The following is a 57671-nucleotide window of genomic DNA, read 5'->3' as shown; positions in this document are numbered from 1 at the left end:
CTGCGGCTGGGCACCGAGCTTGGTCCGCTCGACCAGATCGATGCCGCCGTCTGCTGGTATCCGCCGCACGGCCTGCTCGCGCGGTTGCCGCAACTGCAACTGGTGCAATCGCTGGCGGCGGGCGTCGACCACATCACGGCCGACCCGCTCCTACCGCGCGCACTGCCGCTGTGCCGCATCGTCGATCCGGAGATGGCGACCGGCATGAAGGCCTATGTGTGCTGGGCCGTGATCCAGCACCAGCGGCACATGCCGGCGTACCTTGCGAGCGGGGCAAGGGGCACGTGGCAGGAACAGCCCATGAGCCCTCCGGGCCGCCATCGCGTCGGCATCGCGGGGCTCGGCACGCTGGGGCTGGCCTGTGCCGGGGCGCTGTCCGCCATCGGCTATTCGGTGCGCGGCTGGAGCCGCAGCGCCAAGGCCGATCTGCCGGCCGGTGTCACCGGCTTTCACGGCGATGCGCAGCTCGACGAATTTCTCTCGGGCTGCGACACGCTGGTGTGCCTGCTGCCGCTCACGCCGCAGACGCAAGGCTTTCTGAACGCCGATCTGTTCGCGCGCCTGCCGCGCGGCGCGCACCTGGTCAACGTCGGACGGGGCGCGCATCTGGTCGAAGCCGACCTGCTGCGCGCGCTCGACAGCGGCGCGTTGTCCGCCGCCACGCTCGATGCCTTCACGCAGGAGCCGCTGCCACCGGAGCACCCGTTCTGGGGCGATCCGCGCATCCTCGTCACGCCGCACATCGCGACCCGCACCGACGTGTCGGTGATCGCGCAGCAGACGCTCGACAACCTCGCGCTGCTGCAGCGCGGGCAGCGGCCGGGCACGGCCGTCGACCTCGAGCGGGGCTACTGAGCCGCAAGGCGCTCCTTCCCGCATTCCCTCCATCACAAAAACGGACAGGCCCATGAACGCATCCATTCCCGCTTCCGCCCTGCAGTCGGCGCATGCCGAACGTGCCGCCAACGACATCGCGGCCCACCTGCACCCCTTCACCAACCTCGCGGCGCATCCGCAGGTCGACCCGCTCGTGATCGAGCGCGGCGACGGCATCTACGTGGAAGACGACCAGGGCCGCCGCTACCTGGAGGCCATGTCGGGCCTGTGGTGCGTCTCGCTGGGCTTCAGCAACGCGCGCCTGGCCAAGGCCGGCAGCGATGCGCTGCACACGCTGCCCTGCTATCACACCTTCAATCACCGATCGAACGCTGCCGCCATTGCGCTGGCTGAAAAGCTGATCGCGATGGCGCCGGTGCCCATGTCCAAGGTGTTCTTCGCCAACTCGGGCTCGGAGGCCAACGACACGGCGGTCAAGCTGGTCTGGTACTACCACAACGCCATCGGCAAGCCGGCCAAGAAGAAGATCATTGCGCGCCGCAATGCGTACCACGGCGTCACCGTGGCGGCCGCCAGCCTGAGCGGGCTGGTTCCCAACCACCGCGACTTCGACCTGCCCATCGACCGCATCCTGCATGTCGATTGCCCGCACCACTACCGCTACGCCGAGCCGGGCGAAACGGAAGAAGCCTTTGCCACGCGCCTCGCCGATGCGCTGGAGCAGCGCATCCTGGCCGAAGGCCCCGACACCGTGGGCGCCTTCATCGCCGAGCCGGTGATGGGCGCGGGTGGCGTGCTGGTGCCGCCCGCCACCTACTTCGAGAAGGTGCAGGCGGTGCTGCGCAAGTACGAGGTGCTGCTGATCGCCGACGAGGTGATCTGCGGCTTCTGCCGCACCGGCGAGATGTTCGGCTCCACCACCTTCGGGCTGCGGCCCGACATCCTCACTGCCGCCAAGGCGCTGTCGTCGGGCTATGTGCCCATCTCCGCCGTCATGGTGTCCGAGCAGGTGCATGCGGCCGTGGCCGCCAACAGCGGAAAGATCGGCACCTTCGGCCATGGCTTCACCTACTCGGGCCATCCGGTGACGGCCGCGGTGGCGCTCGAAACATTGCGCATCTACGAAGACGAAGAAGTGCTCGCGCACGTGAAGTCGCTGGCGCCGAAGTTCCAGGCCGGCCTGCGCCGCTACGCCAGCCATCCGCATGTGGGCGAAGTGCGCGGCGTGGGCCTGATCGGCGCGCTCGAACTCGCGGCCGACCCGGCCAGGCGCACGCCCTTCGATCCGGCAATGAAGGCCGGCGCACGGCTGGCCGAGTTCGCGCTGGCCGAGGGCCTGATCGTGCGCGCCATGGGCGATGCGGTGGCCTTCTGCCCGCCGCTCGTCATCACGGCCGCGCAAGTCGACGAGATGTTCGAGCGCTTCGACCGCGCGATGGTCCGCTTCGAGGCCTCATTGGCGTGAACACTGCAAGCGCTGCCATCGCGTTGCGCCCACCGGGCTCCAGGAGCACCGGCGTTGCGCTGTTCTTCTGCGCGCTGATGGCCTTCGCGAGCTACGACGCCTTCTGCAAATACATGCTGCAGTTCTACCCGGCGCCGTTCGTCAATGTGATGCGCTATTTGTCGGTGATCTGCATCGCCTTCGCGATGCTGCTGCGCCACGGCGACCTGCGCATCTGGCGCGCGCCGCAGAAGAAGTTGCTGCTGCTGCGCGGCACCATGCTCGCCACGGTGGCCACCTGCTTCATGACGGCGCTGATCTGGATGCCGCTGGCCGAGGCCACCGCCATCTACTTCACCGCGCCGCTGCTGATGGTGGCGCTGTCGCCCTGGCTGGTCGGCGAATCGGTGCGGCGCAGCCAGTGGGTGGCGGTGAGCGTGGGCTTTGCCGGCATGCTGCTGATCGTGCGGCCCGGCGGCAACCTGCCGTGGCTGGGCACGGTGCTGATGGCGGTGTCGGCCGTTTGCTATGCGATCTTCCAGTTGCTCACGCGGCGCCTTGCGGGGCTGGTCGCCAGCCCGGTGCAGTACGCCTACACCGCCGTGGTGTGCCTCGTGGTGACGGCGTTGCCCGCGCCGTTCTTTCTGCCGACCGAACGGCCTGCCACAGGCGCCGTGTTGCTGCTGCTTGCGGGCGGTGCCTGCAGCGGCCTTGCGCAATGGCTGCTGCTGGCCGCCTTCGAGCGCGTCGAGGCGGCCACGCTGGCGCCGCTCAATTATTTCCAGCTGCTGCTTGCAGTGGCCTTCAGCACCTTCTGGTTCCACCGGCCGCCCGACGGGTTGGCCATGGCGGGCATTGCGCTGATCGTGGCGGCGGGCATCTACCTGGCGCGGCGGCCGGTGAAAAAATAGCCGCCACACCCGTCACACAACGAGACAAACAACATGGCTTTTTCCTCCCCTTCAGACAGCGCCGTTTTCGAGTCCGTCGAGGCGCCCGACCTGGTCGGGCTGGTCGAGGCGCAACTGACACGCGCCATCGTCGAAGGGCACCTCGCGCCCGGCAGCCGCATCGTCGAAGCCGAGATCGCGCGCCGCATGGGCGTGAGCCGCGCCCCGGTGCGCGAGGCCGCGCGCCGGCTCGAACGCCAGGGCGTGCTGGTGGCACGGCCGCGCCACGGCTTCGCGGTGCGCACCATCAGCGTCCAGGAAATCGACGATCTGTTCGAAGTGCGCCTGAGCCTGGAGCTGACCGCCGTCGAGTTGGCCTGCCGCAAGGCCGACGACGCGGGCCTGGCCCGCCTGCGCGCGCTGGTCGATGCGATGGTGCGCGACGCGCCCACGCAGCCGCAGCATGTGCGCATCGCGACCGACCTGGCTTTTCACACGCTGGTCAGCGAGCTGTCGGGCAACGCCCACCTGCACCGCATCTTCTCGAACACGCAGACCGAGATGCAGATGATCATCGCGCTCATCGACGCGGTCTACCACGACCCAGAGACCATGGCCAACACGCACTACCCGATCGTCGATGCACTGGAGAGCCGCAACGTCGAGGCTTCGCGCGCGGCCATGCGCGAACACCTGGACGACGCCTGGCTGCAGGTGCGCGCGCTGTTCGTGAAGCAGCACGGCACCGTTTCCCCATCACCACCCACACCCAGCAAAGGACCCGCGCGATGAAGATCGTCTACAGCGACGTGCACAAGGACCACGACCCGCAACTCTTCATGGTGCGCGGGCGCTTGAAGCGCAGCAACGAGCAGCCCGAGCGCGCCTTCCGCCTGCTGTCGGCGGTCGAGCACGACGGCCACGAAGTCATTGCGGCCAAAGACTTCGGCCCCGGCCCGCGCGCCGCGATCCACACGCCGGAGTACCTGCGCTTTCTGGAGACCGCCTATGCGCGCTGGCAGTTGCTGGACGACCCCTCCGACGAGGTCATGCCCAACATCCATCCCTTTCCCGGCGAGCCCTGCACTTACCCGGAGAGCGTGGTGGGGCAGGCGGGCTACCACATGGGCGACAACGCCTGCTCCATCGGTGCGCACACCTGGGAGGCGGCCGTGGCTTCGGCCCACGTGGCCACGCATGCGGCGCAACTGGTGCTGCAGGGCGAGCGCGCGGCCTATGCGCTGTGCCGCCCGCCGGGCCACCATGCCTACGCGGACCGCGCCAACGGCTTCTGCTACCTCAACAACACGGCGATTGCGGCGCAGCAGTTGCGCGCGGCGCACGAGCGCGTGGCCATCCTGGACATCGACGTGCACCACGGCAACGGCACGCAGGGCATCTTCTACCGCCGCGCCGACGTGCTGACCATTTCGCTGCACGGTGATCCGCGCAACTTCACGCCCTTCTTCACCGGCTACGCGCACGAGCGGGGCGAGGGCGCGGGACTGGGCTACAACATCAACAAGCCGCTGGCGCTGGGCACCGACATCGACGGCTACCTGCCGGCCTTGCGCGACGCCTGCCAGAGCATTCGCGCCTTCGCGCCCGGCGCGCTGGTGGTGGCGCTGGGCCTGGATGCGCACGAGCGCGATCCGTACAAGGGCATGAAGATCACGACGCCCGGCTTTGCGCAGTTGCTCGCGGAGATTGCCGGCCTCGGCCTGCCGACCGTGCTGGTGCAGGAGGGCGGCTATCTCTCCGACGACCTGGGCCCGAACCTCGCCAGCGCGCTGCGCGGCTTCGCGAGCGGCGCATGACGGCGCAGGTCGGGTTCGACGACGAGGTCCTGAGCGAAGGCTCGCCCGCGCTCGATGCCGATTGGGTGCGCGCGCTCGCGCTGCACCACTACGGCATCGAAGGCGAGATGCGGCCGCTGACCGGCGAGCGCGACCGCAACTACCGTTTTGAATCCGCTCGAACAGGCGAGCGCTTCATGCTGAAGATTTCGCATCCGTCAGAAACGCCGCTGGTGGCGGATTTCCAGACGCAGGCGCTGCTGCACATCGCGGTTGCCGATCCCGATCTGCCGGTGCAGCGCATCGTGCCCACGCGCGATGGGCTGCCTTCCTTCCTGAGCCATCCAGCCGACGGACTGCCGCGCGTGACGCGGCTGTTCAGCTATCTGCCGGGCACGCCCATGCCCGATGCGCCGCGCACTTCCACACAACAACTGAACCTTGCGCGCACGCTGGCCCGGCTCGACCTCGCGCTGCGCGACTTCGACCACCCGGCCGGCGCGCTGGCATTGCCCTGGGACATCCAGCGCGCCGACAGCGTGCGCGGCCTGCTCCAGCACATCACCGATCCGGTGCGCCGCGCGCTGGCGGAACGCTCGCTCGACCGCTTCGAGCGCGATGCCAAGCCGGTGCTGTCCAGCCTGCGCACGCAGCCCATCCACAACGACTTCAACATCTACAACGTGCTGGTCGACCCTAGCGACACCAACCGCATTGCCGGTGTCCTCGATTTCGGCGACATGGTGCGCGCGCCGCTGATCGACGACCTGGCCGTGGCTGCGGCCTACCAGCTCGATCCGGCGGGCGATGCGCTGGCGGGCATCGTGCCCTTCGTCGCGGCGTACCACGCGGTGCTGCCGCTCACGCGCGAAGAGGTCGACGCGCTGTTCACGCTTATCACCGCGCGGCTCGTGATGGTGGTGGCCATCAGCGGCTGGCGCGCGGCGCGCGATCCCGGCAACGCGGCCTATCTGCTGCGCAACAACCCGCTGTCATGGGCCCGCCTGCAGGCCTGCGACCGCATCGGCAACGATGCCGCCAGTGCAGCGTTCCGGCGCGCCTGCGGCATGAACCAGAGTCACGAACATGCCTGATGAAGAATCGCTCCTGGAGCGGCGCGCGCGCCTGCTCGGCCCGGCCTACCGCCTGTTCTACGAAGCCCCGCTGCACCCGGTGCGCGGCCAGGGCGTGTGGCTCGACGATGCCGATGGCAAGCGCTACCTCGATGCGTACAACAACGTCGCCTCGGTCGGGCATTGCCATCCGCATGTGGTGGAGGCGATCGCGCGGCAGGCCGGTGTGCTCAACACCCACACCCGCTACCTGCACGAAGGCGTGCTCGACTACGCCGAACGCCTGCTCGCGACCATGCCGCCCGCGCTCGGCCATGCGATGTTCACCTGCACCGGCAGCGAGGCCAACGATCTCGCGATGCGCATCGCCAAGGCCCACACCAAGGCCGAAGGACTGATCGTCACGCGCTTCGCGTACCACGGCGTGACCGAATCGATCGCGCAGGCTTCGCCTTCGCTCGGGCGCTTCGTGCAGCTCGGCAAGGCCGTGCGCACCGTGCCGCCGCCCGACAGCTACCGCGTGCCGCCCGAGGAGCAGGGCAGGGCCTTTGCAGCGGGCGTGCGGGCCGCCATCGCCGACCTGCAGGCGCATGGCATGCGGCCGGCGGCGCTGATGGTGGACACGGTGTTTTCGAGCGACGGCATCTTCACCGACCCGGCGGGCTTTCTCACGGAGGCCGTGGCGGCGATCCGCGAAGCCGGCGGCATCTTCATCGCTGATGAAGTGCAGCCCGGCCTCGGGCGCACCGGCGACGCCTTCTGGGGCTTCATGCGCCACGCGCGCCTGGTGCCCGACATCGTGACCATGGGCAAGCCGCTGGGCAACGGCCATCCGCTGGCCGGGCTGGCCATACGGCCCGAGGTGCTGGCTGCGTTCGGCCGCGAGTGCCGCTACTTCAATACCTTTGGCGGCAACCCGGTGTCGATGGCCGCCGGCATGGCCGTGCTCGACGTGATCGAGCGCGAAGGCCTGATGGCCAATGCGCAGCGCGTCGGCCGCCATCTGCGCGCGGGCCTCGCGAAGCTCGCCGAGCGGCATGCGCTGATCGGTGACGTGCGCGGCGCGGGACTGTTCGTGGGCGTGGAGCTGGTGACGGACCGCCACGCGCGCACGCCCGCCACCGCCGAGACCGTTCGCGTCGTCAACGGGCTGCGCGAGCGGCAGGTGCTGCTGAGCGCCACCGGCGAACACGCCAACACGCTGAAGATCCGCCCGCCGATGGTGTTCAGTGAAGCCAATGCGGATCTGCTGATCGATACGCTGCAGGACGTTCTGCAGGCGTTGTGAGGCGCAATGCGGGGCTGCTTCTAACGCGGCGGAAAGCCGTCGTCGCTCCAGTCCTCGCTGCCCACGCCGTGATGCACGAAGAACAGGCCCTCGGGGTCGTACTGCGACTTCACCGCGCGCAGCCGTGCATAGTTCGAACCCCAGAAAGCCTGTTGCCAGTCGGTCTGGAAGTAGTTGCTTTCCGAGACATAGGCGCCGGCGTTCGGCACCAGCTTGCGCAGTTCACCCATCGCTCGCTGGATCGCCTGGGATCGCTGGCGCGCCCGGGTCGCATCGGGCTCGTGGCCCGCGATGCCCGGGTACGCGGGCTGCTCTTCCGCGCCGAGGATGACCAGCGCAAAGGCATCGAGCACAGCAGGGTTCGTGGCGGTGTCCCGCGCCGCCGTGATCGCTTCGGGCGGCGCGCCGGCCAACCCCTTGTTGACATGCAGCGACAAGGACGAGTGCCGCGTCGCCGCGAAGAGCGCGTCCGCCAGGGCCTCGCGTCGGTTCTCCTGCAACAGCGCCGCGGGCAGCCAGCCGGACTCGTAGCCGTGCAGCACCTGACCGGCCTGCTGTTGATCGCCGGGCCAGAACACGTTGGTCTTCGGCGCATCCGGCCGATCGTCGCTGCGGATGAAGCCGAGCGTTCGCTTGAGCAGCGTTGGCGACCAGAACTCCCGCGCTGAAGTCGAGACGATGGCGAACATGCCGGCGTCCACGCTGAAATCTTCAGAAGCGGCCGCCAGCACATCGAGAAACGGCTGCCACACGGACCGGGCCTCACGCCGTGTGAGTCCCTGGAACACCATCGAAACGCCGACCGTGTTGTCGGCACGCAAACGGATCTGCTCGCCCCAATGCGGGTTCATCAACGCGTCACCGTAGAACCCCAGCACCATCCCGATCAGTCGGCGGAATGCGGTCGGCGAATGGGCCTTGATCTTCAGGTTCACCGCGCCGAAATTCTCGGGCAGCTCGTGCACGCGCAGCGTGACCCGGGTGACGACACCGAAGCTGCCACCGCCGCCGCCCTTGATGCTCCAGAACAGGTCGGGGTGGGTGCAGGCATTGGCGATGCGCACCTGGCCATCGGCGGTGACCACTTCGGCTTGGAGCAGGCTGCCCGATGCAAGACCGTAGCGTTTCGAGAAGCTGCCGAAACCGCCGCTCTGGATCAAACCCGCCACGCCGACCGTCATGCAGCCACCGCCCTGCACATAGCCGCCTGCCTTGGTCGCCACAGCGTCGTACACCTGGGACCACATGGCACCCGCTTCGACCGTGACGGCACGCTGCGGCGCGGAAGAGGGCGCGCAGCCCTGCGCCACAAAAGCGTCGTGCAGCGTGATCGCATTCATGCGCCGCGTCCAGATCAGCAGCGAATCCGGCGCGTTCGATGTGCCCTGGTAGCTGTGGCCGCCGCCCTTGACGACGAGGCGCAGCCGGTGTTCACGCGCGAAGTTGACGGCGGCCACCACGTCGCCCGTTTCGCGCGCCGCGACCGCATAGACGCTCGGCGACGACGTCCAGGCATCGACCCAGCCCAGCGTCTGCGTCAGTGCGACCTCGTCGCCGATGAAGTAGGGGTTCTTGATCGCCTTGAAAAGCTGCGCGCATTCGGCGCTGGCAGGCGTGGCGCGACAGGCAACGAGCGGCGACCGCACCGCGATCAGGCGCCCGCCGACCTGTTCGTTCAACTGCTGCCATCGGGTGTTCGAAGGCCAATCCGCGTCGCCGGGTCGCACGCGTGCACGAGGCAATGCCTGTGCGGCCCACACGGCGCGTGGCAGCAGCGGTGCGAATGGCAGTGCGGCAGTGGCCTGCCAGAGACGTCTTCGGGTCTTCGAGTCGAGCGTCATTCGGGTGGTTACTCGCAATGCGGCGTCGGGAGAACTACTCGCGCCTGAAACTCAGAATCCCCCGTCCGATGGGGTTTCCCGGTACCAGTGGATTCGGCATCCAGGCCGTGCTGACTTCGAGCGTGTTGCCGTCGAGCTTGAAGAATCGTTCCTGCTCGGTGCCGTTCCAGGTTTCATTCCAGCATGCGTCGATGGTTGCAATGAACCTGTTCCCATCGATCCGATAGCGTCCTGTATAGGCCATCAGCGTGCGAAAGAGTGCCACCTGTTTCTCATCGGTATGGCCTGGTTCCCGCACCTGTGCGGTGACCAGCACCATCATTCGCCCGCCAGCCTCGAAGATGAGGTGTCCGGCGGGGTTGGCGCCCCACGGCTGGGTGCGCTCCTTCGAGTCCTGAAGCTCGGTATGGAAAGAAGCAAGCTGCCAGCAACCGTGGAGCCCGGTATCGCGCTCAGACATGTGCTCTCCTGCAGTGGTTCTTTGCCCGAATGTACCCGCCTGCCGCAGGTGGGGTGCATGGACATTCAACCGTTCAAACCTTCATTGTTCTCACCGCCCGTTCCAGGCTCGCACGCATGATCACGCGATGAAACGGTGAAATCGTCGCAAGGTACATGCGGCCCAGTTGGTTATGGCAATGCACCACCGTCCCCGCGACCAGCTCGCGCCCATTGGCCGCGTCGGCGCGAACCTGGATGGAGACGCGGAAGTCGAGGTGCCGGTCATCTTCGCCCAACACCAACTCCGTCGCGCTCTTCGACTGCACCGGGAAGAAGCCGATCACCGGGCCACGCGCCGCTGCGGCAAGACCGACGGCACGCGACGACTTGACGCCGACCGGCGCCATCACCACGTCGCGGGCCCGCGTGAGCGCGCGAATCCACCAGGCCTGTCGCTCCAGCGCGGCGCGTGCCAGCACTTCCACGTCATCGCTGGCGTGCGCCGGCAATCGGATGGCATAGGCGTCTGCGAGGTCTGCGCTTGCGTAAAGCGGCGCAAGCACGCTGTTGACAGGCATGGGCACGGCGTGCGCGTTGGTCATGCGTTCAGGCCCTGGACGTTGGAGGGCGCAGCAATGGTGCGAGCGCGGTGGATCACGATGTGTCTCCTTGATGGAGCGCTGTAGGGCGCGCTGCATCATATCCAGCCGTGGAGTGGATGCCATCATCCTCGGGCGCAGAACCCCGGGCGAGTGAAAAGGCGCTCGCCAGAAGCTTGTGTGGCATTCTGCGCACGCACGTTCCATCAACTCTTCCCGGCTGCCGTACTGAAAGAACTTCGATGCTTGAACTCCTGACGGACCCCCAGGTCTGGATTGCCTTCGCCACCTTGACGGCGCTCGAGCTGGTCCTGGGCATCGACAACATCATCTTCATCTCGATCCTGGTGGACAAGCTGCCTCCTGCCAACCGCGAATCCGCGCGACGGATCGGGTTGTTCATGGCCATGTTCATGCGCATCGGGCTGCTGCTGGTTCTGGCCTGGATCGTGGGCCTGGTCGCGCCGCTGTTTTCGGTGCTGGGGCAGGAGATTTCGGGCCGTGACCTGATCCTGATTCTGGGTGGACTGTTCCTGATCTGGAAGAGCACGACCGAGGTTCATCAATCGCTGGAAGGCGCGCACGAAGAGAAATCCAGCACGGCCAAGGCGACCTTCGCCTCCGTCCTGCTCCAGATCATGGTGATCGATCTGGTGTTCTCGCTGGACTCGATCATCACCGCCGTCGGCATGGTGGATGACGTGCGCGTGATGATCGCGGCGGTGGTCGTGTCCGTGCTCCTGATGATGCTGTTCGCCGGCCCGATCGGCCGCTTCGTCTCGAACCATCCCAGCATCAAGATGCTGGCGCTGGCCTTCCTGGTCGTGGTGGGCGTGGTGCTCGTCGCGGAGGGCTTCGAGCATCATGTGCCCAAGGGCTATGTGTACTTCGCGATGGCTTTTTCCCTTGCCGTGGAGATGCTCAACATCAGGATGCGCAAGAAGTCGGCCAAGGCGGTGGAATTGCATCCGCCCCGCATGCCGGGGGATTGAAGGGCGAGTCGCGCCTCTTGACCGTTCTGCGTGATCGGCCCGGCCAGTGCACGTCAGCGCGCTGAGCTGAGCCTCATCAAGCGCGGGAACGAGTCCGCGCGACCCCGAGCTTGCGCCGGCCCGCCTTGGCGATGGTCTCCACCAGGTGCTGCACGAAGTCCTGCGCCAGCGGCGGCAGGGTGCGGCCTTCGAGCGCCAGCACCTGCAACTGGCGCTGCTGCAGCGGCGCTTCGGCAAAGGGCCGCGCCACCACCGTGCCGGCGTCGATCAGGTGCATCACCGTGAGAAGGCCCGACAGCATCACGTCGGACGTGCGCAGCAGCGGCAGCAGCACCGACGAGAAGTTGCTCACGAAGATCGCGCGGTACTGCAGCCCTTGCAGGCTGCAGGCCTGGTCGAACAACTGGCGCGCGGTCACGCCCTTGTCGCCCACGGCCAGCGGATAGCGCACCGCGTCGGCCACCGACACCACGCGCTGCCGCGCCAGCGGATGGTTGGGCCGCAGCACCGCGTACACCGGCGCGGTGGCCGCGTGTGCAACGGCCAGGCCGGGCTCCGGCGCCACGACGTACTTGAGCGCGATGTCGGTTTCGCCGCGCGCCAGCAGCGCGCTCACGCCGTCGGGCGAGCCCACGTGCAGTTCGAGCTGGCAGCCCGGGTTTGCCTCTTCGAAGCTGCGCATCACCAGCGGCATGAAGTGCCCGGCAAAGCCTTCGGTGCAGGCCACCCGGATGCGGCGCGCGCCCTGGCCGCCGAGGTCGCGCACCTGCTCGAACACCTGTTCGATGTCGAGCTGCGCGTTGCGCAGATGCGCCGCCAGCCGCTCGCCGGCGGCCGTGAGCGCCATGCCGCGCGCATGCCGCTCGAACAGCGGCGTGCCCAGGCTGTCTTCGAGCTTGGCGATCTGCCGGCTCACCGCCGACGATGCGACGAACAGCCGCGCAGCGGCCTGGTTGACCGAGCCGCTGCGTGCCACTTCGAGGAAGTGGCGCATCGGGATGCTGAGAAGTGGAAGGGCCATGCGCGCCGCCAGGTGTTGCCTTGAAGGCAATGGTAGCTTGCCAAAACGATGCTGGAAGCATCGGCCTTCAGGCCTTGTACTTGCTGCACCCGATGGACAGACAAGGACACCCTTCATGCAACGCACCGACAGCCTCGCCGCTGCCACCGCCTATTTCGACGGCGGCGGCTTCTTCGCCGACCTCCAGCGCCGCATCGCCTTTCGCACCGAAAGCGACACCGGTGCCGTCACGCCCGCGCTCGAGGCCTACCTGCGCGAAGAACTGATGCCGCCGCTCGCGGCGCTCGGCTTCGCCTGCGAGGTCGTCGCCAACCCGGTGCCCGGCGGCGGCCCCTTTCTCATCGCGCGCCGCATCGAAGACCCGGCGCTGCCCACGGTGATGACCTACGGCCACGGCGACGTCGTGAGCGGGCAGGACGCGCAGTGGGACGAGGGCCTTGCGCCGTGGTCGCTCACCGTGCGCGGCGAGCGCTGGTATGGGCGCGGCACGGCCGACAACAAGGGTCAGCACAGCATCAACCTCGGCGGGCTGGCCGCCGCCATCGAGGCGCGCGGCGGGCGCCTGGGCTACAACATGACCTGGCTCGTCGAGATGGGCGAAGAGGCCGCCTCGCCCGGTCTGCACGCGGTGTGCGCGCAGGAGCGCGACAAGCTGCGCGCCGACCTGTTCATCGCCAGTGACGGCCCGCGCGTGAGCGCCGATCGGCCCACGCTGTTCCTGGGTTCGCGCGGCGCCGTCAACTTCAGCCTGCGGCTGCGCGCCCGGCCTCGCGGCTACCACTCGGGCAACTGGGGCGGCGTGCTGGCCAACCCGGGCACGGTGCTCAGCCATGCGGTGGCCTCGCTGGTGGATGCGCGCGGTCGCATCCTGGTCGACGCCTTGCGCCCGCCGCCGGTCACGCAGACGGTGCGCGATGCGCTGGCCGGCATCGCCATCGGCGGCGGCACCGACGACCCCGCGCTCGACGAAGGCTGGGGCGAGCCCGGCTTGAGCCCGGCCGAACGCCTGGTGGCGTGGAACACCATCGAGGTGCTGGCGCTCGGTGCGGGTTCGGCCGCGCGGCCGGTCAACGCCATTCCTTCGGAGGCCGTGGCGCATTGCCAGTTGCGCTTCGTGGTGGGAACGCCCTGGCAAGACCTGCGGCAGATCGTGCGCACGCACCTCGATGCGCATGGCTTCGGGCAGGTGGAAGTCGAGATCACGCTGACCGGCGCGGCCACGCGGCTCGACGTTGAAAACCCATGGGTCGGCTGGGCCCGCGAGTCCATCGAAAAAAGCAGCGGACAGAAGCTGGACCTGCTGCCCAACCTGGCGGGTTCGCTGCCCAATGACGTGTTCGCCGACCTGCTGGGTTTGCCGACGCTGTGGGTGCCGCATTCGTACCCCGCGTGCGCGCAGCACGCGCCCAACGAGCATCTGCTCGCGCCGCTGGCGCGCGCGGGCTTGCGGATCATGGCCGGCCTGTACTGGGACCTGGGCGAGCCCGGCGCCGCGCCGTGGACCACGGGGCGTGTTTCTTCCACTGCTTCCGCTTCCGCAACCTCCTGACACGCACGCATCCATGAAACCCACTGTCTCCCGCCGCACCTTCGGCCTGCTGCTCGGCGCCAGCGCCGTCGTGGCAATGCATGACCCCGCGTTCGCACAGGACGCCTGGCCCGAGCGCGCCATCAAGCTCGTCGTTCCATTCCCGCCCGGCGGGGGCACCGACATCGTGGCGCGCGCGATGGGGCAGACCCTGTCGGAGCGGCTCGGACAGCCCATCGTGGTCGACAACAAGCCCGGTGCCGCGACCATCATCGGCACCGACGCGGCGGCCAAGGCCGCACCCGACGGCTACACGCTGCTGCTCTCCGGCTCGACCAGCTACAGCGTGAATCCGGCGCTGCGCGCCAGGCTGCCCTATGACCCGGTGCGCGACCTGGCGCCCATTGCCATCGTGGCGCGCACGCCGCTGGTGCTGGTGGTGGGCAAGGGGACGCCGTGGCACTCGGTGGCCGAACTCGTCGCGGCGGCCAAGGCCAAGCCCAGGAGCATCCGCTACGCCACCTTCGGCGCGGGCTCGGGCCCGCACCTGGCGGGCGAACTGCTGGCGCTGGCCGCCGGCATCCAGTTGCAGGACATTCCGTACAAGGGCAGCAGCCAGAGTTCGATGGCCGTGATCGGCGGCGAGATCGAGGTTGGCATCGACACCGTGGCCTCGGTCGCGCCGCATGTGCGTTCGGGCAAGCTGCGCGCGCTGGGCATCGTGGGCGCGACGCGCTCCAGCATGCTGCCCGAGGTGCGCACGCTGGCCGAGCTGGGCCTGCCCGACGCCACCTTCGACGCCTGGTACGGCTTTGCCGCGCCGGCGCGCACCCCCGCGCCGGTGATCGACAAGCTCACCCGCGCGGTCACCGCGACCATGGGCAACCCCGCGCTGCAGGCGCAACTGCGCGCGCAGGGCATGGAGCCGGTGGCCATCGGCGCGGCGGTTTTCCGCGCGCAGATGGAAGGCGAGATCTCGCGCTACCGTGCGCTGGCGCACCGCGCGGGGATTGCGGCCGAGTAGGGCGGGCCTTGCTTTGGCGCAACCGTCAGCGAGGGGACGCTGAACAGGCCGCCGGCTCCACCACCGCTGCCGCCGTCACCTTCCGCCGCGTGTACCGCCACGCGATCAGCACGCCGATGCCCAGGAATGCTGCTGCGAGGAAGAAGGGTGCGCCCGGCAAGTGCACCGGCGCGTCCGCGCCGATGAAATAGCCGAAGCTGCCAGCGAACATCGCCGGCCCGACGATGCCTGCCACCGACACCAGGCTCGTCAGCGCGCCCTGAATGCGGCCCTGCTCGGCGGCATCGACCTGCTCGGTGACCAAGGCCTGTGCCGACGGCCCGGCGAACGCCAGCAAGGTGCCGAACGGCAGCGCGGCCAGCAGCATCCAGCCGGCATCGGCAAGGCCGTAGATGACGAAGCCGAGCACGCCGAAACCCATGCCGAACAGCAGGGTGCGGCGCTCGCCGAAGCGCTTCACGCCCGGCCCGATCAACAGCGCGTTGACCCCCACGCTGAGCACGCCCACCAATCCGAGCACCCAGCCCACGGCGTCTTCCTTCCAGTGGTACTGGTAGTCGGCGAACAGCACGAACACGCTGGGGTAAACGTACTGGGCGAGGTTGACGAGGAAGATCACCGCCGCCAGTCCGAACACCTGCGGATAGCGTTTGAGCAGCACCAGCGATCCGACCGGATTGGCATGCGACCAGTCGAACTTGCGGGCGCGCCGCTCGGGCGGCAGCGATTCCGGCAACACGAACCATCCGTAGCAGAAGCTGAGCATGGTCAGGCCGGCCGCGAACCAGAACGGCAGGCGCGCATCGATGTGGCTCAGTTGCCCGCCGAGCACCGGCCCGATCACCAGGCCCAGCCCGAAGGCCGCGCCCACGATGCCGTAGCTCCTGGCGCGCTGCTCGGGCGGCGTCACGTCGGCAATGTAGGCATTGGCAATGGTGAAGCTGGCCGCGAACACACCCGACACCACGCGCCCGACGAACAGCCACGGCAAGCTGTCGGCCAGGGCCATGAACACGAAGTCCACGCCCAGCCCCAGGCACGACAGCAGGATCACCGGCCGCCGCCCGAAGCGATCGGACAACGCGCCCTGGATCGGCGAGCAGATGAACTGGATCGCCGCGAACGCGGTGCCGAACACCGCGATCCAGTAGGCCGCCGTCGCGGTGCTGCCGCCGGCCAGGCGCTCCACCAGATGCGGCAGGCCGGGAAGGATCAGGCCGAACGCCAGGAAGTCGATCAGCACGGTCACGAAGATGAAGGCGAGCGCGGCGCGGCGTGCGCGCGGCGCCTGAAGGGGCGAGGTCGTCATGGGTTCACGGAAGTTGTTCCGCTTCCGTTGCCCGGCTACTGCGGCTCAGATACTTGCCCACGCGGGGGTGCACCTCGCCGAGGCCGCCCAGCCGGCCGAAAAATCCATCGAAGAAGCCGACCATCAGCGCGATGCTTTTTCTCAAGCGGTCGCGCTCGAACATCAGCATCGGCAGGATCTGCTTGAACGTGTAGACGTTGATGAACAGGATCGCGGGAAAGGCGCGCACATGCGCCCGCGAGAGGTCCAGGGCATTGCGCGCAATGTAGTAGCGCCGCGAGGCCGGGTAGTTGATGAAGTGGATCTTCCAGCCGAACAGCGACCTCGCCTCGATCTGGCCGATCTGGTGCCGCAGGACGACGTGCGGGTTGAGATACAGCGGCACATCGCGGCGCAGGGCGCGCATGCAGTAGTCGGTGTCCACATGGTCGATCACGTAGCGCTCGTCGAACCGACCGACCTTGGCCCATGCAGCACGCGAAATCAACGAGCCCGACGAGATCAGGAAGGCGCAGCGAAGCAGCGGCTCGGTGAAGGGCTGCTGCAGGTCGAACTGATAGACGCGCTTGCCCTGGAGGCCGAATTGCGGAATGAGCGCATCCAGGTTCGTGTCGTGCACGAGCGGGCCGATCAGGAAGGCCGCATCTTTCTCGTCCTCTCGACTGCGGGCGGCCATCGCGGCCTCGCACATGGCGGCGAAGTAGCCGGGCGGCAGCTTCGAATCCTGGTCGAGCAGGAAGAAGAGTTCAGCGCCTCGCGCTTCGAGTTCGACGATGCCGCAATTGAAAGCCCCTGCGATGCCGCCGCGGTTGCCGTTGTGCAGCACATGGATGCCTGCATCGGCGAGCGGCCGATACCAATCGCCCGCTTGTGGCGTGTTGTCGACCACGCACAGGCGCGCGCATGACCCGGCAAGCATGTGGAGATTCGCTAACTGCTCGTCGGTCGGGAAATAGGTGACGACGACGGCGCCGAACGGGAAGGCGTCGCACTCGTTGCCAGGCGGATTGCTCATCGTCGCGTTCCTTGCAGAGGTTGCTTCAATCCATTGCCATGGATGCCATGGACTGCGGCGCCCATTCGCGCACGCTTGCCGCGCGCGATGCCCGGCTTCTCGACAAGGTGGTAGCTGGCAACCGATGCCGCCACGAGCAGCAGCGCGCACAAGGTGCCCACCAGCCAGTACTGCATCGCCCCGGCCATCGCGAAGTCGCGCACCGGCGGTATCGCGAAGACCACGGTCAGCACGAGCCCCTGCAGCAGGTAGATGCTGTAGCTCACCGTGCTCATGCGCCGGGCCACGCGCGTGGCCAGCAGGCCATACAGCGTGCTGCCGCTGCAGACGAGGTGGAAGAAGAGCCAGAGCAGCAAGACCTGAAAGGGGCCGACCATGTGCGGGAACCCGAGGAACAGGGCGAACAGGCAAGCCAGCGCGAGTAGCGAGACAGCCCATTCCGGCAAGCGCTCTCGCAACCGGCTCGCGCCGTCATGCCGTATCAGCCAAGCCGACAGCATCCCCAGGAGGAACGACGCCAGCACCCAGGCCAGCGCACCGATCACCAGCGCCAGCGTTGGCTGTGTGGGCGAGCCGGCCGACGGCAGCGACGCGATGGTCAGCGCAGGCAGGCACAGCAGCAACAAGCCGGCGGCGACGAAGCGCGGCGTCCGCGCGCCGCGCGCGAGCGGTGCCATCAGCCGCAGCGACCCATAGAACAGCCATTCCGCAAAGACCGTCCAGGTCACGCCCGCGAGGATCAAGGTCGTTCCGACGTAACCGTTGATGTCGGGCTGCTGCGGCACGATGCCAAGGGCCAGCCACTGCAGCGCCGCGGCCAGCACGGACCACGCGGGCTCCCTGAGCACGAACCCGGTTCTCCACGCAACGATGAAGAACATCAGGCCGACCGCCAGCAGGTACATCGGGCCGATGCGCCAGAGCCGGCCGATGTAAAGGCTGCGCCAGTCCGGGCGGCCCTTGGCATCGAGCAACTTGCCCCAGAACAGGAAGCCCGTGATCATGAAGAAGACGCCCACGCCGACCTGCCCGAGCAGGGTGGGGAAGCCCGGGGGCGGAAACGTCCATTCGCCGCGCTCGATGTAGCCGTGGGTCACCATCAGGTGATGCACGAAGACGCTCAGCGCGAGAAAGCCGCGCAGCCCGTCGAGCGTTGCGGTGCGCTGGTTGCGCTGCGGTGGCTCGTCGGCCACGCTGAAGAGCGGCAGCGCCAGCATGCCGAGCACGACCAGCACCAGCACGAAGTACGGCCAGACGGAGAAGACGCTCATCGCCGGCGCAGCCTGCGTTGCTGCTGTTGCGTTGTTGTTCCCTGCGGCTTTGCAGGCGCGCGGCTTTTTGTTGCATCCGCAGGCCCGGCACCTTCCCGGTTCGGCGCGCAGGCGCCGGCCACATCACCCACAGCTGGCGGCTGGAACAGCGATGCATACGCCCATGCGGCGCCGCGCCGGTGCAGGGCGAACATCCTCATGCCTTGGTGGCATCGAGGTCCCTGGCCACGAGCGAGAGCGGCCGCATGTCGCGCCAATGGGTCTCGATGAATTCGTCGCAGGCGGCGCGGTCGGTTGCGGCCAGGGCCACGGTCCAGCCGGCGGGCACGCCGACGAAAGCGGGCCACAGCGAGTGTTGTCCTTCTTCATTCACCAGCACCAGGAAGCTGGCGCTCTTGTCGTCAAACGGGTTGCTGCTGCTGCTCATCGGCGATTCCCTTTGCTTGGCGTTTTCAAGCCGTTTCCGCGGATGCGGGGGTTGTGTGTTGAAGTGCGGCGAGGGCTTGCGCAATGCCGTCCAGTGCGTGATGGCGCGCGAAGTCCTCGCGCAGCGCGGCGGCGCGCTGCCGGTAGGTGGAAGGGCCCAGCACCTTGCGCACGGCGTCGCCGATCTGCCGGGCACCGGGCTGGCCGCTGCCGAGATTGATGCCTGCCCCCGACCAGGCCACGCGCGCGGCGATCTCGGGCTTTTCCTCGGTGCCGCCCGCCACCACCAGCGGCACGCCGAGGCTGAGCGCATGGTTGACCGAGCCGTAGCCGCCGTTGGTGACCATCGCATGCACCTTCGGCAGCAACCGGTCGTAGGGCAAAAACGGCAGCACGCGGGCGTTGGCCGGCACGTTCGCACTCAACGCGGCAGGCACCGGGCCGCCGGTGGTGGCGATGACCTGAATGCCCTTGTCGCCCGCCAGGGCCTGCAGGGTCGGGCCGATCAGTTGCGCCGGGTTCTGGTTGGCCAGCGTGCCCTGCGTGACCAGCACGACCGCGCGGCCGTCGTCCAGTTCGTGCCACCAGTCGGGCGGCGTGAAGTCGCGGCTGGCAGGCGCGAGCAACGGGCCGACGAAATGCACCGAGGCGGGCAGGTCGCTGCGCGGGTACTCGAAGGAGGCGGTGGTCGCCTGCAGGTAGAGGTCGGGCAGGGTGACCATCGCGTCAATGAAAAAGTTTGGCAGCGCAGGCAAGGCCATGCACGCCAGCAAGGCGTCGAAGTAGCGCTGCACCTCGCCGAACATCGCCTGCTTGAGGTTGGTGTTCATCGACCGGTTGCGCGCACGCCCTTCGGGTGTGGACGACGGCGCCAGCGCGGTACCGAAGAAGGCCGTGTCGCAACTGGACAGCGGCAGCGCCGAGATGCCGATGGCAACCACCGCCGGACGGGCCGAGCGCGCGCCCAGCAGCAAAGGAAAGGTGCCGCAGAACATCGTGTCGACCACGATGGCGTCGGCCCTGAAGTCCTGCAGGATGCCGCGAAGGCCCTTCAGTTGCGGCGCCATCGCATCCGCGAAGAAATGCTTGAGGCCAAAGCACAACTGCGCATGCGCCGAAGACAGGCGCTGGCGTTCGGGAAAGCGCTGGTCGAGCTGCCGGTAGTCGTAGTCGATGGACGGCTCGAAAGCGGTGAAGCCGGCGCCGGTCGCTTCGGCCTGCGCCCTGAACTGGCTTGCGATGTGCACCCGCACCTCGTGCCCCAGGCCCACCAGATGCTGCGCGATGCCCAGCATCGGCAGCACATGTCCCGGCAACGCGGTTGCCGCAATGAGATAGCGTGCCATCGGTGCTCCTAGGACTTGCTTGTTTCCAGCGTGCGGCGCGCCTTGGTGTCGATGCCCAGATCGACGAAGTAGCGCTGCAGCAGGTCGCGGTCCACCGGCCGGATGGGCGCGCCGATGGCTTCGAGCTGCGCGTGCGTTGCCGCGCCGCTCACCTGCGGCGGCGTGGCCGAGGTGTCGTAGCGGTCGAGGATTGCCAGCACCGCCGCCAGGTCGCGGTCTTGCCCGACCGCGAGCCGCGCATGCGCGCGCTGCAGCCAGGGCTCCAGCCCCACCGGTTCGAGCCGCATGCCCAGCCGCTCGAAGACGGGTGGAATGTCGCGCACCCGCAGCGGCGCCTGGCTCATCAGGTGGAACACCTGGCCCCACGACGCCTGCTGCCCCGCCAGGCCGAGGATGGCGCGCGCCACGTCGTCCACCGGCGTCAGGTTCAGTGGCAGGTCCATGTCGGGAATCGCTTCCAGGTCCGCATAGAGATGCGCCACGCGCCAGATCAGGTCTTCGGCGTTGCAGATCGCATGCGTGTGGTCGCCGGTCACCGCGCCCAGCCGGTAGATCGCGACCGGCATGCCGCGCGCCTGCGCTTCGCGGGCCAGCGCATCGCCGACCCACTTGCTCTGGCTGTAGCCGTCCACCAGGCCGCGCCACGAGGCCAGCGCGGATTGCTCGGTGACGGTGCCGTCCTTGTTGTTCTGGTCGATCACCGCGAGCGTGGACACGTAGTGCATGCTCTTCGGCCGGCCCTGCGACGTCCATTCGAGCAGCGTGACCACGCTGCCGACATTCGCCGCCTTCAGGCTCGCATAGGGATGCAGAAAGTCGACCTGCGCGGCGCAGTGGTAGATGGCGTCGCAGCCATCGCGCACCAGTTGCACCGCGCTGTCGTCGAGGCCGAGTTGCGGCTTGCCGAGGTCGCCGGTCACGACCTTGATGCGCGCGTCGTCCCAGATCGCGCCGAGCTGGCGCTGCGCCAGCGTGCGCTTCAGGCGCAGCGTGCCCGCGTCCTCGTCGGCGGCGCGCACATGGCAGACCACGCAGGCCGATGTGTCGCGCAGCAGCGCGGCCAGCAGGTGGCTGCCGACGAAGCCGCTGGCACCGGTGAGGAACACGCGCTTCGGCGCGAGCGTCGGCGACGTGTCTTGGCTGCGGATGTGCTCTGGCAAATGCAGTTCGCGCGACAGGTCCAGCGCCTCGGCCACACCGCCGGCGTTGTCGAGCCATGCCGCCAGCTCGGCAATCGACGGCCGGTTGTAGACCTCGGCATGCGGAAAGTCTGGCCGCATGCGTTCGCGGATGCGCATGCCGAGCTGGATCGCCATCAGCGAATGGCCACCGAGTTCGAAGAAGTTGTCGTGAATGCCGACGCGCTCCAGGTGCAGGGTTTCAGCCCAGAGTCCGGCGAGCTGTTTCTCGGTCGGCGTGCGGGGTTCGGCGTACGGCGCGGCGGCCTGCTGCTCGGGCACCGGCAGCGCCTTGCGGTCGAGCTTGCCGCTCTGGTTCAGCGGCAGGGTCGGCAGGTGGACGAAGGCCGAAGGCACCATGTAGTCGGGCAGCGCCTGCGCCATGTGGGCGCGCAGTTCGGTCGGCTGCAAGTCGTCGGCGGCGACCACGTAGGCCACCAGCCGCTTGTCGCCCGGCACGTCCTCGCGCACGACCACGGCGGCTTGCGTCACCTGCGGATGCCGCAGCAGCACGGATTCGATCTCGCCGGTCTCGATGCGGAAGCCGCGAATCTTCACCTGCTGGTCGGCACGGCCGAGAAAGTCGAGGCTGCCATCGCTGCGCCAGCGTGCGAGGTCGCCGCTGCGGTACATGCGGCTGCCAGGTGCACCGTGCGGGTCGGCGATGAAGCGCTCGGCGCTGAGCAGCGGGCGGTTCAGGTAGCCGCGCGCCAGGCCGCTGCCCGCGATGTACAGCTCGCCTGCAACGCCGGGTGGCATCGGCTGCAGGCTGTCGTCGAGCACATACATCCGCGTGTTCCAGATCGGCTGGCCGATGGAGGGCTGCGCTTCGCCCGTCATCGGCGCGCTCATGCTCGCGCAGATGGTGATCTCGGTCGGGCCGTAGGCGTTGACCATGCGGCGGCCTTGCGACCACCGCGCGGCCAGCGCGGCAGGGCAGGCATCGCCGCCCACCACCAGCGTCTGCAGGTGACGGAACTCGCCATGCGGCAAGGTCGCGAGCGCGGCGGGCGGAATCAGCGCATGGCTCACGGCCTGCCTGTCGAGCAGGTCGGCCAGGTCCGGGCCCAGCAGTTGTTGGGCCGCCGGTACCACCAGCGCGGCGCCGGCATGGAAGGCCATCAACGCGTCCATGACAGACGCGTCGAAACCACAGGAAGAGAACTGCAGCACGCGCGAATCGTGGCCGATGGCGAGCCGCTGCGCCATGGCCGTCCCCAGGCTGCTCAAGCCTGCATGAGGCACCACCACGCCTTTGGGCACGCCGGTGGAGCCGGAGGTGTAGATGATGTAGGCGGCCTCCTGTGGATCGGCTGCCTGTGCTGGCGCCACAGGATCGTCGGACTGGATCGCCAGCGCGGCGACGGTCTCATCGCTGTCGAGCGCCAAGGCATGGGGAACGCCGGCCAGTCGTGGCAGCAGCGCGGCATGGGTCAGCACAGCAGCCGGTGCCGCTTCCTCGAACACGAAGGCGCTGCGCGCCGACATGTGATGCGGATCGATCGGCAGGTAGGCCGCCCCCGCCTTGACGATGGCCAGATGCGCCACGACAAGGTCGAGCGAGCGCGGCAACACCGTCGCGACGATGGCGCCCGCCGCGATGCCTTGCCGGCGCAGCAGGTGTGCGAGCCGGTTCGCGCGCAGATCGAGTTCGGCATAGCTGAGCGTGGCGTCGTCCAGCACCACCGCTGGCGCATGCGGCCGCTCGGCGGCATGGGCCTGCACCATCGCGGCCAGCGTGAGCGGCGGCAGATCGCGCGTGGGCCCGCTCCAGTCGGTCAGCAGACGCCGGTGCTCGTCGACACTGAGGATGGCAAGGCTGCTCACCGCCTCGTCGGGCGCCTCGCAAGCCTCTTCCAGCAAGCGCACCAGACGCGCCGCGATGGCCTCGACCGTGGCGCGATCGAACAGGTCGGTGCTGTACTGGATGCCGCCGGCAATGCCGCCCGGCAAGCCGTCGGCGCCGCGCAGCTCGTCGAGGATGAAGGACAGGTCGAACTTCGCGGTGTCGATGGCCACCGGCTGCGGCGTGATCGACAAGCCGGGCAGGCTGAAGGACAAGCGGTTGCCACCCTGCTGGAACCCGAGCATCACGCGGAACAGCGGCAGGTTGGCGCGCGAGCGCTCCGGCCGCAGCAGCTCCACGATGCGGTCGTATGGGAACTCCTGATTCGCATAGGCCGCAAGGTTGGTGGTGCGCACCCGCGCGACGAGTTCGCGCAGGCTCGGTTGTCCCGAGGCATCGGTGCGCAGCACCAGTGCGTTGACGAAGCAGCCGATCAGCTCGTCGAGCGCGTGATCGCTGCGTCCTGCGACCGGCGTGCCGATGACGATGTCGTCGCCACCACCCAGCCGGTTCAGCAAGCCCGCCAGCGCGGCCTGCAGCACCATGAAGACGCTGGCCTGGCCATCGCGCGCCAGTTGCAGCATGCGCTCGTGAACGCGTGCACCGATCTGTACCGGCACCACGTCGCCGCGATAGCTGGGCACGGCCGGGTACGGGCGGTCGGTGGGCAGGCTCATCTGCTCGGGCAGGTCGCGCAGGGTCTCGCGCCAGAACTCGCGCTGGCGGCCGGCCATGCTCTCGGGGTCGTCTTCGCTGCCGAGCAGTTCCTGCTGCCACAGCGCGTAGTCGGCGTACTGCAGCGGCAGCGGCGCCCAGCCCGGCGCCTTGCCTTCGCAGCGCACGGCATAAGCCACGCTCAGGTCGCGCGCCAATGGCAACAGCGAGGCGCCATCGCCGACGATGTGGTGCGTGAGCAGCAGCAGCACATGCTCGTCGGCGGCGAGCTTGAACAGATGCGCACGCAAGGGCGCGGTGCTGCCCAGCTCGAAGCCGCTGCGGGCGGCGGCATGCAACTGCGCGGGGATCTCGTCTTCGCTGCTGTCGGCTTCGATCACCGCCGGCCGTGCATCCGCGCCGTCGAGGATGTGCTGGTAGGGCAGTCCGTCCTCGTTCGGGTAGATGGTGCGCAGGCTTTCATGGCGCTGTACCAGATCGCTCAATGCCTTGTGCAGTGCCGCGCGGTCCAGCACGCCGGACAGGCGCAAGGCCAGCGGCATGTTGTAGGCCGGGTTGGCCTGTTCGAGCTGGTTCATCAACCACAGGCGGCGCTGCGCGAACGACAGCGGAATGCGCGCCGGGCGCGGCATCGGCGTGAGGTTGGGGCGTGCCACCGATTCCTGGTCGAGCAGCTCCGCAAGACCCGCGATGGTCGAGACCTGGAACAGCGTGTCCACCGGCAGGTCGATCATGAACTGCTGCCGGATCATCGAGATGAGCTGCACGATCATCAGCGAGTGGCCGCCGAGTTCGAAGAAGTTGTCGTGGACACCGACGCGCTGCAGGTGCAGGGTCTCGGCCCAGAGGCCGGCCAGTATCTTTTCGGTGGGCGTGCGCGGTGCGGCGTAAGGCGTGGCGGCTTGCTGCTCGGGCGCCGGCAGCGCCTTGCGGTCGAGCTTGCCGCTCGGGCCCAGCGGCAGGGCCGGCAGGCTGACGAAGGCCGAGGGCACCATGTAGTCGGGCAGGGCCTGCGCCAGGTGCGCGCGCAATTCGGCCGCTTGCGGATCGCTGGCATCCGCCGCAACGACGTAGGCCACGAGGCGCTTGTCGCCTGCCGCGTCTTCACGTGCGATCACCGCCGCCTGCGCAACTTGCGGGTGCCGCAGCAGCACCGATTCGATCTCGCCCGGCTCGATGCGCAGGCCACGGATCTTCACCTGCTGGTCGGCGCGGCCGAGAAAGTCGAGGCTGCCGTCGTGGCGCCAGCACGCGAGGTCGCCGGTGCGGTACATGCGGCTGCCGGGCGCGCCGTGGGGGTTGGCAATGAAGCGCTCGGCGCTGAGCAGCGGGCGGTTCAGGTAGCCGCGTGCCAGGCCGACGCCCGCGATGTACAGCTCGCCGGCCACGCCCGGTGGCACCGGCTGCAGGCCGCTGTCGAGCACATGCATCTGCGTGTTCCAGATCGGGCGGCCGATGGGAACGCGCTCCGATGCCGATTCGATCTCCGGCGTGCGCAGGCATTCCCACGCGGTGACGTCGACCGCTGCTTCGGTCGGGCCATAGAGGTTGTGCAGTTCGCAGGACAGGTGCTGCTGGAACTGCGATTGCAGCGCGGACGACAAGGCCTCGCCGCTGCAGATCACCCGACGCAGCGACGTGCACGCGGAGGCCGTGGGTTCGCGCAGGAAGACTTCGAGCATCGAGGGCACGAAGTGCAGCGTGGTGATGCCTTCCCTGCCGATGAGGTCGGCCAGGTAGGCCGCGTCCTTGTGGCCGCCCGGCTTGGCGAGCACCAGCGTCGCGCCGTCGATCAGCGGCCAGAAGAATTCCCAGACCGACACGTCGAAGCTTGATGGGGTTTTCTGCAGCACGCGGTCGTCGGCCTGCAGGCCGTAGCGGTCCTGCATCCAGCGCAGGCGATTGACGATGGCGCGGTGCGACACCACCGCGCCCTTCGGCGTGCCGGTGGAGCCGGAGGTGTAGATCACATAGGCCGGATGCGAGGGGTCGATGGCAACGCCGGGGTTGGTGTCCGCGCAACTCACCAGTTCGGCAATCGTTTGCGGAAGGTCGAGCAGCAGTTGCGATGCGTGGCCCGGCAGTGCCTCCGACAAGGCGACGGTCGTGATCAGGCACACGGGCTGCGCGTCGCCGAGCATGAAGGCGATGCGGTCCTGCGGAAAATCCGGATCGACTGGCAGGTAGGCAGCGCCGGTCTTCAGGACGGCCAGCAACGCGACCATCAGCTCGAACGAACGCGGGATGGCCAGCGCCACCGTGCGTTCGGGGCCCGCGCCGCGTGCACGCAGCAGGTGGGCCAATCGATTGGCGCGACGGTTCAGCTCGTCGTTGCGCATCGCCTGTCCGTCGAAGCGCAATGCAACGCCACTCGGGTTGGCTGCAAGCTGCGCTTCGATCAATGCCGTGAGATGGGTGTCGGGCACTGCGCGGTCGGTGTCGTTCCAGTCCACCAGCAGTTGCCGGCGTTCACCGGTACTCAGCAGATCGACATGGCCGACGGCCTGATCGGGCTCATCGATCACGGCGGCCATGAAGGCCAGCAACCGGCGTTGATGATCGGCGAGTGCCTGCGCGGTGTAGATCGCGGGGTTGGCGTCGAAGTCGATCTGCAGGTCCTGCCCATTGCCGCGCTCGTACAAAAAGATGCCCAGGTCCTCGGCGGTGCCGTTGGACAGGTTGCGCAGCTTCGCTGCATGCCCCGCGAAACGCAGGTCGTAGTCGAAGGGCTCGACGTTGACCACGGTCGTGAACAGTTGCCGGTTGTTGACCAGCATGTTCAGGTCGTTGCGCAGGTATTCGTAGCGGTAGGACTGGTGCCGCAGGATCTGCCGCATCTGCCGTCCGACCTCGCGGATCAGCTCGGGAATGCGCAGTTGAGCGCTCATCGCAAGTCGCAGCGGCAAGGCATTCGCCACCATGGCCGGCACGCGCCGCATCTGGTCGTTGTGGCGCGCCGTCACCGGAATGCCGATCACCATGTCGGCGATGCCGGTCGCGCGGTACAGGTAGGCGGCGGTGGTGGCGATCAGGATCTGCGGCAGCGTGGTGCCGAGTTCCTGCGCGATGCCCTGCAAGGCCTGCACGCTGGCGGCCGGCAGGTGCACGGTCTGGCGCAGCAGGCCACCGACGTTGACCGAGCGCCGCTGCGCCAGGCTCAGCGGATCGGGTGCATCGGCGAAGCGCTCCATCCAGTACTGGCGATCGCGCGGAAAGCGGCCGGACTCGCGGTAGGCGTTTTCTTCATGGGCAAGCTGCGCGATCGGTGCGAAGCGCGAGGCTTCGGGAGCGTCGGTGTGCTGCATTCGTGCGGTGTAGATGTCCGCGAAGCGGCGTGCAATGAGACCGCCGCCGAAACCGTCGAGCGCGATGTGATGGCAGCGGTGGTACCAGATGTGGCGATTGCCCGAGAGGCGGATCAGCGCGGACAACCACAACTGCCCGTTCGCCAGGTCGATGTTGCGGCTGAAGTCGGCGTGCATCCAGGCCTCTGCGACTGCACGTGGATCGCTCTCTGCGCTGAAGTCGAGGTACAGGATTTCGCGGCTGAGCGGCGGCGCCGCGATCTGCCGCGGCCCGCGCTCGGTATCGACGAAACGCAGCCGCGTGGCCTCGGCTTCTTCGACCACTTGCCGCATGGACGCGAGGAAGATGTCCGGATCGACCGGGCCATCGATCTCGATGGCTTCGGCCAGGTTGAAATTGGTGTCGGGCGAGGCGAACTTGGCGCCGAGCCACATCGCCATCTGACCCGAGGTAAGGGGTGTTGCGTTGTCCAGCAGATCGACGGGTTGCATGCACTACTCCAGGTCTTGAATGAAATCGGTAACGGTGCAAGTGCGCGCGAAATGAAGACGTGGCGAGGCCTTCGGCGAGGGAGAGATGCCGAGTCACGTTTGACAATCCGTTCACATTGCCAAACCAATGTACAAGTGGTTTCAACGATTTCAGTGACGCTTTTTGGCGTATCAATATTTCGCGATGCTCACTGAACGCGAAAGATTTCATCCTGAAGTTGCGATCGGAATCGTGGCTTCCAGAATCGAAGGCTTTCATCGTATTTCGAGGGGAAAACGTGCTCGAGGGATGTTGCAGCGCAGCAACTTCTAGGTCGATGCCTAGGGGTATTCCAGAGCCCTTCGGACCGTGGGTTTTGTCGGTACTGAAAGCCTGGTTAGTACTGTCGTTTGCCGTGATGCGAGCTTGCGCGTTCGCACAGCCTCGATGTCTTTCTGCCGAAGAAATCAACGCACGCGAGCCAGCGAACACATGAGGCCCGCCGCCCGAAAGAGGGAAATAATCCGCCTCACGATCCGGCTGTCCGGACCAAGGGAAGGCCAGGATGAAAAAAACGTTTCGGGACTTGCTTGTCCCCGTCTTTCGCCCGGCATTGGCGCTCGGCATCGCCGTCCTGCTGGCTGCCTGTTCCAGCTTGCCGCCCCAGGTCACCCGCGCGCCGACGTCGGCCATCAGCGACTATGCGCAGACACCACTGGCCGAGATCACGCAGAAGGTGCTGCCGACCGACGGCCGCTCGGGGTTCCAGTTGCAGCCCTATGGCCCGAACTCCTTTGCGACGCGGATCGCGTTGACCAAGCTCGCAACCCGCAGCCTCGACGTGCAGTACTACCTGCTGCAAGGCGACAACACCGGCCTCACGCTGATGCGTGCGTTGCGCGACGCGGCGGCACGGGGCGTTCGTGTTCGCCTGCTGGTCGACGACCTGTACACGAGCGGCGAAGACGATCTGCTGCTGGGCCTTGCCAGCTATCCGAACGTGGAAGTACGCCTGTTCAATCCGTTTCCCGGCGGCCGCGGCAGCGAGATCACGCGCTTCATCAGCTCGGGCCTGGAGTTTCGCCGCGTGAACCGGCGCATGCACAACAAACTCTTCGTCGCCGACAACGCAGCGGCCGTGGCCGGCGGCCGCAACATGGCCGACGAGTACGTGATGAACGCCCAGGGCGCGAACTTCATCGACATGGACACCTTCGTGGCCGGCCCGGTGGTGCGCGACCTGTCCAGCGAGTTCGATCACTACTGGAACAGCGAGGTGGTGTTTCCGCTGGAGCGCATCGCATCCACCGGGCTGACCCGCGCGCAGTTGCAGGGCAACTTCGAGCAGCAGACCGCGAGCGCCAAGCCGCCCGAGGCGAGCGAGATACCGGCGGACGGCAGGCCCCTGCATCCCAGCGGGGGCGAGCCGACATTGGTGGCGCCGGACCTCGTGCCCATGCTCAACCTGCCGTTCGAGCTGGCCAGGCATCGGCTCAGCCCGCTGCTGTGGGCCAAGGCCCGCGTCCTGTTCGATCCGCTGACGAAGACCGAAGGCCTGAACGAGAAGGAGAACTCGATCAAGGGCACCGTCACGGAAGGCGTCATCCACTGGCTCAAGACCGCGAACAGCGACATCAAGATGGTGTCGCCGTACTTCATACCGAGCGAAGGCTCGGTCAACAGCCTGGTGGGCGCGCGCAAGGCCGGGATCAACGTCGAACTCGTGACCAATTCACTGGCGTCGACCGACGAGCCCTGGGTCTACGTGGGCTACTGGGCCCACATCAAGGAACTGCTGAAGGGCGACGTGAAGATCTTCGAGATCAGCCCCTCGCTGAGCGTGAAGCGCCACAAGCTGGGCATCTTCGGCCACCGCACCGGCGCGTTGCACATGAAGAACGCGATCCTCGACCGCAAGGAGGTGTTCCTCGGCTCGATGAACCTCGATCCGCGCTCGGCCATGCTCAACACCGAACTGGGCCTGATCATCGAAAGCCAGGAAATGGCGCAGCAGCTCGAAGGCTTCGCGGACGCCGGCAGCGCCTATGCGCTGCGCCTGGATGCCAATGGCCAGGGCGTCGAGTGGGTGGAGCGGGGCGACGACGGCCAGCAGACGGTGTACGACGTGCCGCCTGAAACCACCGCCTGGCAGCGCTTGCGGCTGCGCCTGATGGCGCCCTTCATTCCTGTGCACGAGCTGTAGAGGTCACCGCCCGTCCTTCAATGCGGACCCGTTTGAATGTCGATTCGCCTTAGGCAATCAATTGCTCTGTGTCGGCATCGAAGAACACGACCTTCGACAGGTCGATGGAAAACCGCGCGTGCGTACCGCTCGACAGCGACACGTCGGGCGGCAGGCGGGCCGTGAAGTCGTGCCCGTCGATGTCGAGCAGCACCAGCGTGTCCGCGCCGGTCGGCTCGACCACTTGCACGCGCGCTTCCACGTGGCATTGCAAAGGCCCAGGCGCCGAGCCCGCAAGCGCCAGGCCCACCGCCTCGGCGCGCAGCCCGACGATGATGTCGCGCTCCGCACAGGCTTGCAGCGCGGCAGGCAGGAGCCCCGGTGGGAGCTGGATCGCCGTCGCGCCCATGCCGCCGTTGGCGGCAAGAAGGCGCAGCTCGCCGTGGCGTTCGGCCGCGATGCGCGCGCGCAGCAGGTTCATGCGCGGCGAGCCCATGAAGCTCGCCACGAAGGTGTTCGCGGGCCGGTTGTAGACCTCGTGCGGCGTGCCCAGTTGCTGCAGCACGCCGCCCTTCATCACCGCGATGCGCGTGGCCAGTGTCATCGCCTCGATCTGGTCGTGCGTGACGTAGACGATGGTGGCGTTCAGCCGCTGGTGCAGCTTCTTGATCTCGGTGCGCATGTCCAGCCGCAACTGCGCATCGAGGTTCGACAGCGGCTCGTCGAAAAGATAGAGCTGCGGCTCGCGCGCCAGTGCGCGCCCGATGGCCACGCGCTGGCGCTGGCCGCCCGAGAGCTGGCGCGGCTTGCGGTCCATCAGGTGGTCGATCTGCAGCAGCTCGCCGACCTTCTTCACGCGATCGGCGCGGGTGGCCTTGTCGACCTTGCGCATCTCCAGCGGAAACTCGATGTTCTTGGCCACCGTCATGTTCGGGTAGAGCGCGTACGACTGGAACACCATCGAGATGTTGCGCTCGGCCGGCGCGGCATGCGTGATGTCGCTGCCGTTGAGCCGCAGCCGGCCTTCGGTGGGCTCCTCCAGCCCCGCGATGATGTTCATCAGCGTGCTCTTGCCGCAGCCCGAGGGGCCGACGAGCACCAGGAATTCACCGTCCTGCAGTGCGATGGAGATGTCGTGCAGGATCTGCACCGAACCGAAACTCTTGCGGATACCCACCAAATCCAGAGAAGCCATTCACCTAACCTTTGACCGAGCCGGCCATGAGGCCGCGCACGAAATACTTGCCCGAAACCAGATACACGACCAGCGTTGGAAGTGCGGCGATGAAGGCACCCGCGAAGTGCACGTTGTATTCCTTGACGCCCGTGGAACTGTTGACGAGGTTGTTCAACGCCACGGTGATCGGGAACGAGCTGTAGTCGCTGAACGAAGCGCCGAAGAGAAATTCGTTCCAGATGTTGGTGAACTGCCAGATCACCGTCACCACGATGATCGGCGTGCTGTTGGGCAGCAGGATGCGCCAGAGCACGCCGAAGAAGCCCGCGCCGTCCATGCGTGCCGAGCGCACCAGCTCCTGCGGAAACGCCGCGTAGTAGTTGCGAAAGAACAGCGTGGTGAAGCCGATGCCGTACACCGTGTTGACGAACACCAGCCCCGTCACCGTGCCCGCGATGCCGAGCAGGCCCAGTGTCTTGGCCATCGGGATCAGCACGATCTGGAACGGAATGAACACCGAGAACAGCATCGCCGCGAACAGCAGGTGCGCGCCGCGAACCTTGAACTGCGTGAGGATGTAGCCGTTGACCGCGCCGATCAGCGTCGACAGCACCACGCCCGGCACCACCAGCAGGAAGGAATTGATGAAGTAGGGCTTCAACCCCGTGGGCTGCACGCCGATCTGCGCGGTGCTCCAGGCGGCGCGCCAGGGTGCGACGGTCCAGTCCAGCGGCAGCGCCATCAGGTTGCCGCTGCGTATTTCTTCCAGCGGCTTCAGCGAGTTGACGACCATCACGTACACCGGCATCAGGAACACCAGTGCCATCACGGCCAGCAGCGCGTAGAGCGCGAAACGCAATGTGCGCTCAGCCATTCCTGGCTCCACGCATCTCGCGCAGCAGGTAGGGCACCACGACGATGCTGATCGCGAGCAGCATCAGCACCGAGCTGGCCGCGCCTACGGCCATTTCATTGCGTGCGAAGGTGTACTGGTACATGAAGACCGAGGGCAGCCAGGTCGAGCGGCCGGGGCCGCCGTTGGTCAGCGCGATGACCAGGTCATACGACTTGATGGCCATGTGCGCCAGGATCACGAAGGCCGAGACGAACACCGGCCCCAGTTGCGGAATGACGATGCGCGTGTAGATCTGCCAGGTGCGCGCGCCGTCGACGCGCGCGGCGCTGATCTGCTCGCTGTCGACGCCGCGCAGGCCGGCCAAAAACACCGCCATCACGAAGCCCGAGGTCTGCCACACGGCGGCGATGACCACGCAGTAGATGGCCATCTCGCCGTCCTTGATCCAGTCGAACGAGAAGCTGCTCCAGCCCAGGCTCTGCAGCGTGTGCTCCAGGCCCACGCCGGGGTCGAGCAGCCACTTCCAGGCCGTGCCGGTCACGATCAGCGAGAGCGCCATCGGATAAAGAAAGATCGAGCGCAGCACGCCCTCGGCACGGATCTTCTGGTCGATCAGGATCGCCAGCCCGAGCCCCAGCGCCATCGCGATGACGATGTAGAGGCCCGCGAAGACCGCGAGGTTGTGCAGCGACACCGACCAGTTCTCCAGCCCCAGCAGCCGTTCGTAGTTCGCCGTGCCCGCCCACTCGGCGGTGGGCAGCATGGTCGATGTCGTGAACGACAGGTACACCGTGAACATGATGTAGCCATAGACACAAACCAGCACGAGCAGGGCGCTGGGGCTCAGGAGGAGCTTGGGGAGCAGGTTGGCTTTCAAGAGAGCTATCGCACTTGAGAAAAAGAAAGATCAGTTCTTTGCAGCGGACACCAGCGCCGTCACCGCCTTCTTGTCGTCGAGCTGTCCGTTGAAGTGGCGCGTGATCACGTCGTAGAACGCGTTCTTGATCGACGCGGGCACCGCATGGCCGTGTGCCATCGAACCCACCAGCGTGTTGGCATGGCTGGCCTCGGCCACGTCCTTGATGGCCTTCTTGCCGCAGGCGTCGAAGGCGGTGTCGGGCACATCGGTGCGCGCGGGCGCCGAGCCCTTGACCACGTTGAAGGCCGACTGGAAGCCCGGCTCCATGATCGCGGCGGCGAGCTTCTGCTGTGCGGCTTCCTTCTCGGGGTCTTTCATCTTGAACATCACGAACTGGTCGGTGTTGAAGGTGACGACGCCCTGCGTGCCCGGAAAGCGGAAGCAGGCGAAGTCCTTGCCCGGCACCTGTTTGGCGTTGACGAACTCGCCCTTGGCCCAGTCGCCCATGACCTGGAAGCCGGCCTTGCCGCCGATCACCATGCCCGAGGCCACGTTCCAGTCGCGGCCCGAAAAATCCTTGTCCACGAGCTTGCGCAACTGGCTCATGCGCTGGAAGACCTTCTCGGTGGTCGGCGAGGCGATGGTCTTGCCGTCGAGTTCGATGAAGACCTTGCGGTAGTAGTCGACGCCGCCGGTGGCCAGGGCCACGCTCTCGAACAGCGTGGCGTCTTGCCATGGCTGGCCGCCGTGGGCGATGCCGATGAAGCCGGCCTTTTGCACCTTCTCTGCGGCGGCGATGAACTCGTCCCAGTTCTTCGGCTCGGCCGTCACGCCGGCCTTGGCCAGCACCGCCTGGTTGGCCCACACCCAGTTGGTCGAATGGATGTTGACCGGCGCGGCGATCCACTTGCCGTTGTACTTGGAGAACTTCTGCAGCGCGGGCGGCACGACCTTGTCCCAGCCGCCTTTCTGCGCGAGCGTGTTGAGGTCGGCCACCACGCCCTGCTTGCCCCAGTCGAGGATGTCGAAGCCCAGCATCTGCGAGGCGGTGGGTGGGTTGCCCGAGGTCACGCGCGCCCGCAGCGCCGTCATGGCGGCTTCGCCGCTGCCGCCGGCCACGGGCATGTCGTTCCACTTGACGCCCTGTTTTTCGAGGTTGCCCTTGAGCACGTTGAGCGCGCCGGCCTCGCCGCCGGAGGTCCACCAGTGCAGGACTTCCACGCTTTGCTGCTGGGCCATGGCCGCGCCGCTTGCCATGGCCAGGCAGAGGGCCGCGATGGTGAATCTGGGGGTGTTCATGTGTTTGTCTCTCGCGTTTGAAGTGTTGGAATCCGGAGTCGGCGGCAGTTTAGGCAGGCCCCTTGGGGCCGCGCGCTGTGATTTCCCGGACGAAAGACAGCGTTGCGAACGCAACAAGCGCACTGCTGGAAGGGATGGATTCGTCATTCCCACCAGGCTTCCATCTGGATGCCGTAGATGGTTGCGCTGCGGCGGCCGTTGGCGCCGAAGGTGCTTGCGTTGGCATCGGCGGCGGCCTTGTTCCAGCTTGCGCGCGTGGCGTAGATGCGGAACTCGGGCCGCGTCCAGAAATTGGTGTTCGGCGAGAAGGCCACCGCCACGGTCCCCTTGTTCAGCGTCTGTCGTGGCTGGTCGCTGGTGCTGCGGCGCGTGGTGCTCAGCTCTGTCAGCAGCTTGGTGTACTTGGCAATGCCATACGACACGCGCCCACCGAGGGTGAAGTCCTTCGTCTCCGGCCCGTTGTCCGGGCGCGTCGTCTGGTAGCCGATCAGCGTCTGCCCGCCGAAGCGCCCGAACTGGAAGTCCATCGAATCCAGGATGCGGCGCTGCTTCGCACCGGCCTGCGGCGTCACCACCGTGCGCTCCACCAGCGGCGCGAACAGGAAGGTGTCGGACGCTGACGCGCCGAACCCTGGCGGCAACAGCAGCCCCGTGGTCGTGGTGCTGTTGTCCAGGTTGTAGAACTTGCCGCTGAGCGAGGCATGCCCGCTCGACGCCTGCGCGATGAAGATGTTGTTCAGCCCCGGCAGCAGGAAGTTCTTCTGGATGTGCATGAGGCCTAGCGCACCGCCATCCTTGCCCTTGGCGAAGTTGCCCGAGATCAGCCCGCCCGTGATGGTGAGCTTGCCGTCAGGGTTGGTGGGAATGTCGCGCCACTGCACGTTGATGCGCTTGGCGTTGTTCGGGTTGCCGCTTCGGTTGTCCACCGAGTCGGCCGTGTGCACCGCCACGTTCAGCCGGCCCAGGCGGCCCAGCGGAATGTCGTCGATGCCGGCGCCGTAGTTGTCGCCGTCTTCCACCACCCACTTGTCCACGATGTGTACGTCCTGGATGCGGTGGTAGCGCTGGCCGGCCCACAGCGTGGCGCTGTTGCCGAAGATGCCGCTGAGGGAGAAGTAGGCCTGCGCGGTGCCGCTCTTGCCGTTGTAGATCGTGGGCATGTAGAACACGCCCCACTTGATGCCGTCGCCCAGGTCGAACTTCTTGCCGATGCCGAATTCCAGGTAGTTGTCGCCCTCGTTGCCCAGGCGGTACTTCTGCAGGTCGCCGCCCAGCGAGTAGCCGCCCTTGGGTGCCCCCTTGGGCGCGCCGAAGAAGCCGCCGCGGCCATAGCCCCAGAACTCCAGGCCGGTGGCGTCGTTGACCTTCTTGATGAAGTCCTTGGTGGGGTCGGTCTTGACCTCGGCTTCGGGTGGTGCGTCCGTGGGCGTGTCCATCGACTGGGCGTGGGCCAGTCCGTGGATGCCGGCGAACAGCACGAGGGCGGCGGCAGTGGGTCGGTTCAGCTTGAATTTCACGGTTGTCTCCTTGGTCAGGTGGTTGTTGTGGGATGTACGCAAGGGCCGTCCGACCGCTTCGGGCGCAAGCTGTCCCGCACCGGCCGGGAAACCGGCGGCGTCGCGTTCAGACGGAGAGGGGGAAAGGGGAGGAGGGCGCGCTATCGCCTCATCGGGCGATGTGCGAAGCGGTCATGAGAAAAGAAGAAAGGCGCGGTGCGCAGCCCGGGTTCGACGCAAGGTGGCAGCGCGGGACGGCACACGGGCATCCACTGTGTGTGCGTGCAGTTCGTCGGCATGTGTGGTGGCTCCTCATTCTTGTGCTGCGTCCTGTCACCGGGTCTCGGGCGCGGGAGCCCGATGTGTGACGGCACGCAGTGTAGGAGCGTGATTTCGCGCGGCATCGTGTGATTTCCCGGACGAAACACAGCGTGACCAGCGCAACAAAACACCGGGCATCACGCCGCGCTTGTCGCACGGCGCGCGCCTTCGGGGCAGGCGTCAGGCCCGGGTGCTTGCCCGCACGATCAGCTCCACCGGCAGCGTGTTGAACCGGGGCATCGAAGACCCCTGCAGCACCAGCTCGACGCCGAAGCGCCCAAGCTCCTGCCGGTCCACGCGCAGGGTCGTCAGCGGCGGGTTGGCTTGCGCGGCTGCCAGCGTGTCGTCGAAGCCGACGATGGCGATGTCCCCGGGAACGGACAGGCCCGCCTGCTTGCAGGTCTGCAGCACCGCCAGCGCCGCTGCGTCGTTGTAGGCGAACACGGCATCCGGTGGCCGGCGCAGCCGCAGCAGTTGCTGCATGGCGGCCATGGCGCCCAGGTCATGCAGTTGCCCGGGCGGTGCCACCACCTCCAGCTCGGGGTCGGCCAGGATGCCGGCTTCGAACAGCGCGCGGCGATAGCCCTGTGCACGCTCCAGGATGCTCACGTGCGCCAGCGAGCCCGCGATGTAGGCGATGCGCCGGCGCCCGATGTCCAGCAGGTGCTGGGTGGCCAGGTAGCCGCCCACCGCGTTGTCGGGGTTCACCGAGGGAAGGTCGCGCAGCGAGCAGTCGATCAGCGCGATCGGCAGGTCCAGCCCCGCCACCATGTCGAGCACTTCGCTCTCGAAGTAGCCGGCCGCCAGCACCATGTCGGGCTCGTGCATGCGCAACTGCTCGCGGATCGGATCGGTCGGCCCACAGGTCAGCAGCGTGGGCACGATGCCGAACTTGCGGCATGCCTCCTCGACGCCGTGCAGCACGTCCGAGAAGAACGGGTTGGTCGAGAAGTGGCTGTGCTGCCGGTGCACCATGAAGGCCAGTTGCTTGGCCTTGGCCCCGCGCAACCGTCCCGGGTTGTAGCCGATGTCTCGCGCCACTTTCCGGATCATGCGACGCGTCTCGTCGGACAGGCCACGCTGGTTCTTCAACGCACGCGAGACGGTGCTGATGGAGACGCCGCAGGCTTCGGCCACATCGCGGATGGTTACGGGCATGTATCGGTCAGGGGTGGTGCTGTCACTTGGAAGACATCATTGTTGCTGCGACTGCAAGGGGTTGTCGAGGCAGTGCTTCATGCGCGCAACAGCCGGGCGGGGGAGAGGAGGCACGCCGATCTGTTTGCTTGCCGCTGAGGTGATGCGGGCGCGAGGAGCGTTACAGTCGCCGTTTCTCATTTCCAGTTCAACCTGCGGCAACTGCTCCTTCCGATGCGCCCCTTCATTGCTCTTTCAGTTATCGTCCTGGCCGCGTCAGCCGCCGGTTGTGTCACGCGAGCGGCCCCTCGCTATACCCCGCTCGGCGACGGCGTCTTCAAGTCGCCGACCTCGCAGGATGCCGAGAACTACTGCCGCAACTTCGGCGCGCCGATGCGCTACCTGGCCAACCAGGGCGCGGAAGACCCGGCGGAGGGCGTTCCCGCCGGGGAAGTCGTCTACCGCTGCGACTGAAGAAAAAGGCCGCAAGGCCAGCCCATTGAAAAAGCCCGCAGTCTTTTCGACTGCGGGCTTTTTGCTGATGGGATGAAGCGACCGGGCGCTCAGGCTTCGGGCGCCACAGGCCCTGGAAGCGCCGCCTGTGCCGGCGTTTCAGCGGCCGGCTGATGTTCTTCCTTCTCGTGCCGCGCCGCGATGAACAGGTACATCGCCGGCACCACGAACAGCGTGAACAGCGTGCCGATCGACAGCCCGCTGAAGATCACGATGCCCATCGCCTTGCGCCCTGCAGCGCCGGCACCCGATGCAATGACCAGCGGCAGCACGCCGAACACCATGGCGGCCGTCGTCATCAGGATCGGGCGCAGCCGCGTGCCGGAGGCCTCGACGATGGCGTCGAGCTTGCTCAGGCCCTGCTTCTGCAGGCGGTTCGCCACTTCGACGATCAAAATGCCGTGCTTGCTGATGAGACCCATCAGCGTGACCAGCCCGACCTGCGTGTAGATGTTCATCGAGGCGAAGCCCCAGAAGATGAAGATCATGGCGCCGAAGAGGGCGAGCGGCACCGACACCAGGATCACCACCGGGTCGCGGAAGCTCTCGAACTGCGCCGCCAGTGCCAGGAACACGATGATCAGCGCGAACAGGAAGGTGATGGCGAAGTTGCCCGACTCCTGCACGAACTGGCGCGACTGGCCCGAGTAGTCGACCGTGTAGCCGCTTGGCGCCAGTTGCTGCACCACGCCGCGCAGGTACTCCAGCGTCTCGCCCTGCGTGCCGCTGGGCACGCCCTGGATGGTCACCGAGTTGAGCTGCTGGAAGTGGTTCACCGTCTCGGGCTGCACCGTGTACTTCAGGCTCGCAACCGTGCTGGCCGGCACCACGCCGTTGGGCGTCTTGATGTAGAAGTTCAGCACGTCCGAGGGGTTGAGCCGGTCGACCTGCTGCACCTGCGGAATCACCTTGTAGGAGCGGCCCGAGATCGAGAAGTAGTTGACGTAGCCGCCGCCGAGCGCCGCGCCCAGCGCGTTGCCCACGTCCTGCTGCGTGATGCCGAGCGACGCGATCTTGTCGCGGTCGACCACCACGGTGGCCTGCGGCAGGTCGATCTTCAGGTCGGCGTCGATGTAGTAGAACTTTCCGTCCGCGCGCGCCTTGTCCATGATCTGCTGCGCGAGCGTGTTCAGGTTCTCGAACGGCTCCGTGGTCTTGATCACGAACTGCACCGGCAGGCCCGAGGCGCCCGGCAGTGCCGGGAACTGGAAGGCCACCACCTTGGCGCCGGCAATGCCGTTCCAGCGCTTTTGCAGGTCGTTCTGGATGTCGTGCGCGCTGCGCGTGCGCTCATCCCAGGGCTTGAGCAGCACGCCGGCAATGCCTGCGTTGGTGCTCGGCACGCCGGTGAGCTGGAACAACTGCGCGTACTCGGGCGTGTCGTGCGCGACCTTGAAGATCTGGTCGGCGTAGGTCTGCATCTGCGTGATGGTGGCCGTGGGCGCACCCACCACCTGCGACAGCACGATGCCCTGGTCTTCTTCGGGTGCCAGCTCGGACTTCGACATCTTGAACATCACGAACAGCAGCCCGATGAGGATGACGCCCATCACGATCATCACCGGCCAGGTCTTCAGCACGCCGCGCAGGATGAGTTCGTAGCGGTGGTGCACGCGCTCGAAGATGTGCTCGATCTTCATCGCGAACTTGCCGCTGTCCTGCTCGGGCTTGAAGATGCGCGAGCACATCATGGGCGAGAGCGTCAGCGCCACCACGCCCGACACCACCACGGCGCCCGCGAGCGTGAAGGCGAACTCGGTGAAGAGCGAGCCGGTCAGCCCGCCCTGGAAGCCGATGGGCACGTACACCGCCACCAGCACCACGGTCATCGCCAGGATGGGGCCGCCCAGCTCGCGCGCCGCCAGCAACGCGGCCTGCATGGGCGTCTTGCCCTGTCGCATGTGGCGGTCGACGTTTTCCACCACGATGATCGCGTCGTCCACCACCAGCCCGATTGCCAGCACCAGCGCCAGCAGCGTGAGCAGGTTGATCGAGTAGCCCAGCACCAGCATCACGAAGAAGGTGCCGATCAGCGACAGCGGCATCGCGATCACCGGCACCAGCACCGCGCGCAGGCTGCCCAGGAAGAGGTAGATGACCACCGTCACGATCAGCAGCGCCTCGACCAGCGTCTTGATCACTTCGGTGATGGAGGTGTTGATGAAGTCGGTCGAGTCGTAGACGATCTTGCCGGTCAGGCCGCTGGGCAGTTGGGCCTGCAGCTCGGGGAAGGTCGTGCGCACCTGCTTGGCCACTTCGAGGATGTTGGCCTCGGGTGCGACCTTGATACCGATGAACACCGAGCGCACGCCGTTGAATGCGACGTTGAAGTCGTAGTTCTCGGAGCCCAGCGTGACGGTGGCCACGTCCTGCAGCCGCACGATGGCGCCGTTGGCGCTTTTCACCGAGAGCTGCTTGAACTCGTCCACGCTGTGCAGCGAAGTGCCGGCCGTCAGCGGCACGGTCACCATCTGGCCCTTGCTGGCGCCGACGGCTGCCAGGTAGTTGTTGGCGGACAGCGCCGCGCTCACGTCGGTTGCGGTCACGCCGAAGGCGGCCATCTTCTGCGCATCGAGCCAGGCGCGCAGCGCGAAGGTGCGCGCGCCCAGGATCTCGGCGGTCTGCACGCCGGGAATGGCGTTGAGCTTGGGCTGCACCACGCGCACCAGGAAGTCGGTGACGTTGTTGTTGGGCAGCGTGTCGCTGTAGAAGCCGATGTACATGGCATCGGTGGTCTGGCCCGTGGCGACGGTCAGCACCGGTTGCTGCGCCTGCGGCGGCAACTGGTTGCGCACCGAGTTGACCTGCGTGTTGATCTCGGTCAGCGCGCGGTTCGAATCGTAGTTCAGCCGCAGGGTGGCGGTGATGGTCGACACGCCCAGGCTGCTGGACGACGACAGGTAGTCGATGCCCTGTGCCTGCGACACGGCGGCTTCGAGCGGCTGCGTGATGAAGCCCGCGACCGTGGCCGCATCGGCGCCGTAGTAGGCGGTGCTGATGGTGACCACGCCGTTCTCGGTCTTCGGGTACTGGTTGACCGGCAGGCCCGAGAGCGCGCGCAGCCCCAGCACCACGATCAGCAGGCTCACCACCATCGCCAGCACGGGCCGGCGGATGAAGATGTCGGTGAAGTTCATGCGGTCGGCCTCACTTTTCCTGCGGCGTCGGGTTCGGGCTGTTGGCCGGCTGGACGCTGTTGTCCACCGCGACCGGCGTGCCGTTCTTCAGCTTGTTCTGTCCGCTGCTCACCACCACCTGGCCGGCTTCCAGGCCCTTGACGATGGCGATCTGGTCGCCGCGCGTCGGGCCGGTCTCGACGAAGACCTGCTGCGCCACGAGCTGTTGTCCGCTCGGTGCGTTGTTGTTGGCAGGGGCGGCCGGCGCTGCGGGCGCGCCAGGGGCAGCGGGTGCCGCAGGCGCGGTGGCGGCCTTGAAGGCGTCGGCCGTCTTCACGACGAACACCGTCGAGCCGTACGGGTTGTAGGTGACGGCGGTGGAAGGCAGCGTGAGCTGTTCCTGCGAGCCGCCGATGTCGATCTTCACGTTGGCGAACATGCCTGGCAGCAGGAGCTGCTTGGGGTTCGAGATGGTCGCCTCGACCTGCACGTTGCGCGTGGTGGCGTCCACCTTCGGGCTGATCGCGTTGATCTTGCCGGTGAAGGCCTGGCCGGGGAAGGTGTCGACCGAGAGGTTGACCACCTGGCCGACCGCCAGCCCGGAAAGCTGCTGCTGCGGCAGCGTGAAGTCGACGTAGATCGGGTCGAGCGTCTGCAGTGTGACCAGCTTGTCGCCCGCGTTCACGTACTGGCCCGGGTTCAGCGTGGTGATGCCCAGGCGGCCCGAGAAGGGCGCGCGGATCGACTTCTTCGCCACGATGGCGGCCTGCTGCTCGACCTGCGCGCGCTTGGCCTTCAGGTCGTTCACGTCGGCGTCGATCTGCGCCTGGCTCACGGCCTGCACCGCGAGCTGCGCCTGGTCGCGCTTGAGCACGGTGGCGGCTTGCGCGGCGGCGGCTTCGGCGGAGTGCAGCAGGGCGATGTCGGAATCGGCATTCAGTTCGACCAGCAGCGCGCCGGCCTTCACGTCCTGCCCGGACTTGAAGTGCACGTTGCGCACCAGCCCCGCCACTTCGGTACTGAGGTCGGCGCCACGCACCGGGTTCAGCGTGCCGACCGCGGCGAACTGCGATTGCCACTGCAGCTTCTGCACTTCGACCGTCGACACGGTCTGCGCGCCAGGCTTGGGCACGGCGGCAATCAACGCGCGGATCTGCAGGAACTTGCCGAGCGCCAGCGCGGCGACCAGCAGCAGCACGCAGCCGATCATGATGATCATTCTCCGGGTCATGGGTAGGCTTCTCTTCGAGTTATGGGTGAAGGGGAGTGGTGCTGCGGCATGGCGAGGTCATGCATGTCGCAGCGGGGTTCAGTTCTGCGCCGGCGCTGCCGGTGCGGGCGAGGCGTCGGAGGCGGGTGCGATCGTCGCGTTGGCAAGCTCGCCACGGTTCCACCAGCCGCCGCCCAGGGCCTGGAAGAGGGCGGCCGTGTCGGCATAGCGCGCGGCCTGGGCCTGCACCAGCGCGGTGTGCGTCTGGAGCCAGGCCTGCTGTGCGGTCAGCAGCTGCACATAGCTGACGGCGCCGGCGCGAAACTGCGTCGTGGTCAGATCAAGCGACTGCTTGGCGAGCGATTCGGCCGTGGCCTGGTTCTGCAGCGCGATGGCGTCGAATTCGAGCGCGCGCAGGGCATCGGCCACGTTCTGGAAGGCGCCGAGCACGGTGCTGCGGTACTGCGCTGCCGCCGAGTCGTAGGCCGCCTCTGCCGCGCGCCTTTGCGCCCGCAGCGCCCCGCCATTGAAGAGCGGCTGCGTCAGCCCTGCGCCCACGTTCCACAAGGTGGTCGGGCCGCTGAACAGGTCACGCGCGCGCGTCGCGCTGTTGCCGTAGCTGCCCGTGAGCTGGAGCTGCGGATAGAGGTTGGCCGTGGCCACGCCGACTGCTGCGCTGGCCTGGTGCAGTTGCGCTTCGCTGGCGCGCACGTCCGGCCGCTGGCGGGCCAGCTCCGATGGCAACGAGATCGGCAGGGCCTGCGGCAGCGTGAGGCTCGCCAGGTCGAACTCCGGCAGGCCCGATTCGGCCGGCAGGCGTCCGGCGAACACCGCGAGCTGATGGCGGGTTTGCGCGAGCGATTTTTCGATGGGCGGCAGGGTGGCTTGCGTCTGCGCCACCTGCGTGCGCTGCTGCAGCACGGTCGACTTGGGAATTGCGCCGGTGTCGAACTGCTTTTCGATCACGTTCAACTGTTCGCGCTGAGCCTGCAGCACTTCGCGCGAGGCCTGGAGCTGCGCGCGCAGCGAGGCTTCGCGGATGGCCGTGGTCACGAGGTTGGAGGTCAGCGTGAGGTAGACGGCCTCGACCTGATATCGCTGTGCATCGACGGCCGCCTGCGCGCCTTCGACCTGGCGGCGCGCGCCGCCGAACACGTCGAGGTTGTAGCTGACGTTGATCGATGCGTTGTACAGCGTGAGCAACTGGCCGCCCGCTACCTGGGTGGTGACTTGCGACGCGCGCTCGCGCTGCGCGCCGAGCTGGGCGCTGACCTGCGGCCACAGCAGATTGCCCGACTTCGCTTCGTAGGTGGCTTCCGCCTCGCGCAGCGCGGCCTGTGCGGATGCGAGCGTGGGGCTTTGCGCGAGCGAGGCGCGAATCAACTGGTCGAGCGGTGCCGACTGGAACACGCCCCACCACTGCGCGGGAATGTCGCGGCCCGCCAGCAGCTCCTGCGACTGGCCGCCCGGCGTATCGGCCTGCGCGGTCCGCGGGGGCGTCGGCGCGGGTGTGTAGTCCGCCCCCTGGGCGGAGGCGGGCAGCCCGGGTGTCTTGAAGTCGGGGCCGACCGCACAGGCACTCAGGAGCAGGACCGCGCTGAGCACGGCCCCATGAGCGGGCCACCCCGGCCGTCGGCGCGCGCTGGCCGCGCGCGACGAACTGGGGTGATCCTCCAACGCATGGTTTTCTTGATTTGGCATGGGGGAGCGTTTGTACACCCGGAAGGGCCGGGGGTAGCTGACTTTCCTGAAATGTCGCCGCACCCGCGCCGCGGCGCAATAGCGATGCGACGAAATTGGTACTACAGGGCGCGAAAAGCGCGGGCGCGGTGCGAAGTGCGCCGGCCGTGAAAGTCCTTTTTCTTTTAGTCGGCGCCGAATCTGTTCCGCGCGGGGCCCCGTATGGATGACAGCCGCCGCGATTTCGTGGCGGTCCACTCAACCAGGAGCATCTCCATGCAAAGCAAACTTCATCGCCTCGCTTCCGTCACTCTCGCCATCGCGATTTCCGCCGGTGCCGTCTCGGCCATGGCCGCTTCCGTCATGGTGGGCGGTGCGCCGATGCTGCCGACCAAGGACATCATCGACAACGCCGTCAACTCCAAGGACCACACCACGCTGGTTGCCGCCGTCAAGGCTGCCGGCCTTGTCGACACGCTGAAGGGCCCGGGTCCGTTCACCGTGTTCGCACCGACGAACGAAGCCTTTGCCGCGCTGCCTGCCGGCACCGTCGACACGCTGCTCAAGCCCGAGAGCAAGGATGCGCTGACCGGCGTGCTGACCTACCACGTGGTGGCCGGCAAGCTCGACGCAGCCGCGCTGAAGAAGGAGATCAAGGCGGGCAAGGGCTCGGCCGAACTGAAGACCGTGGCCGGCGGCGTGCTCGTCGCTTCGGAGAAGGGCGGCAAGATCATGATCACCGACGAGAAGGGCGGCACCGCCACGGTGACCATTCCCAATGTGTACCAGTCGAACGGCGTGATTCACGTGGTCAATAAGGTCCTGTTGCCCAAGTAAGCCGCGGCTTATTCCAGGAACACCGCGGAACCGGCTTTGCCGGGCCGCAGGTGTTGCCCCCGGTAGGGGGTTGGCGTAGCGACACGAAGTGCGCGCAGCCTGGGGGCGAGCAACAGGCCTATAAAAAAACAGCCCGCACGAGGCGGGCTGGAAGGTGACCTGCTGGAGGAGGGAGGATCAGAGAGTGCAGGCCACAGGGAGAGACTTGACTATCTCTTTCCAACCTGCCCGCAACCTGACTGTCACATTCCCCGGCCCTTTCGGCTGAGTGAAGATCAGGTGAAGAATTGTGAAGATGCGAGGCGAACTCAGTCCTCGTCTTCCCACTTTCCGATGACGGTGCCGAGCACGCTGAAGGCCGCGCGGATCGGCTCGTGCTTCGGGTTCAACGGCAGCAGCCAGCGGCGGCCGTCATCTTCCTTGTAGGTCTTGAAAGTGATGTCGTCGCCGTCTTCGAGCTGGGCGATGACGCGCTCGCCGTCCGCCGGCGTTCTGAGCTGCGTGTCGATGAAGATGATCGAGTCTTCGGGATAGCTTTTCAGCTCCCCGCTCGGCGAGACCATGCTGTCGCCGCGCACCCGCAGCGCATAGGTCTGGCGGCTGTGATGGGCGATGCAGGGAATCCAGCGCGCGGCATCGGCCGCCTGCTTGCCCGCCTTGTCCCAGTTGGCCGCCTGCGGCCATGAAAGGAGCGGCACCGTGTCGGGTGTGCCGGGTGCGAAGCACGGCACCTCGGGCGGGACGCGCACGACGCGGTACACGGCGGCTGGTTCATTGGCGCTGTCCGGCGCCGTCTGCACCGGGTCCCAGGGCGCGCGGCCATCGCCGGTGTCGAGCCAATGCGGATCGGCGCCGTAGATGCGGGCCAGGGCCAGCAGGCCCATGGTCCGGGTGGTGTCCCCGCGCTCGATCTTTGAAATGCTGGACTGTTTGACGCCGGACGCGGCCTCAGCTTGCCGCTGAGTCAGCTTGGCATGTTTGCGGGCCGCCTTGGCGCGTGTGGCAATAGTCTCCATGGCGGCAGATTTAAGCCCAGATGAATATTACCTTTAAACTGGTAAATATAAAAAAGGGAGTAATTGCCATGAAGCCACGCGAGTTGGTGCTGGCGCTGCGGGCCATGGGCCTGACGCAAAAGCAGATCCAGGAAAGAACCGGAATTCCTCAACCCACGGTCAGCAAGATCGGGCTGGGGCGTGTCAGCGACGTGATGTCGCGCCATTACGTGGCGCTGCTGCGCGCCTACGAACAAGGGGTGAAGGAGCAGGCCGTGCGGCCGGCGCCCTTTGCATGGCCCCGCATCCATGACTGAGCGGTGCGCTGGCCTTCGCCGCCGGGCCTGTGGCTCGACCGCGCGCTGTGCGTGCTGCTGGCGCTGCTGTCCTTTGCGGCACTGACCTGCGGGGTTCTGTCGGGCCGCCCCGGTCTTGTCGGTTGGGGCGCCTTCGGGCTGATCGGCGCGCTGGCCGCGGCGATGGTGCTGTTCGACGGCGAAGCGCTCAGGCGCTCGCGTGCGCTTCGGGCGGCGCGAGAGCGAGAGTGGCGCTGACGCGTACGCAGTCCTTGATGTGCTGCTCGCCCAGGGCGCGCAGGGCCGCATAGCCCAGCGCGGCGGAAACGAGCTGTCCGGCAATCGGCACGTACTTGGTCGCCTGCTTGGCCGTGAGGCGCACGCCCGCATGCTTGGCCAGCCGGATCAGCAGGTCGCGCGTGACCAGCCGCCCCACCAGCAAGGCGCCCACCGTGGTGGCGGCCTTCTGGATGCGCTCGCGCTGGTGCGGCGCGAGCCTTTCGACCTGGGTGACCGAGAGCCCGAACTCGGCGCTGATCTGCGGCACCAGCCGAGAGAGCAGGGCCGCATCGGCCGCCCAGTCGATGCCGGGCAGCGGTATTGCGCTGGCAGCGGCTGCCATCAGGGCCTTGCGGCCGATCAGGCGGCGGCTGCGTTGCACCGCAGCTATCAGCTTTTCGTCGCCGTTGGCGAGGTCGATGGCAGACGGCATGCGGTGGTGTCCTTTTGCTGTGGCCGCGTCAGGCGGTCAATGCTTCCAGTTGGTCCGACAGGGCCAGCCAGCGCTCTTCGAGGCGGGCGATTTCGTCGTTGAGCGCTTTCAGGCGCTTGCCCGCATCGGCAATCTCGGCCGGCGGCAGCGGCTGCGCCAGCCGCGCTTCGAGCGCGGTGCGCTCGGTGCCTGCCGCTGCCATGCGTTCGTCGATCTGGGCGATCTCGCGCTTGATCGGCTTGGCCTGGTCGTTGCGCTGCTGGCGGTCCTGGGCGTCCTGCTTGCGTTGCTGCGGGTTCTTGCTGGTTTCGGTGCTCGAAGCGGCTGCAACGGCCGTCTTTGCCGGGGTTGCCGCTGCGGCTTCAATGGCGTTTGCCGCATCGCGCACTGCCACCTTGGCTTCTTCGCGCAGGCGCTTGGCTTCGTCCAGCAGGTAGCGCTGGTAGTCGTCCAGGTCGCCGTCGAAGTCGGTGACGACACCGCGGCCCACCAGCCAGAACTCGTCGCACACCGAGCGCAGCAGCGCACGGTCGTGGCTCACCAGCATCAGCGTGCCTTCGAACTCGTTGAGCGCCACGGCCAGGGCTTCGCGGGTGGCAAGGTCCAAATGGTTGGTGGGCTCGTCCAGCAGCAGCAGGTTGGGGCGCTGCCAGACCATCATGGCCAGCACGAGACGGGCCTTTTCGCCGCCGCTCATGGTGCCCACGGGCTGCTTGACCATGTCGCCGCTGAAGTTGAAGCTGCCCAGGAAGCCGCGCAGGGCCTGCTCGCCGGTGGCTTCCTTGGCGTTGCTGCCCAGCTCGCGCGCCATGCGCACCATGTGTTCGAGCGGGTTGTCCTGCGGGCGCAGCACGTCGAGTTCCTGCTGCGCGAAGTAGCCGATGTTCAGGCCCTTGCCTTCGGTGACTTCGCCGGCCAGCGCGCCCATTTCGCGCGCGATGGTCTTCACCAGCGTCGACTTGCCCTGGCCGTTGGCGCCCAGGATGCCGATGCGCTGGCCCGCCAGCACCGAGCGGCTGACGCCGCGCAGGATGGTCTTGGGCTCCTCGCCTTCCGCTTCGTAGCCGAAGCTCGCGTTGGCAATCGACAGCATCGGGTTCGGGATGTTGCCCGGCTCCTTGAACTCGAAGGTGAAGTCGGCCTCGGCCAGCAGCGGCGCGACCCGTTCCATGCGCTCCAGTGCCTTGACCCGGCTTTGCGCCTGCTTGGCCTTGCTGGCCTTGGCCTTGAAGCGGTCGATGAACTTCTGCAGGTGGGCGATCTTGTCCTGCTGCTTGGAGAAGGCGACCTGCTGCTGTTCCATCTGCAGCGCGCGCATGTCCTCGAACTTGCTGTAGTTGCCGCCGTAGCGCGTGAGCTGGGCGTTGGCGATGTGCAGGGTCACGTCGGTCACGGCGTCTAGGAACTCGCGGTCGTGGCTGATGACGATCATGGTGCCGGCGTACTTCTGCAGCCAGGCTTCGAGCCAGACGAGCGCGTCCAGGTCCAGGTGATTGGTGGGTTCGTCGAGCAGCAGCAGGTCGCTCGGGCACATCAGCGCGCGGGCCAGTTGCAGGCGCATGCGCCAGCCGCCCGAGAAGCTGTTGACGGCGCCGTCGAGCTCATGCGACTTGAAGCCCAGCCCGAGGATCAGCGCCTGCGCGCGCGGCACGGCATCGTGCTCGCCGGCATCGGCCAGGTCGGTGTAGGCGTGGGCCAGCTCCATGCCGATGTCGGCGTCGTCGGGGTTCTCGGTGTAGGCCGCCTCGATGGCGGCCAGCGTGGCGCGCAGCTCGGTCAGGCGGGTGTCGCCGCCCACCACGAACTCGGTGGCCGATTCCTCGGTTTCGGGCATGTCCTGCGCCACCTGCGCCATGCGCCACTGCTTGGGCACGTAGAAGTCGCCGCCGTCTTCGTGCAGCGAGCCGTTGAACAGCGCGAACAGCGAGGACTTGCCGGCACCGTTGCGCCCCACAAGGCCGACCTTCTCGCCGGGGTTGAGGTTGACGGTGGCGCCGTCGAGCAGTTTCTTGGCGCTGCGGCGAAGAATGACGTTTTTGAGAGTAATCATGAAATAGGAACCGTAGGGGCGATTATCCCGTCCGGCCCTTGGCGGCCTGGCGCGAAGGGCAAATGGAGACACCACCCGATGAAGGGGGACTGCAGCCGGGGCTGCGAGAAAGCGGCAAAAAAAAGGGGCTTGGGCGGGCGCAGCTAACGCACGCCGGCACCGGCGGCCAGCCTCATGGCGGGGTGAGCGACGCAAGGGCCGCACGGGTCACGAGCAGCACCTGGTCTTCGCCGGCCGAGGTTTCGAGCCAGACCACTTCGAGCTGCGGAAAGGCCGCCTCGAAGTACTCGCGTTCGTTGCCGATTTCCAGCACCAGCACCGCCTGCTCGCTCATGCGCGAAGGTGCGCCGGCGAACAGTTGGCGCACGAAGTCCATGCCGTCGGTGCCGCCGGCCAGCGCCAGTTCGGGCTCGGCGCGGTATTCGGCGGGCAGGGCGGCCATGCTTGCGCTGTTCACATAGGGCGGGTTGCACAGCACCAGGTCGTAGGGGCCGGCCAGCTTGGCCAGGCCATCGGATTCGACCAGCTTCACGCGCGCATCGAGTGCGTGCCGGGTGACGTTGATGGCGGCCACTTCGAGCGCTTCGACGGACAGGTCGGCAGCGTCCACGGTCACGTCCGGGTAGGTCAGCGCCGCGATCACGGCCAGGCTGCCGTTGCCGGTGCACAGGTCGAGCACGCGCTGCGTGTGCGGGCCGAGCCAGTAGTCGATGCTGCCATCGGCGATCAGCTCGGCGATGAAGCTGCGTGGCACGATGGCGCGCTCGTCCACGTAGAAAGACACGCCCTGCAGCCAGGCCTCTTTCGTGAGGTAGGCGGCGGGCTTGCGCGTGGCGATGCGTTCATCAATCAGCGCGACGACCTTGCCGGCGTCGGCCGGCGACACGGGCCTGTCGGCCACCGCATCGATGTCGTCCAGCGGCAGCTTCAGGCGCCACAGCACCAGCCAGGCGGCTTCGTCGAAGGCGTTGGCCGTGCCGTGGCCGAAGGCCACGCCGGCGTCGGCGAGGCGCTGTGCGCCGGCCTCGATCAGCTCGATGACGGTGCTCATCGGGCGAGCGCGGCGTCGAGCTGCTTGAGCGTGCGCACGTAAATATTCTTCAGCGTCTCGATCTCGGCCACGTCGATGTGCTCGTCGATCTTGTGGATGCTGGCGTTGACCGGGCCCAGCTCGACCACCTGCTTGCAGATCTTGGCGATGAAGCGCGCGTCGCTGGTGCCGCCGCTGGTCGACAGCTCGGTCTCGATGCCGGTTTCTTCGCGGATGGCGCCTTGCACCGCCACCACCAGTTCGCCGGGCGTGGTCAGGAAGGGCAGGCCGCCGATGGTCCAGGCCAGCGTGTAGTCGAGGCCGTGCGCGTCGAGCACCGAATGCACGCGCTGCTGCAGCGACTCGGGTGTCGATTCGGTCGAGAAGCGAAAGTTGAAGTCGATCACCGCGCTGCCCGGAATCACGTTGCTGGCGCCGGTGCCCGAGTGGAAATTGCTGATCTGCCAGCTTGTGGGCTGGAAGTAGGGGTTGCTCGCGGCGTCCCAGCCGCCGGCCGTGTTGAGGGCCACCAGTTCGGCCAGCGCGGGCGCCACCGAATGCACCGGGTTCTTGGCCAGGTGCGGATAGGCGATGTGGCCCTGCACGCCCTTGACCGTGAGCTTGCCGCTCATGGTGCCGCGGCGGCCGTTCTTGATCATGTCGCCGCAGCGTTCCACGGCAGTGGGCTCGCCGACGATGCAGTAGTCGATGACCTCGCCGCGCGCGGCCAGCGTGTTGCAGACGATGACGGTGCCGTCGACGCCGGGGCCTTCTTCATCGCTGGTGAGCAGCAGGGCCAGCGTGAGCCTGGGCTCGGGCGTGGCCTGCAGGAATTCTTCGATGGAGGTCACGAAGGCCGCCACCGAGGTCTTCATGTCGCAGGCCCCGCGGCCGTAGAGCTTGCCGTCGCGGTGCGTGGGCGTGAACGGGTGGCTGGTCCATTGTTCGATCGGGCCGGTGGGCACCACGTCGGTATGGCCGGCGAACACCAGCGTCTTGGTTGCAGCGGCGCCGGCCGGGCGGCGCACCGCCCACAGGTTGGTCACGCGAAAGTCGGCCGGGCCGCTTTCGATGGTTTCCAGCGTGAAGCCCAGTTGCGCCAGCCGCTCGCCGAGGATCTGTTGGCAGCCCGCGTCGTCGGGCGTGACCGAGGGGCGCGAGATGAGTTGTTCGGCGAGCTGGAGCGTGCGGGACATCGGAGAAAAGCCGGGAAGGCTGGGTTCAGAACTTCACGTCGAGCGTGATGTCGGTAAAAGTGGGTTCGTCGACCTGGTCCGTGAGGTTGCGGTCGTCGACTTGCTGCTTGGGTGCGGCGCGGTTCTGCAGGCGCCACAAGAGGTTGGTGGGCGAGTCGGCCTGGGCCAGGCCTTCTTCGCGCGTCACGCGCTCGTCGATGATGAGGCGCGCAATGTCTTCCTCGAAGGTCTGCGAGCCTTCGGCCATCGATTGCACCATGGCCTCTTTCACGGCGGAGAAGTCGCCCTTTTCGATCAGCTCGGCCACCAGCGCGGTGTTGAGCATGACTTCGAGCGCCGGCACGCGGGCGCCGGCCGGTGTGCGCAGCAGCCGCTGCGACACCACGGCGCGCAGTGCCGAGCCGAGGTCGCCCAGCATGGTGGGACGCACTTCGACAGGGTAGAAGCTCAGGATGCGGTTGAGCGCGTGGTAGCTGTTGTTGGCGTGCAGCGTGCTCACGCACAGGTGGCCCGACTGCGCATAGGCAATCGCGGCGCTCATGGTTTCGCGGTCGCGGATTTCGCCGATCTGGATCACGTCGGGCGCCTGGCGCAACGCGTTCTTGAGCGCGACCTGCAGCGACGCCGTGTCGCTGCCCACGTCGCGCTGATTCACCAGCGACTTCTTGTTGGTGTAGGTGAACTCGATCGGCTCTTCGACCGTGAGGATGTGGCCGCTGGCGTTTTCGTTGCGGTAGTCGAGCATCGAAGCCAGCGTGGTGGTCTTGCCCGCGCCGGTGGCGCCCACCATCAGGATCAGCCCGCGCTTTTCCATGATGAGCGTCTTGAGGATGTCGGGCAGGTTCAGCTCGGCAAAGCTCGGGATCTTCGAGGCGATGTGCCGCACCACCACCGCGTAGCTGCCGCGCTGGCGCATGGCGCTGATGCGGTAGTTGCCCGCGCCTTCGAGGGCGATGGCCACGTTCAGCTCGCCCGTGCTTTCCAGTTCCTGGATACGGGCGGCGGGCACCACCTCGGCCAGCAGCGCGAGCGGCGCCGCGGGCGGCAGCACCTGCGCGTTGATGGGCACGCAGTTGCCGTTGATCCGGATCTGCACCGGGGAGTGGGCCGAGAGGTAGATGTCGGAGGCCTTGCGCTCGGCCATCAAACGAAGAATCCGCTCCATCATGTTCATCGGTCTCTCTCCTCGGGTGCTGTTTTTCTAAGGGGAAGGATCAGTGGCGCAAAGGCCGGCTGCAATCAGTCGCGCAGCAGGTCGTTCAGGCTGGTCTTGGAGCGCGTTTGCGCATCGACCGTCTTGACGATGATCGCGGCGTAGGTGCTGTAGTCCTGGCCCGACTTGGTCTTCTTGGGCAGGTTGCCGCTGATGACGACGCTGCCGGACGGCACGCGGCCGTAGGTGGTTTCGCCGGTTTCGCGGTTGAAGATCGGGGTGCTCTGGCCGAGGTACACGCCCATGCCGAGCACCGAGTTTTCTTCGACCACCACGCCTTCGACCACTTCGGAGCGGGCGCCGATGAAGCAGTTGTCTTCGATGATGGTCGGGCCGGCCTGCAGCGGCTCGAGCACGCCGCCGATGCCGACGCCGCCCGACAGGTGCACGTTGGCGCCGATCTGTGCGCACGAACCCACGGTGGCCCAGGTGTCGACCATGGTGCCTTCGCCCACGTAGGCGCCGATGTTCACGTACGAGGGCATCAGGATCGCGCCCTTGGCGATGAAGCTGCCGCGGCGGGCCACGGCCGGCGGCACGATGCGCACGCCCGATTCCTTCAGCTCACCGGCCGACAGGTGCGAGAACTTGGTCGCGACCTTGTCGTAGAAGCCGAGCGAGCCGGCCTGCATCTGTTCGTTGTCCTTCAGGCGGAACGACAGCAGCACGGCCTTCTTGATCCACTGGTGCACGGTCCACTTGCCCACGCTTTCGCGGGTGGCCACGCGCAGCTTGCCGTTGTTGAGCTCGGTGATCACGTGCTCGACGGCATCGCGCACTTCGGCGGCGGCGGCGGCGGGCGAGATGTTGGCGCGGTCTTCCCACGCGGCGTCGATGATCTGTTGCAGTTGCTGTGTCATGAAGAAAGTCTCGGGTGAAAAATGGGGCAGGGAAGCGGGGCGAAGGGTCAGCGGCGGGCGTCTTTGACGAAGCGGACGATGCGTTCGGCGGCTTCGACGCATTCGGCCGTTTCGGCCACCAGCGCCATGCGGATGCGGCCTCTTCCAGGGTTCGCGGAGTTGGCGCCGTGCGCCGTGTCACGGGCCAGATAGCTCCCCGGCAAAACCGTGACATTGTATTGAGCGTAGAGCGCGCGGGCGAAGGCTTCGTCGTCGCCAGCCCACACTTCGGGCACGCCGGCCCAGAGGTAGAAACTGGCGTCGGGCAGGCGCACGTCGAGCACCGCTTCCAGCAGCGGCGTGACGGCCGCGAACTTGGCGCGGTACTTGGCGCGGTTCTCCACCACATGGGCTTCGTCGCCCCAGGCCGCGATGCTGGCGGCGGCCACGGTGCCGCTCATGGCGCTGCCGTGGTAGGTGCGGTAGAGCAAGAACTTCTTGATGATGGCCGCGTCGCCCGCCACGAAGCCGCTGCGCAGGCCGGGCACGTTGCTGCGCTTGGACAGCGAGGTGAGGGCGATCAGGTTCCTAAAATCCGGCCGGCCGAGCTTCACCGATGCTTCGAGGCCGCTGAGCGGGGGCTCGTCGCGGAAGTAGATCTCGCTGTAGCACTCGTCGGCCGCGATCACGAAGCCATGGCGGTCGGACAGGTCGAAGAGCTTCTTCCATTCGTCCAGCGCCATCACCGCGCCCGTGGGGTTGCCCGGCGAGCAGACGAACACGAGCTGCGTACGGGCCCAGATGGCCTCGGGCACGCTGTCCCAATCGACCGCGAAGTTGCGCGACGGCACGCTGGGCACGTAGTACGGCTCGGCGCCCGAGAGCAGCGCGGCGCCCTCGTAGATTTGATAGAACGGATTGGGCGACATCACCACCGGCTGCGGCGAGACGGTGGCATCGATCACCGTTTGCGCCAGCGAGAACAGCCCCTCGCGCGAGCCGTTGACCGGCAGTACCTGCGTGGCCGGATCGAGCGCGAGGCTGTAGCGGGTCTTCAGCCAGTCGGTGAAGGCGGTGCGCAGTTTCAGGTCGCCGACGGTGGCGGGGTAGGCGGCCAGCGAGCCGAGGCTGGCGCTCAGTGCTTCCTTGATGAAAGGCGGCGTCGCGTGCTTGGGCTCGCCGATGCCCAGGCTGATGGCGGGGAACTCGGGGTTGGGCGTGACGCCCGCGAACAATTGCTTGAGCCGCTCGAAGGGATAGGGCTGCAACCTGGAAAGCAAGGGATTCATGCCCGGGATTATCGGTGACACCTGTTACCGCTCCCGGCGAAGCGGCTACTGACAACTGTCACCGTCATGGCGGCTGGCCGCCCGCCGACCGCATGGGCCGGCTGGCCGGTATCAGGTCGCGCTGCGCCGGTAGAAGGCCAGCGAGCCGGCCAGCGCCAGCAGCATGCCGCCGCAGGCGCGGTCGATCCAGCGGGTGGCCGACACCGTCAGCAGACGGATCGCACGGGCGCCGACAAAGGCGTAGGCCAGCATCACCGTCATGTCCAGGCCCGCGAAGATCACGGCAATGATCAGGTACTGCGGCGCCTGCGCGGCCGAAGGATCGATGAACTGCGGCAGCAGCGCCGAGCAGAAGATGTAGCCCTTGGGATTGGTCACCGCCACCAGGAAGGACTTGAAGAAGATCCGGCGGCTTTCGCCCGCCGTCACCGACGCGGCGGCATCGGCGGTCGGCAACTGGAAGCCGCCCTTGGAGCGCAGCATGCGCAGCCCGAGCCAGGCCAGGTACACCGCGCCGACCCACTTCAGCATCGAGAACCAGAACTCCGACGCCGCCAGCAGCGCGCCGAGACCGAGTGCCACGGCACCGACCAGCACGAAGTCCGACAGCACCGCGCCGAGCATGCCCGGCAGGGCCCGCCGCACGCCGTGCCGCGAGCCGTTGCTGAGCGCCAGCAGCACGGTGGGGCCGGGCGTGGCGATGGCGGCGAAGGCCACGATGGCGAAGAGCAGGGCGGTGGCGAGCGTCATCGGGGCAATCTCCTTCGTGGGGTTCAGCGATCCGTCAGAGTCAGAACTTCTTGACGAGCACCTGGCTCTTGCGGTCCCAGTTGTACTTGCGCTTGCGCGCTTCGGGCAGCCAGTCGGGGTTGACCTGCTGGAAGCCGCGCTTGAGGAACCAGTGCATGGTGCGCGTGGTGAGCACGAAGATGCTGTCCAGGCCCATGGCCTTGGCGCGGTGCTCGATGCGCTTGAGGATGCGTTCGCCGTCGCCCTGCGACTGCGTATGCGGCGACACCGTGAGCGCGGCCATCTCGGCGGTGCGCTCCTCGGGGTAGGGGTAGAGCGCCGCGCAGCCGAAGATCACGCCGTCGTGCTCGATCACCGTGTAGTGGCCCACGTCGCGTTCGATCTCGTTGCGGTCGCGCTTGACCAGCGTGCCGTCGCGCTCGAAGGGCTCGATCAGTTGCAGGATGCCGCCGATGTCGTCGACCGAGGCTTCGCGCAGGCTTTCGAGTTTCTCGTCGATCACCATGGTGCCGACGCCGTCGTGCACGTACACCTCCAGCAGCAGCGAGCCGTCGAGCGCGAAGGGCAGGATGTGGTTGCGCTCCACGCCGGCCTTGCAGGCCTTCACGCAGTGCTGCAGGTAGAAGGCGGTGTCGGTCGGGCGCTGTGCGGGCGGCAGCGAGGCCAGCAGCTTTTCGGCGGCGTCCAGCGGCAGTTCGGTGTCGATCGGGTTGTCTTCACTCTCGGGCAGCTCGCTGTCCATGCGGATGCCCGGGATCTCGGTCAAAAAGATCAGCTTGTCGGCCTGGATCGAAATGGCGACGCTGGTGGCGACCTCTTCCATCGTCAGGTTGAAAGCCTCGCCGGTGGGCGAGAAGCCGAAGGGCGACATCAGCACCATCGCGCCGAAATCGAGCGTGCGGCGGATGCCGGCCGCATCGACCTTGCGCACCAGCCCCGAATGCTTGAAGTCGACGCCGTCGACCACGCCCACGGGACGCGCGGTGATGAAGTTGCCCGAAATCACCCGCACCGTCGAGCCGGCCATCGGCGTGTTCGGCAGGCCCTGGCTGAAGGCGGCTTCGATCTCGTAGCGCAACTGGCCGGCGGCCTCTTGCGCGGAGTCGAGCGCCACCGCGTCGGTGATGCGGATGCCGTGCGAGTACTGCGCCTGGTGGCCCTTGGCGGCCAACTGCTCGTTGACCTGCGGGCGGAAGCCGTGCACCAGCACGATCTTGACGCCCATGCTCTGGATCAGCGCCAGGTCTTGGGCGATGTTCTGCAGCTTGCCCGCCGCAATGGCCTCGCCCGCCAACCCGACCACGAAAGTCTTACCGCGATGGGTGTGGATGTAGGGCGCGACCGAGCGGAACCAGGGCACGAAGGTGAAATTGAAGACGGTGGACATGGGGCGTGATTGTGCATTCATGAAGTGAGATTTGCCTGACTCAGGCCAGCGCCTTGAGCACCCGGGCCGCGCCGGCCCTCGAAGCCTTCGCGGGCGCCGGATTCCGGACGCCGGCCACGCGCGAACGGAAGTCCGTCAGCAGCGCCGCGTAGGCGTCGGTCGACTCGCCGGGCACGGGCGGCGGCAGGTCGAGCATGGCGGCCAGTTCGGCCGGCGCGATCGAGCCTTCGCGCATCAGCGCGTCGACCACCGCCATCAGCGCCGGCGTGTGCGCTTCGAGCAGCGCCAGCGCGCGTGCATGCGCCTGCGCCAGCAGGGCCTCGATCTCCGGGTTGGTGGCGGCCAGGTCGGTGTTGAGGTTGTCGTTCGGGTCGTTGGCAACGTCGGTGCGGCTCAGGCGCGTGCCGAAGGCGAAGTGGCGCACGTACTGCGCGGCATTCGAGGTGGCCTGCATGAAGTCCTGCGACGCGCCCGAGGTGCAGGCCTGCTCGCCGAACACCAGTTGCTCGGCGGCTCGGCCCGCCAGGCTCACGCAGATGCGGTCGCGCAGGTTCTCCTTCGACCAGGTCTTGCGCTGCTCGTAGCTGTTGTAGCCGCCCTCGAACGAGGCCACGTTGATCTTGATCTCCTGCGGCGCGCGGCCGAACAGCAGGCCGTAGACCACGCCGTGGCCCGCCTCGTGCACGGCGAGCAGGGCGCGGAAGTCCTCGCTCGAGCGCTGCTTGAGGCGGTTGAGTTCCAGCGCGATCGGGAACTGTCGTCGCGCCTTGCGGTACTTGGCCGCGATGCACGGGACGCCGGGGTCCAGCGTCAGCCACACCGGCTCGCTGCCGTTGGCGCCGTGCTCCAGCGCCCACAGCGCGGCGTTGACCAGCGTTGCGCTCAGGATCGCGTGGATCGACGAGAACAGCGGGCGCGTGCCCTGTGCCGGGAACACGGCGTTGGCGTAGATCTGCTCGTACACGCTGGCGTCGAGCACGAAGCGCACGCCCGAGCTTTCCTGGATCTCGGCCACGTAGCGGTCGCAGATCGACAGGATCAGGCGCACGTAGGTCGCGCGGTTGAACGAGGGGTAGATCACGTGGTTGTTGCCAAGGCGCGCGATCTGCTCGGGGCGAAAGCGCTCGGCCAGCGCCTTCTTGACGTCGATGACCGAGAGCTTCTTCGTCAGCGCATGGAAGATGTCGGCGTCGGTGTCGCAGTCTTCGACGCGCTGCGCCGTTTCGGCGTACATCTCGTCGAGATTGCCCGAGACGAACACCAGCAGCTTGCTGTAGTCGGTTTCCCAGCTCTGCTGCGTGTCGCGGAAGGCGCGCAGGCGCGCGTGCACCTCGGCGGGCTTCCACGCCATGATCTGCAGCAGGGTTTCGGACAGCTTCAGGCAGCGCTTCACTTCGCGCGCCTCCCAGGGCGAGAGGTGCAGCTTGCGCTTCTTGAGCTTCTTCTTGTCGACGGGGCCGTCGCGGTCCTGCTCGTACTCCGCGTACGCGAGCGAGGATTCGATCTCGCCGAGCATCGACAGCGCGGGCGGCAGGCGGCCGTCGGACAGCAGCGCCCACACGTCCTGGTAGCGCTCGACCTTGGCGTCGTTGCCGTTGCCGTCCCTCGTGCGAA

The 57671-nt window shown here is 67.1% G+C and carries 45 protein-coding genes (2 of these 45 running past the window's edge); 15 read left to right on the top strand and 30 right to left on the bottom strand.

Annotated features, from left to right (window positions below; genetic code table 11):
- The 7 genes in view from ACSFB7_RS11880 to ACSFB7_RS11850 are tightly spaced (at most 52 nt apart) and all read left to right on the top strand, a layout consistent with a single transcriptional unit that may run on beyond the window.
- Window positions 1–855, top strand: the 3' portion of a protein-coding gene (locus ACSFB7_RS11880; protein ID WP_435470264.1) for a 2-hydroxyacid dehydrogenase. 84 nt of this gene lie to the left of the window's left edge; only the last 855 of its 939 coding nucleotides appear in the window; the start codon falls outside the window, past its left edge; it ends in the stop codon at window positions 853–855.
- A 52-nt stretch (window positions 856–907) separates the two neighbouring features.
- A complete protein-coding gene (locus ACSFB7_RS11875; RefSeq protein WP_435470262.1) occupies window positions 908–2302 on the top strand; it encodes an aspartate aminotransferase family protein in 1395 nt (464 codons plus the stop codon).
- Window positions 2299–3192, top strand: a complete 894-nt coding sequence (locus ACSFB7_RS11870; RefSeq protein WP_435470260.1) for a DMT family transporter — start codon at window positions 2299–2301, stop codon at window positions 3190–3192. Before ACSFB7_RS11875 ends, ACSFB7_RS11870 begins: the two co-directional genes overlap by 4 nt.
- A 33-nt stretch (window positions 3193–3225) precedes the next feature.
- Window positions 3226–3963, top strand: coding sequence for a GntR family transcriptional regulator (locus tag ACSFB7_RS11865; protein ID WP_435470258.1), 738 nt, complete (start codon window positions 3226–3228; stop codon window positions 3961–3963).
- Complete coding sequence (locus ACSFB7_RS11860) at window positions 3960–4988, top strand: histone deacetylase family protein (protein ID WP_435470256.1); 1029 nt, start codon at window positions 3960–3962, stop codon at window positions 4986–4988. The genes ACSFB7_RS11865 and ACSFB7_RS11860 overlap by 4 nt, the downstream gene beginning before the upstream one ends.
- Window positions 4985–6061, top strand: a complete 1077-nt coding sequence (locus tag ACSFB7_RS11855) for a phosphotransferase (RefSeq protein WP_435470254.1) — start codon at window positions 4985–4987, stop codon at window positions 6059–6061. The genes ACSFB7_RS11860 and ACSFB7_RS11855 overlap by 4 nt, the downstream gene beginning before the upstream one ends.
- On the top strand, window positions 6054–7328 hold the full coding sequence (locus ACSFB7_RS11850) for an aspartate aminotransferase family protein (protein ID WP_435470252.1): 1275 nt from the start codon (window positions 6054–6056) through the stop codon (window positions 7326–7328). The genes ACSFB7_RS11855 and ACSFB7_RS11850 overlap by 8 nt, the downstream gene beginning before the upstream one ends.
- Window positions 7329–7348: 20 nt before the next feature.
- Here ACSFB7_RS11850 and ACSFB7_RS11845 read toward each other — a convergent pair whose 3' ends face one another.
- The 3 genes from ACSFB7_RS11845 to ACSFB7_RS11835 form a co-directional block, all read right to left on the bottom strand.
- On the bottom strand, window positions 7349–9169 hold the full coding sequence (locus ACSFB7_RS11845; RefSeq protein WP_435470250.1) for an FAD-binding oxidoreductase: 1821 nt from the start codon (window positions 9167–9169) through the stop codon (window positions 7349–7351).
- 34 nt (window positions 9170–9203) lie between these two features.
- Window positions 9204–9629, bottom strand: a complete 426-nt coding sequence (locus tag ACSFB7_RS11840) for a lipocalin-like domain-containing protein (protein ID WP_435470248.1) — start codon at window positions 9627–9629, stop codon at window positions 9204–9206.
- 73 nt (window positions 9630–9702) lie between these two features.
- Complete coding sequence (locus ACSFB7_RS11835; RefSeq protein WP_435470246.1) at window positions 9703–10212, bottom strand: DUF2867 domain-containing protein; 510 nt, start codon at window positions 10210–10212, stop codon at window positions 9703–9705.
- Between the two features lie 239 nt (window positions 10213–10451).
- Here ACSFB7_RS11835 and ACSFB7_RS11830 point away from each other — a divergent pair, with 239 nt between their 5' ends.
- Window positions 10452–11201, top strand: coding sequence for a TerC family protein (locus ACSFB7_RS11830; RefSeq protein ID WP_435470244.1), 750 nt, complete (start codon window positions 10452–10454; stop codon window positions 11199–11201).
- Between the two features lie 76 nt (window positions 11202–11277).
- On the opposite strand, the gene ACSFB7_RS11825 is transcribed toward ACSFB7_RS11830, so the two are convergent.
- A complete protein-coding gene (locus tag ACSFB7_RS11825) occupies window positions 11278–12222 on the bottom strand; it encodes a LysR family transcriptional regulator (protein WP_435470242.1) in 945 nt (314 codons plus the stop codon).
- Between the two features lie 115 nt (window positions 12223–12337).
- Between ACSFB7_RS11825 and ACSFB7_RS11820 the strand changes: the two genes are divergently transcribed.
- Together ACSFB7_RS11820 and ACSFB7_RS11815 are read left to right on the top strand one after the other, a co-directional pair.
- Window positions 12338–13771, top strand: a complete 1434-nt coding sequence (locus ACSFB7_RS11820; protein ID WP_435470240.1) for a M20 family metallopeptidase — start codon at window positions 12338–12340, stop codon at window positions 13769–13771.
- A 13-nt stretch (window positions 13772–13784) separates the two neighbouring features.
- Window positions 13785–14774, top strand: a complete 990-nt coding sequence (locus tag ACSFB7_RS11815) for a Bug family tripartite tricarboxylate transporter substrate binding protein (RefSeq protein WP_435470238.1) — start codon at window positions 13785–13787, stop codon at window positions 14772–14774.
- Between the two features lie 25 nt (window positions 14775–14799).
- Here ACSFB7_RS11815 and ACSFB7_RS11810 read toward each other — a convergent pair whose 3' ends face one another.
- The 6 genes from ACSFB7_RS11810 to ACSFB7_RS11785 form a co-directional block, all read right to left on the bottom strand.
- Window positions 14800–16083: a TCR/Tet family MFS transporter gene (locus ACSFB7_RS11810; RefSeq protein WP_435470236.1), complete on the bottom strand. Its 1284-nt coding sequence runs from the start codon at window positions 16081–16083 to the stop codon at window positions 14800–14802.
- Window positions 16084–16087: 4 nt separating this feature from the next.
- Complete coding sequence (locus ACSFB7_RS11805; RefSeq protein WP_435470234.1) at window positions 16088–17098, bottom strand: glycosyltransferase family 2 protein; 1011 nt, start codon at window positions 17096–17098, stop codon at window positions 16088–16090.
- Entirely contained in the window at window positions 17095–18369 is a 1275-nt protein-coding gene (locus ACSFB7_RS11800; RefSeq protein ID WP_435470232.1) for an acyltransferase family protein, read from the bottom strand. The genes ACSFB7_RS11805 and ACSFB7_RS11800 overlap by 4 nt, the downstream gene beginning before the upstream one ends.
- Before the next feature lie 196 nt (window positions 18370–18565).
- Entirely contained in the window at window positions 18566–18796 is a 231-nt protein-coding gene (locus tag ACSFB7_RS11795; RefSeq protein ID WP_435470230.1) for an MbtH family protein, read from the bottom strand.
- A 25-nt stretch (window positions 18797–18821) separates the two neighbouring features.
- The gene (locus ACSFB7_RS11790; protein WP_435470228.1) at window positions 18822–20141 is read right to left on the bottom strand and encodes a glycosyltransferase; all 1320 of its coding nucleotides are present in this window, start codon (window positions 20139–20141) and stop codon (window positions 18822–18824) included.
- A gap of 8 nt (window positions 20142–20149) precedes the next feature.
- Window positions 20150–27637 (bottom strand): non-ribosomal peptide synthetase, encoded by a 7488-nt coding sequence (locus tag ACSFB7_RS11785; RefSeq protein ID WP_435470226.1) that lies wholly within the window; start codon window positions 27635–27637, stop codon window positions 20150–20152.
- 545 nt (window positions 27638–28182) lie between these two features.
- On the opposite strand from ACSFB7_RS11785, the gene ACSFB7_RS11780 reads away from it, so the two are divergent.
- Window positions 28183–29820, top strand: coding sequence for a phospholipase D family protein (locus ACSFB7_RS11780; RefSeq protein ID WP_435470224.1), 1638 nt, complete (start codon window positions 28183–28185; stop codon window positions 29818–29820).
- A 49-nt stretch (window positions 29821–29869) separates the two neighbouring features.
- On the opposite strand, the gene ACSFB7_RS11775 is transcribed toward ACSFB7_RS11780, so the two are convergent.
- From ACSFB7_RS11775 to ACSFB7_RS11750, 6 genes are all read right to left on the bottom strand, one after another.
- A complete protein-coding gene (locus ACSFB7_RS11775) occupies window positions 29870–30994 on the bottom strand; it encodes an ABC transporter ATP-binding protein (RefSeq protein ID WP_435470222.1) in 1125 nt (374 codons plus the stop codon).
- 4 nt (window positions 30995–30998) lie between these two features.
- Complete coding sequence (locus ACSFB7_RS11770; protein WP_435470220.1) at window positions 30999–31862, bottom strand: carbohydrate ABC transporter permease; 864 nt, start codon at window positions 31860–31862, stop codon at window positions 30999–31001.
- Window positions 31843–32709, bottom strand: coding sequence for a carbohydrate ABC transporter permease (locus tag ACSFB7_RS11765; RefSeq protein WP_435470218.1), 867 nt, complete (start codon window positions 32707–32709; stop codon window positions 31843–31845). The genes ACSFB7_RS11770 and ACSFB7_RS11765 overlap by 20 nt, the downstream gene beginning before the upstream one ends.
- 30 nt (window positions 32710–32739) lie before the next feature.
- A complete protein-coding gene (locus ACSFB7_RS11760) occupies window positions 32740–33990 on the bottom strand; it encodes an ABC transporter substrate-binding protein (protein ID WP_435470216.1) in 1251 nt (416 codons plus the stop codon).
- Between the two features lie 143 nt (window positions 33991–34133).
- Entirely contained in the window at window positions 34134–35507 is a 1374-nt protein-coding gene (locus tag ACSFB7_RS11755; RefSeq protein ID WP_435470214.1) for a carbohydrate porin, read from the bottom strand.
- Between the two features lie 480 nt (window positions 35508–35987).
- Window positions 35988–36965 (bottom strand): LacI family DNA-binding transcriptional regulator, encoded by a 978-nt coding sequence (locus ACSFB7_RS11750; RefSeq protein WP_435470212.1) that lies wholly within the window; start codon window positions 36963–36965, stop codon window positions 35988–35990.
- Between the two features lie 213 nt (window positions 36966–37178).
- Between ACSFB7_RS11750 and ACSFB7_RS11745 the strand changes: the two genes are divergently transcribed.
- Window positions 37179–37418 carry a hypothetical protein gene (locus ACSFB7_RS11745; protein ID WP_435470210.1) on the top strand — a complete coding sequence of 80 codons (240 nt, stop codon included), beginning with the start codon at window positions 37179–37181 and terminating at the stop codon, window positions 37416–37418.
- An 89-nt stretch (window positions 37419–37507) separates the two neighbouring features.
- Here the strand turns inward: ACSFB7_RS11745 and ACSFB7_RS11740 are convergent, their stop codons facing one another.
- The 3 genes from ACSFB7_RS11740 to ACSFB7_RS11730 all read right to left on the bottom strand — a co-directional run bounded on the left by ACSFB7_RS11740 (window position 37508) and on the right by ACSFB7_RS11730 (window position 43484).
- Window positions 37508–40594 (bottom strand): efflux RND transporter permease subunit, encoded by a 3087-nt coding sequence (locus tag ACSFB7_RS11740; protein ID WP_435470208.1) that lies wholly within the window; start codon window positions 40592–40594, stop codon window positions 37508–37510.
- Between the two features lie 10 nt (window positions 40595–40604).
- Window positions 40605–41804, bottom strand: coding sequence for an efflux RND transporter periplasmic adaptor subunit (locus tag ACSFB7_RS11735; RefSeq protein ID WP_435470206.1), 1200 nt, complete (start codon window positions 41802–41804; stop codon window positions 40605–40607).
- Window positions 41805–41882: 78 nt separating this feature from the next.
- Window positions 41883–43484 (bottom strand): efflux transporter outer membrane subunit, encoded by a 1602-nt coding sequence (locus ACSFB7_RS11730; RefSeq protein ID WP_435470204.1) that lies wholly within the window; start codon window positions 43482–43484, stop codon window positions 41883–41885.
- Between the two features lie 255 nt (window positions 43485–43739).
- On the opposite strand from ACSFB7_RS11730, the gene ACSFB7_RS11725 reads away from it, so the two are divergent.
- The gene (locus ACSFB7_RS11725; protein ID WP_187110468.1) at window positions 43740–44300 is read left to right on the top strand and encodes a fasciclin domain-containing protein; all 561 of its coding nucleotides are present in this window, start codon (window positions 43740–43742) and stop codon (window positions 44298–44300) included.
- A gap of 308 nt (window positions 44301–44608) precedes the next feature.
- On the opposite strand, the gene ACSFB7_RS11720 is transcribed toward ACSFB7_RS11725, so the two are convergent.
- Window positions 44609–45316 carry a LexA family protein gene (locus ACSFB7_RS11720; RefSeq protein ID WP_435470202.1) on the bottom strand — a complete coding sequence of 236 codons (708 nt, stop codon included), beginning with the start codon at window positions 45314–45316 and terminating at the stop codon, window positions 44609–44611.
- 68 nt (window positions 45317–45384) lie between these two features.
- Between ACSFB7_RS11720 and ACSFB7_RS11715 the strand changes: the two genes are divergently transcribed.
- Together ACSFB7_RS11715 and ACSFB7_RS11710 are read left to right on the top strand one after the other, a co-directional pair.
- Complete coding sequence (locus tag ACSFB7_RS11715) at window positions 45385–45612, top strand: helix-turn-helix domain-containing protein (RefSeq protein ID WP_435470200.1); 228 nt, start codon at window positions 45385–45387, stop codon at window positions 45610–45612.
- Between the two features lie 3 nt (window positions 45613–45615).
- Window positions 45616–45849, top strand: a complete 234-nt coding sequence (locus ACSFB7_RS11710; protein ID WP_435470198.1) for a hypothetical protein — start codon at window positions 45616–45618, stop codon at window positions 45847–45849.
- On the opposite strand, the gene ACSFB7_RS11705 is transcribed toward ACSFB7_RS11710, so the two are convergent.
- From ACSFB7_RS11705 to ACSFB7_RS11660, 10 genes are all read right to left on the bottom strand, one after another.
- On the bottom strand, window positions 45800–46303 hold the full coding sequence (locus ACSFB7_RS11705; protein ID WP_435470196.1) for a hypothetical protein: 504 nt from the start codon (window positions 46301–46303) through the stop codon (window positions 45800–45802). The two genes, ACSFB7_RS11710 and ACSFB7_RS11705, sit on opposite strands and share 50 nt — an antisense overlap.
- A 28-nt stretch (window positions 46304–46331) precedes the next feature.
- On the bottom strand, window positions 46332–48353 hold the full coding sequence (locus tag ACSFB7_RS11700) for an ABC-F family ATP-binding cassette domain-containing protein (RefSeq protein ID WP_435470194.1): 2022 nt from the start codon (window positions 48351–48353) through the stop codon (window positions 46332–46334).
- Between the two features lie 172 nt (window positions 48354–48525).
- Window positions 48526–49404 (bottom strand): 50S ribosomal protein L3 N(5)-glutamine methyltransferase, encoded by an 879-nt coding sequence (gene prmB, locus ACSFB7_RS11695; protein WP_435470192.1) that lies wholly within the window; start codon window positions 49402–49404, stop codon window positions 48526–48528.
- On the bottom strand, window positions 49401–50579 hold the full coding sequence (dapE, locus tag ACSFB7_RS11690; RefSeq protein WP_435470190.1) for a succinyl-diaminopimelate desuccinylase: 1179 nt from the start codon (window positions 50577–50579) through the stop codon (window positions 49401–49403). Before dapE ends, prmB begins: the two co-directional genes overlap by 4 nt.
- A gap of 25 nt (window positions 50580–50604) precedes the next feature.
- On the bottom strand, window positions 50605–51753 hold the full coding sequence (locus tag ACSFB7_RS11685) for a PilT/PilU family type 4a pilus ATPase (protein WP_435470188.1): 1149 nt from the start codon (window positions 51751–51753) through the stop codon (window positions 50605–50607).
- Between the two features lie 65 nt (window positions 51754–51818).
- Entirely contained in the window at window positions 51819–52652 is an 834-nt protein-coding gene (gene dapD, locus ACSFB7_RS11680; RefSeq protein ID WP_435470186.1) for a 2,3,4,5-tetrahydropyridine-2,6-dicarboxylate N-succinyltransferase, read from the bottom strand.
- 47 nt (window positions 52653–52699) lie between these two features.
- A complete protein-coding gene (gene dapC, locus ACSFB7_RS11675; protein WP_435470184.1) occupies window positions 52700–53920 on the bottom strand; it encodes a succinyldiaminopimelate transaminase in 1221 nt (406 codons plus the stop codon).
- A 111-nt stretch (window positions 53921–54031) separates the two neighbouring features.
- On the bottom strand, window positions 54032–54670 hold the full coding sequence (locus tag ACSFB7_RS11670; RefSeq protein WP_093239517.1) for a LysE family translocator: 639 nt from the start codon (window positions 54668–54670) through the stop codon (window positions 54032–54034).
- A 40-nt stretch (window positions 54671–54710) separates the two neighbouring features.
- Window positions 54711–56057, bottom strand: a complete 1347-nt coding sequence (gene argA, locus ACSFB7_RS11665) for an amino-acid N-acetyltransferase (protein WP_435470181.1) — start codon at window positions 56055–56057, stop codon at window positions 54711–54713.
- A 40-nt stretch (window positions 56058–56097) separates the two neighbouring features.
- On the bottom strand, window positions 56098–57671 hold the 3' portion of the coding sequence (locus tag ACSFB7_RS11660; RefSeq protein ID WP_435470179.1) for an AAA family ATPase. The gene runs 397 nt beyond the window's last position; the window shows 1574 of its 1971 coding nt (coding positions 398–1971); the start codon falls outside the window, past its right edge; it ends in the stop codon at window positions 56098–56100.

The sequence above is a fragment of the Variovorax raffinosi genome, assembly GCF_051216615.1.
Classification (GTDB): Bacteria; Pseudomonadota; Gammaproteobacteria; order Burkholderiales; family Burkholderiaceae_C; genus Variovorax.
Note: the sequence above shows the minus strand (reverse complement) of the source record. Positions and strands in the feature narration are given on the sequence as shown.

What these genes read in the sequence shown, in the direction of transcription:
- ACSFB7_RS11715 (WP_435470200.1), top strand. Translation starts at nt 45,385, where the DNA reads ATGAAGCCACGCGAGTTGGTGCTGGCGCTGCGGGCCATGGGCCTGACG.
- ACSFB7_RS11825 (WP_435470242.1), bottom strand. Translation starts at nt 12,222, where the DNA reads ATGGCCCTTCCACTTCTCAGCATCCCGATGCGCCACTTCCTCGAAGTG.
- ACSFB7_RS11760 (WP_435470216.1), bottom strand. Translation starts at nt 33,990, where the DNA reads ATGAACACCCCCAGATTCACCATCGCGGCCCTCTGCCTGGCCATGGCA.
- ACSFB7_RS11725 (WP_187110468.1), top strand. Translation starts at nt 43,740, where the DNA reads ATGCAAAGCAAACTTCATCGCCTCGCTTCCGTCACTCTCGCCATCGCG.
- dapE (WP_435470190.1), bottom strand. Translation starts at nt 50,579, where the DNA reads ATGTCCCGCACGCTCCAGCTCGCCGAACAACTCATCTCGCGCCCCTCG.
- ACSFB7_RS11865 (WP_435470258.1), top strand. Translation starts at nt 3,226, where the DNA reads ATGGCTTTTTCCTCCCCTTCAGACAGCGCCGTTTTCGAGTCCGTCGAG.
- ACSFB7_RS11845 (WP_435470250.1), bottom strand. Translation starts at nt 9,169, where the DNA reads ATGACGCTCGACTCGAAGACCCGAAGACGTCTCTGGCAGGCCACTGCC.
- ACSFB7_RS11815 (WP_435470238.1), top strand. Translation starts at nt 13,785, where the DNA reads ATGAAACCCACTGTCTCCCGCCGCACCTTCGGCCTGCTGCTCGGCGCC.
- ACSFB7_RS11800 (WP_435470232.1), bottom strand. Translation starts at nt 18,369, where the DNA reads ATGAGCGTCTTCTCCGTCTGGCCGTACTTCGTGCTGGTGCTGGTCGTG.
- ACSFB7_RS11840 (WP_435470248.1), bottom strand. Translation starts at nt 9,629, where the DNA reads ATGTCTGAGCGCGATACCGGGCTCCACGGTTGCTGGCAGCTTGCTTCT.
- ACSFB7_RS11720 (WP_435470202.1), bottom strand. Translation starts at nt 45,316, where the DNA reads ATGGAGACTATTGCCACACGCGCCAAGGCGGCCCGCAAACATGCCAAG.
- ACSFB7_RS11875 (WP_435470262.1), top strand. Translation starts at nt 908, where the DNA reads ATGAACGCATCCATTCCCGCTTCCGCCCTGCAGTCGGCGCATGCCGAA.
- ACSFB7_RS11795 (WP_435470230.1), bottom strand. Translation starts at nt 18,796, where the DNA reads ATGAGCAGCAGCAGCAACCCGTTTGACGACAAGAGCGCCAGCTTCCTG.
- ACSFB7_RS11835 (WP_435470246.1), bottom strand. Translation starts at nt 10,212, where the DNA reads ATGACCAACGCGCACGCCGTGCCCATGCCTGTCAACAGCGTGCTTGCG.
- ACSFB7_RS11850 (WP_435470252.1), top strand. Translation starts at nt 6,054, where the DNA reads ATGCCTGATGAAGAATCGCTCCTGGAGCGGCGCGCGCGCCTGCTCGGC.
- ACSFB7_RS11745 (WP_435470210.1), top strand. Translation starts at nt 37,179, where the DNA reads ATGCGCCCCTTCATTGCTCTTTCAGTTATCGTCCTGGCCGCGTCAGCC.
- ACSFB7_RS11790 (WP_435470228.1), bottom strand. Translation starts at nt 20,141, where the DNA reads ATGGCACGCTATCTCATTGCGGCAACCGCGTTGCCGGGACATGTGCTG.
- ACSFB7_RS11810 (WP_435470236.1), bottom strand. Translation starts at nt 16,083, where the DNA reads ATGACGACCTCGCCCCTTCAGGCGCCGCGCGCACGCCGCGCCGCGCTC.
- ACSFB7_RS11775 (WP_435470222.1), bottom strand. Translation starts at nt 30,994, where the DNA reads ATGGCTTCTCTGGATTTGGTGGGTATCCGCAAGAGTTTCGGTTCGGTG.
- ACSFB7_RS11855 (WP_435470254.1), top strand. Translation starts at nt 4,985, where the DNA reads ATGACGGCGCAGGTCGGGTTCGACGACGAGGTCCTGAGCGAAGGCTCG.
- ACSFB7_RS11780 (WP_435470224.1), top strand. Translation starts at nt 28,183, where the DNA reads ATGAAAAAAACGTTTCGGGACTTGCTTGTCCCCGTCTTTCGCCCGGCA.
- ACSFB7_RS11740 (WP_435470208.1), bottom strand. Translation starts at nt 40,594, where the DNA reads ATGAACTTCACCGACATCTTCATCCGCCGGCCCGTGCTGGCGATGGTG.
- prmB (WP_435470192.1), bottom strand. Translation starts at nt 49,404, where the DNA reads ATGAGCACCGTCATCGAGCTGATCGAGGCCGGCGCACAGCGCCTCGCC.
- ACSFB7_RS11805 (WP_435470234.1), bottom strand. Translation starts at nt 17,098, where the DNA reads ATGAGCAATCCGCCTGGCAACGAGTGCGACGCCTTCCCGTTCGGCGCC.
- ACSFB7_RS11830 (WP_435470244.1), top strand. Translation starts at nt 10,452, where the DNA reads ATGCTTGAACTCCTGACGGACCCCCAGGTCTGGATTGCCTTCGCCACC.
- ACSFB7_RS11705 (WP_435470196.1), bottom strand. Translation starts at nt 46,303, where the DNA reads ATGCCGTCTGCCATCGACCTCGCCAACGGCGACGAAAAGCTGATAGCT.
- ACSFB7_RS11685 (WP_435470188.1), bottom strand. Translation starts at nt 51,753, where the DNA reads ATGAACATGATGGAGCGGATTCTTCGTTTGATGGCCGAGCGCAAGGCC.
- ACSFB7_RS11860 (WP_435470256.1), top strand. Translation starts at nt 3,960, where the DNA reads ATGAAGATCGTCTACAGCGACGTGCACAAGGACCACGACCCGCAACTC.
- ACSFB7_RS11735 (WP_435470206.1), bottom strand. Translation starts at nt 41,804, where the DNA reads ATGACCCGGAGAATGATCATCATGATCGGCTGCGTGCTGCTGCTGGTC.
- dapC (WP_435470184.1), bottom strand. Translation starts at nt 53,920, where the DNA reads ATGAATCCCTTGCTTTCCAGGTTGCAGCCCTATCCCTTCGAGCGGCTC.
- ACSFB7_RS11730 (WP_435470204.1), bottom strand. Translation starts at nt 43,484, where the DNA reads ATGCCAAATCAAGAAAACCATGCGTTGGAGGATCACCCCAGTTCGTCG.
- ACSFB7_RS11750 (WP_435470212.1), bottom strand. Translation starts at nt 36,965, where the DNA reads ATGCCCGTAACCATCCGCGATGTGGCCGAAGCCTGCGGCGTCTCCATC.
- ACSFB7_RS11785 (WP_435470226.1), bottom strand. Translation starts at nt 27,637, where the DNA reads ATGCAACCCGTCGATCTGCTGGACAACGCAACACCCCTTACCTCGGGT.
- ACSFB7_RS11700 (WP_435470194.1), bottom strand. Translation starts at nt 48,353, where the DNA reads ATGATTACTCTCAAAAACGTCATTCTTCGCCGCAGCGCCAAGAAACTG.
- ACSFB7_RS11670 (WP_093239517.1), bottom strand. Translation starts at nt 54,670, where the DNA reads ATGACGCTCGCCACCGCCCTGCTCTTCGCCATCGTGGCCTTCGCCGCC.
- dapD (WP_435470186.1), bottom strand. Translation starts at nt 52,652, where the DNA reads ATGACACAGCAACTGCAACAGATCATCGACGCCGCGTGGGAAGACCGC.
- ACSFB7_RS11820 (WP_435470240.1), top strand. Translation starts at nt 12,338, where the DNA reads ATGCAACGCACCGACAGCCTCGCCGCTGCCACCGCCTATTTCGACGGC.
- argA (WP_435470181.1), bottom strand. Translation starts at nt 56,057, where the DNA reads ATGTCCACCGTCTTCAATTTCACCTTCGTGCCCTGGTTCCGCTCGGTC.